Raw genomic sequence first — 47,218 nt, 5'->3', positions numbered from 1 at the left:
CCGAACTTAACCTGGGGGGGGGCCTGGGGGGCGCACCGTAGACTGACCCCCACACCCCCCCCCCGCCGTACACCTTGCGGGGGGGCGGGCCCTGATCACCTAGGTGATCAGGGCCCGACCCGTTCCGCATACCGCGAGAGCCCACAGAACGCTCGTGAACGTGCCGATGATGAACTGTTCCGAAGCGTTGGGTTCACGAAGTTCGGGATACCGTGCAAGTCCTTTCACTGCGAGGACGACGGCTATCCCCTCCGGCCACGCCGCAAGGATGGCGACGGCGACGGCGGTACGCTCTAGCAACCCGATGATGCGGCCGCCGCGCAGTGGGCCGGGGTCGGGGGAGGCCTGTTCCGGTGCGGGTTCGCCGGAATCGTGCTCGCGGCGAGCTACACGAAACGCCGCGAGCACGAGAGGTGCTCCTCCGGTCGCCGATGCAGCGACACAGACAACCAGAGTGGCGCCGAGGGCAAAACCGCTGACCGGGGCGGCGCCGGTGGCGGCGAGTGCTGCCACCGCCAGCGACACGACGCCGACCGCGGGGGACACCCATGCGGGGACGCGCGCGGTGAGTACGAGTGGGGACACGGCGGCGATGCCGAGTGCGAGGAGCGCGAGAACCGTCATGCGTCGCTTTCTGTCACGATTCGGCGGGCTGTTCCGAATCGGCTTGGACCAGGAGTCGTTCGGCAAGTCTGCGGCCGGAGACCTCCACTTGCCAGGCTGCGGTGGAAAGTCGTTGTGATACTGCCTGTTTGCTGATGCCCAGATCGCGAGAGGCTTCGGTCTGGGTCATGCCGGTGCGCATGCGGGTGACGGCTTCACGACCTTCCGCGGATCTTCGAGCGATCAGCACCGCGACGAGTGTCAGCGCAGTTTCCGCGTCGGCTGCGGCGTCTTCTTCCGGCCCTTCCACGGCGACGCGACCGGCCATGCTCTTGGCTCTGTCCACGGCGACTCTGGCCGTTTCGAATGCGCGCCCGCGACCGGCTCTCGTCTCTTCGGGGAGTGGTTCTTCGACCGGGCCTACGCCGATGCCGATGCTCCAATGTCCGCGCTCGACGAGGTCGAGGGCGATGTCCACGACCACGCGGGCGTCGTCGACCACAGCCTGCATTTCGTCGCCGGCCGTGCGTTGAAACGGTCTGACGAGTTCGTCGGCGCATTGTGATTCGACGAGATCCTGCACGCGGTCGACATCACTTCGACTGCCGCGTTGGTCTACCGTGAGAACGAACACAGGTAAAGGCTAGAAGCTGGATATCAACAAGTCAAGGTTCAGAGTTTGACTATTGGGAATCAACCTTCAGTGCTTGACGGATGTTTTCTCAGGTTCCGTGGACCCACGCACGTCCCCGCCTGGAACCGGCCGCCGCGAATCGATGATCAAACCGATGATCCCCACCGCGATGCATCCAGCCGACACCGCGAGCATTCTCGGATCGGTCTCGCCGGTCAATGCGTCCCCGAGCACCACGATTCCGACAGTGCCCGGCAACGTACCGATCACGGTCGCCGCGACGTACGGGACGATCCGAATGGACGACACTCCGCAGCAGTAGTTGACCACGGAGAACGGCACGAAGGCTATGAGACGGAGCGAGCCGACGGCGAGCCATCCTCGACGTGCTATGCGCTCGTCCACCCGGCGCACGGTTGGGCTCGATATGTACTGCCACACCACTTCCCGGCCAACTGCCCGGACGAGGTAGAGCGCGATGACCGCACTGACCACGGACGCCGACACCGCGATCGCGATTCCCCACCAAGCCCCGAAGAGCAGACCGGCGCTGAGCGTGAAAACGGTACGAGGAAACGGCAGCACAGTGACCAGCGCATGCACCACGAAGAACACCAGCGGAAACATCGGGCCCACCGAATCCGCCCAGTCGCGAAACTGCATAACGGACGGAAGCGGTACGAACAAGACGACCAGGACGAAGATCGCGGCGAGGATCAGGCCACCGATCACCCTACGGTCACGGAGGCGTCTGGTCACAGCACCCGAGATTACCCGCTCGCGGCTGCTGCGACGTCTCGGCGAGAAACCGCAACCACCTGAAGAATCGCAACGTGAGGGCATCCTCATGATGCCCCCGACTGTGATGCAGCTAGCATCACAGAGAAAGATCCCGATCATCAGCTCTACGGCCGTGATTCGCCACCGCCGATCCATGACGGAGAGGAAGCCGACACTGTGTCACCCACGCAGAACGTGTCACCAGCTTCGACAGACGACGAGTCCGTGGCCTACGCACGGTGGCAACAGGGCGTCGCCGGTGTCCTGGCGAAGTCACGCCGCATCGAGCCGTCCGAGCTCGGCACCGAGCCGCAGAAGCTACTGGACACGATCACCTATGACGGGGTGACGGTCGCGCCGCTATACAGTCCCCGGGACGAGCTTCCGGAATCGCCGCTACCGGGCACCTACCCCTTCGTTCGTGGGGGCAGCAAGACTCGAGACGTCAACGCGGGTTGGCACGTCGCCACCGTCTTCGGGGACGGGACTGCGGTTCCTTCCGACGTAAACACTGCACTGCTCGACTCGCTCCAGAACGGTGTCGGTGCGATCTGGTTGCGCCATTCGACGAGCGCTCGACTCGACGACACTTCGTCACTCGACACCATTCTCGACGGCGTGTACCTGGACCTGGCGCCGATCACTCTCGACGCCGGTTCGCGAGCCGCCGAGGCCGCCGAGGCACTGTATGCGGTGCTGGATTCGCGCGCTGCAGCGGGTGACGGGGTGACCGACAGGTCGGCCGTTCGGGTCCAGCTCGGCGCGGCACCTCTGACGAGCGCCTATTCGTCCACCGACGATGTCGACCTCGACAGTGCGTCGTCGCTTGCGGCCGCCGCGTCGGAGCGCGCAGAGACGGTCCGGGCGATCACCGTGGACGGAACGGTGTTCCACAATCGAGGTGCCTCGGATTCGGAGGAGCTGGGCGCCGCAGCCGCTGCGGGGCTCGAGTACCTACGAGCCCTCACGTCACACGGCATGACCATCTCGGATGCTCTCGATCAAATCGCGTTCCGCTTGTCGGCCACCGACGATCAGTTCCAGACGATCGCCAAGTTCCGTGCAGCTCGAGTCGTCTGGGCGCGAATCGCCCAGGCGTGCGGCGCACCCGAGGCCGGCAATGCCCCACAGCATGCGATCACGTCAGCGGCGATGATGGCGCAGCGAGACCCCTGGGTGAACATGTTGCGCACCACCCTCGCCGCGTTCGGTGCCGGTGTCGGTGGCGCGGACGTCGTCACGGTACTGCCGTTCGACTCGGCGCTACCGGACGGAACCTTGGCGATATCGAAGTCGTTCGCTGCCCGCATCGCCCGTAACACCCAACTACTCCTTCTCGAGGAGTCGCACCTCGGGCGGGTGATGGACCCGGCCGCCGGTTCCTGGTACGTCGAGGACCTCACCGCCGAGATCGCGGCGAAGGCCTGGGAGTTCTTCCAGGAGATCGAGGCCGCGGGCGGATTCGCCGACGCAACGGCCACGATCACGGATCGCTTCGCGGCCACCCGGGCTGCCCGGGACCGCGACATCGCGCACCGCAAGACGACCGTCACGGGTGTGAACGAGTTCCCCAACCTGGGTGAGGCGCCGCTTCCGGTAGGGGCGGCGGACCACGATTCGTCGGTGCACCGCTATGCCGCCGCGTACGAACGACTCCGCGACCGATCCGACGAGTATCTGGCAGCCCACGGGGCTCGCCCGAAGGTTCTGCTGATTCCCCTGGGCCCGGTTGCGGAGCACAACGTGCGCACCACCTTCGGCACCAACCTGCTGGCGGCAGGCGGCATCGAGGCGGTCGATCCAGGTCCGCTGCAGGTCGGGACAGGCGAGATCGCTGCGGCAGTGACGGCGGCCGACTCTCCGATCGCCCTGCTGTGCGGTACCGACAAGCGGTATGGCGAAGAGGCGGCGGCCGCGGTGGAGGAGTTACGCTCCACGACGATCGGCACCGTCCTCCTCGCAGGGCCCGAGGGGGCCTTCGCCGACGTGGAGCCGGACAAGCGCCCCGACGGCTTCGTGACGGCAAAGATCGACGCGGTGGCGGTGCTCTCGGAACTTCTGGACATCATCACAGGGAGTGCGAAGTGACTACACGAGACGTCCGCCATGTGATCGGCAGCTTTGCCGACGTGCCTCTGGTGGATCCGGACTTTCCGGCCCCCGAAGGGCCCACCCCCGAGGCGACGGAATCCTTCGTGACCGAATCGGCTGCGGCGAACAACTATTCACCGGAGCAGGTCGTCTGGTCCACACCCGAAGGCATCGACGTCAAACCGGTGTACACCAAGGCCGACCGCGATGCGGTGGCTTCGGAGGGGTACCCCCTCGGCAGCTTCCCGGGTGCCGCGCCGTACCTGCGCGGGCCGTACCCGACGATGTACGTCAATCAGCCGTGGACGATTCGTCAGTACGCAGGTTTCTCCACCGCGGCCGAATCCAATGCCTTCTACCGTCGCAACCTGGCGGCGGGTCAGAAGGGGTTGTCCGTGGCTTTCGACCTCGCGACCCACCGAGGATACGACTCCGACCATCCCCGAGTGCAGGGTGACGTGGGCATGGCGGGTGTCGCGATCGACTCGATCCTCGACATGCGGCAATTGTTCGACCACATTCCGCTCGACAAGGTCAGTGTGTCGATGACGATGAACGGTGCGGTGCTGCCGATTCTGGCTCTCTACGTGGTTGCCGCGGAGGAGCAGGGTGTCGCTCCGGAACAGCTGGCCGGAACCATTCAGAACGACATTCTGAAAGAGTTCATGGTCCGCAACACCTACATCTACCCGCCGAAACCGTCGATGCGCATCATCTCGGACATCTTCGCCTACACCAGCGCGAAGATGCCGAAGTTCAACTCGATCTCCATCTCGGGATACCACATCCAAGAAGCCGGTGCCACAGCCGATCTCGAGCTCGCGTACACCCTCGCGGACGGTGTCGAGTACATCCGTGCTGGCCTCGATGCAGGCATGGAGATCGACAAGTTCGCGCCCCGCCTGTCGTTCTTCTGGGCGATCGGCATGAACTTCTTCATGGAGGTTGCCAAGCTCCGGGCCGGTCGACTGCTCTGGAGTGAGTTGGTCGCCAAGTTCGATCCGCAGTCACCGAAATCGCTGTCCCTGCGCACCCATTCGCAGACATCCGGCTGGTCGTTGACCGCACAGGACGTTTACAACAACGTCTCACGCACGTGCGTCGAGGCCATGGCGGCCACGCAGGGGCACACCCAGTCGCTGCACACGAACGCACTGGACGAGGCGTTGGCGCTGCCGACGGACTTCTCCGCTCGTATCGCCCGGAACACACAGCTTCTGTTGCAACAGGAGTCGGGGACCGTTCGTCCGATCGATCCTTGGGGAGGCTCGCACTACGTCGAATGGCTCACCCACCAGCTGGCGAACAAGGCCCGGGCGCACATCGCGGAGGTCGAAGAGGCCGGCGGTATGGCTCAGGCGATCAGCGAGGGGATTCCCAAGCTTCGCATCGAAGAAGCCGCGGCACGCACGCAGGCCCGCATCGATTCGGGACGCCAGCCGCTGGTGGGTGTCAACAAGTACGTCCCCGACGAACCCGACGAGATCGAGGTTCTCAAGGTCGAGAACTCGCGCGTGCGAAAAGAACAGATCGAGAAGCTCGAACGCCTGCGGGCGGAGCGTGACGAGGCGGCCACGCAGGCGGCACTCGCCGAATTGACCCGTGCCGCGGCGTCGACCGACGGCGGTATGGAGAACAACCTCCTCGCGCTGGCGATCGACGCGGCCCGCGCGAAGGCTACCGGTGGTGAGATCTCAGACGCACTGGAGAAGGTGTACGGCCGCCATCAAGCCGAGATTCGCACCATCAGCGGCGTATACCGCGACGAGGCGGGAAAGGTCGACAACATCACCAAGGCAACGGAACTCGTGGAGAAGTTCGCGGAGGAGGAAGGCCGTCGCCCGCGTGTGCTCATCGCGAAGATGGGGCAGGACGGCCACGACCGTGGACAGAAGGTGATCGCAACGGCATTCGCGGACATCGGATTCGATGTGGACGTCGGACCCCTGTTCCAGACCCCGGAAGAGGTGGCGGCACAGGCCGCGGACAACGACGTGCACGTGGTCGGTGTGTCGTCGCTGGCTGCGGGTCACCTGACCCTGGTGCCGGCGCTGCGGGAGGCATTGGCGGCGGTCGGACGACCGGACATCATGATCGTGGTCGGCGGTGTGATCCCGCCCGGAGATTTCGACGAGCTGTACCGCGCCGGTGCCGCGGCGATCTTCCCACCGGGAACGGTCATCGCGGAGGCGGCGACCGGATTGCTCGAGAAGTTGTCCGCGCAGTTGGGTCACGACTCGAACGGATCCTCGGACTAGCATGGGCCGTCCTCCCGTCGACATCGACGCGTTGGCAGACGCTGTCCGTGGCAACCAGCGCGCCGGCCTGGCGCGGGCCATCACCCTGCTCGAGTCCACGAGAAGCGACCATCGGGATGCGGCGCAACAACTTCTGCTCGAGTTGTTGCCCGAGGCCGGCAATGCCCACCGAATCGGCATCACCGGGGTTCCCGGGGTCGGCAAGTCGACCTTCATCGATGCGCTGGGGATGCACCTGATCGGGAAGGGGCATCGGGTCGCCGTGCTCGCGGTCGATCCGTCCTCCACCCGTACGGGTGGTTCGATCCTCGGCGACAAGACGCGCATGGCAAGGCTCACTGTCGAGAAGGATGCCTACATCCGACCGTCTCCCACGTCGGGCACGCTGGGCGGGGTGGCGAAGGCGACGCGCGAGACCATCGTGCTGCTCGAGGCTGCCGGTTTCGACGTCATTCTCGTCGAGACGGTGGGAGTGGGTCAGTCCGAGGTCACCGTCGCCAACATGGTCGACTGCTTCTGCTTCCTCACCCTGGCGCGGACCGGAGACCAGCTCCAGGGAATCAAGAAGGGTGTTCTCGAGCTTGCCGACCTCGTCGCGGTCAACAAGGCGGATGGTAAGCACGAGCGCGAGGCAAAGGGTGCCGCACGCGAACTGGCGGGGGCACTTCGACTGATTCACCCGCACGACGCCGTCTGGACGCCACCGGTCCTGACGATGAGCGGTCTCGAAGAGATCGGCCTCGAAGAGTTCTGGGACACCGTGCAACGCCATCGGGAAGTGCTCACGGCTGCAGGACAGTTCGAAGAGAACCGTCGACGTCAGCAAGTCGACTGGACGTGGACGATGGTGAACGACCAGCTCCTCCGTCGGCTTTCGTCCAATCCCCGCGTCCGGGAGATCAAAGCCGATGTGGAACAACAGGTGCGGGGCGGGTCGCTCACGGCCGCCCTTGCGGCCTCCGCGATCCTCGATGCGTTCGACTCCGGTGTCTCAACCGACTGATTTGGCGTAACGACCGACGCGGCCGATCAGTTCCTCGAAGAATGCGGCCGGATCGGTCTCGACAGCGACGTCCACGTTGGGCGGGCGCCCCCAGTGTCCGGACCAGTCGGCGACGGTGGTGCCGCGGGTGATCGTGCCCTGCAGTTCGACATCCACGGTTGCCGGTCTCGTCTTCACGATCGACGGGTTCAGGGCCACGGCGGCGGCGAAGGGGTCGTGCATGTGGGCGAGGAATCCTTGATCGTGCGTCCGATGAAACTCCATGTAGAAGCGGATCGCATCCGACAGGTGACGAACTACCGTGTTGTCCGCGAGCGAGCGAACGTCGGAGTCGTCGTCCGGTGAGATGATCTCGTCGGGTGAGCTTCCCGCAGCGTCGGCGAGTCGACGTAAATGGGTCGGCGTCATCTCGATCGTCTCGGTGACGTCGAGTCCGCACACGATGGGTCGCCGATCCGCGGGCAGGCCGACGAAGGCGTCGAACACCTCCTTCGCCGCCTCTGGATCCACCGACACGTTCCACTCGGATGTCGGGGTCGTGTTTCCCGGATGATGGAAAGCGCCGCCCATCACGACCAGGCGGTGCAACAGGTGGGGGAGTCGGGGCTCGTCGCGAAGCGCCAGCGCAAGATTCGTCAATGGACCCGTGACGAGACCGACGAGCTCACCGGGGTGTCGGCGGACCAGGTCGACCCACATGTCGGTCGCTGTTCGGTCGGACAGGCGTCGGCCCGAATCGGGAAGGAGTGCGTGGCCGATACCTTGCGGCCCGTGAGTGTCTTCTGTCGTCCGCAAGGGACACACCAGGGGAATCCGCGCGCCGACTGCCACCTCGATGTCCGGTGCATCGCAAACGCCGAGCCAGTTCAGGTTGTTGGCCGCCACCTGCTCGACCGGAACGTTGCCTGCGGTACACGCGATTCCCAGGATCTCGGCGTCAGGGCTGGCCAGCAGGTACAGCAATGCAAGTGAATCGTCGATCCCGGTATCCACGTCGAGGACGAGTCGTGTGGGTGTCGGTCGGGTGGGGGTCACTGGACGTAGACCGAACCGCGATGGTGTACCGGGAAGTTCACCGATCTGGCGATGAAGCATTTGGCGTTGGCCTTCGGGTGCAAGTGTTCGGCGCGGGCAACCATCGACGGGTCGGCCACCGTGACCTCGGGTTGCAGGACGGCTTCGCTGAATTCGCCCGAGCCGTCCGGGTTCTCGATCATCGTCGCGGCGGGGTGGTCCGTGTACGCCACCACAACGACGCCGGACGCGGCTGCGATGCCCAGGTACCACAGCATGTGGCATTGCGAGAGTGCGGCGAGCAGCAGTTCCTCGGGATTCCATCGCTCGGAATCGCCGAGGAACGACGGGTCGGCGCTGCCGAGGAGATCAGGCTTCCCGCCAGCCGACACGACGTGATCGCGACCGTAGTTGCGATATCCGTCTGTTCCGCTGCCGCGGTCTCCCGTCCAGGCGACGTCGACCGAATAGGTGTGTGACTTCACGCGTTCCATACTGCCCGAAGAATCGAGTACCGCACGGGCTACGGGTCGAGCAGCACGCGGCAGCGCTCGAGAAGAGAGGCACGCAGGACCGCGGAGGTGTCGGCCAGCTCGGTCTGGCGACGAACGTATTCGGCACGGCCGGCGGGCGTTTCGATCGCGATGGGCTCATATCCGTAGTCCATCAGGTCGTAGGGGCTCGCACGCATGTCCAACTCACGCGCCCGAAGGGTGTGTTCGAAGCAGTCCATGATCACGTCCGAATCGACGAGCGGCGCGAGCTTGTACGCCCATTTGTAGAGGTCCATACCAGCGTGAAGGCAACCGGGTTGTTCGCGCTCGATCTGGTCGGAGCGTTCGAGCGGTAGGACGTTGCGGTGAGCCGCTCCGTCGGTGAAGAAGCGAAACGCGTCGTAATGGGTGCACCGCAGATTCATCGATTCGACGACCTCGTCCGTGCCGTCGTGACCGAGCCGAAGCGGGACCTGTTCGTGCCGGATCGTGTCGTCGTCGGTTCGATACACCATCGCCCACTCGTGTAGGCCGAAGCAACCGAGATTCGCGGGCCGATCTGCGGTGGCACGCAGCAGGTCTCGAACGAATCGGACGGTCGGGAGCCGACGGTCACGCATGTCAGGCCCCACCGTGACCGTGTCACCGTCAGCGACGTAACCGCCGTACCGCAGATAATCGTTCGCGCCGCTCCCGGTCAAGGCGTAGCCGTAACCGGGATGCCAACGACGCAGTTGATTGGGACGGTAGCTGTAGTAGGTGAAGAGGAAATCCTGGACCGGATGGGACACACCCGCAGCGCGTCGGTCGAGAATCGGACCGATCACCGAGGCCACTCTGGCGCGGTGACGGTCGCGGCGATCGTTCCAATCGTCGACGTCGAGCACCGTAGTGGCCTCGGTGGATCCGCTGGTCGTCACTTCGGTGCGTTCCTCCCCGGATTCACACCCTTGACGCGGTGCGTGCCGTCTCGGACGGTCCCGACGTACTCTTCCACCAGATCCTCGAGGGCGATGATGCCGACGACCGACCTGGTGGTGCCGTCGATCACCGCCCCCAGGTGTGCGCCGGCCCGCCGCAGTCCCGCCAACGCATCGGACATGGGCATCCCGAAGGACAGCCGGGGGAGGGGGCGGATGTCCTCCGTGGGAATGACCGTGTCCGGGCCCGCCGACTCGTCGAGGATGTCGTCGAGTACATCCTTGAGGTGCAGGTAGCCCATCGGGGGGCGATTCGAGTCCCGCACGGGGTACCGCGAGTAGCCGGTTTCGATCACTGCCTGCTCGATGTCGCCGAGCCGAGTGCCGCCGTCGACGAGTGGTACGGTCCGCACCTGCGCGAGCGGAATCATCACCTCTCCCACGGTGCGGTCGGCCGTTTCCAGGGCCTGAGTCAGTCGACGGTGTTCCTCGGCGTCGATCAGGCCTTCGGAACGTGATTCACCGATCATCTCGGACAGTTCCACCGTCGAGACGGTCACGTCGAGTTCGTCCTTGGGCTCCACCCGGAACATCCGAAGCGTCAGGTTCGCTGCCAGGTTGTAGAACGCGATGATCGGCCGCGCGATCTTGATGAACATCAGGTGCACCGGAACCAGCAACATCGCGGTCTTCTCAGGTCCGGCCAGTGCGATGTTCTTGGGCACCATCTCACCGAGCAGGATGTGCAACACCACGACCAGTGAGATCGCGACGGTGAACGACACCGGATGAAGGAAGCCGTCGGGAAGTCCGATCGCGTGCAGCGGTACCTCGAGCAGGTGTGCGATCGCCGGCTCGGCGACCTTACCGAGCAGAATCGAACAGATCGTGATGCCGAGTTGAGCGGCTGCAAGCATGAGCGACAGATGCTCACCGGCCGCGATGACGGCGACCGCCCGCTTCTTGCCCTGAGCGACAAGCGCTTCGAGTCGGTCACGGCGGGCAGAGATGAGCGCGAACTCTGCGCCCACGAAGAAGGCGTTTCCGGCGAGCAGCACGAAGGTCAGGAGAACTCCGAACACGTTATTCATCGGACTCTCCTGTTTCCGCCGAGGTAGGCGGGACCGGTACCAGAATCACCCGGTCGATACGACGGCCGTCCATGTGGGTGACCGTCGCGACCCAGCCGCCGGCTCGCGGACTCTGGTCCGTGGTGGGTAGTTCGACGCTGTCACCCTCGACCGGAATGCGTCCGAGGTGAGTCAGAACGAGGCCGCCCAGTGTGTCGTATTCGCCTTCCGGAGCCGCATAGCCGGTGGTGTCGGACACCTCGTCGATGCGCATCAGTCCCGAGCAGGACCAGCCGTCTCCGGCGCGTTGCACGTCGACCTCGGGTTCGTCGTGCTCGTCACGGACGTCTCCGAGGATTTCCTCGATCAGGTCCTCCATGGTGACCATGCCGGCCGTCCCGCCGTACTCGTCCACGACGAGGGCAACCTGCATACCGTCCGCACGAACGCGTTCCATGACCGAATCGCCGTCGAGACTCGACGGCACGATCGGCACCTTCTGCGCGAGAGTGTTCAGCCTCGCGGTGCGACGCCGTTCGGCCGACACCGTGAATGCGTGCTTGATGTGGACCACACCTACGGTGTCGTCGAGATCGCCGTCCACGATGGGGAATCGAGAGAATCCGGTCTGTGAGGCGAGGTCGATGAGGTCGGCGACGGTGTCCGTGGTGGCGAGGGTCTCGATCTTCACCCGCGGTGTCATCAACTCTTCAGCGGATCGGTCTCCGAAGCGGAGGGACCGATTGACCAGCAGCGCAGTCTCCTCGTCGATCGCGCCCCGTTCTGCGGAAGTGTCGACGAGCGAACCGAGTTCCTGCGGTGAACGAGCGGAACGGAGTTCGTCGGCGGGCTCGATTCCCAATTTGCGGACCATCCAGTTGGCGGTGCCGTTCAACCCGTTGATCGCCCATTTGAACACTGCCGAAAACGCCGAGTGGATTCCTGCCGTGGAACGCGCGACCGGCAACGGGTGCGCGATGGCCAGGTTCTTCGGGACGAGTTCGCCGTAGATCATCGAGATGGACGTCGCAATCACGAGCGCAAGGACGAGTGAAGTCGCAGAAGCGGCGGATTCACCGACACCGACTGCGGTGAGGAGAGGGGTGATGAATCGGGCCAGGACCGGTTCCGCCAGATAACCCGTGATCAGGGTCGTGATCGTGATGCCCAACTGTGCGCCGGACAATTGGAACGACAGCGTGCGGTGGGCGCGCTGAACCTGACGCGAACGGCGGTCGCCATCGCGTGCTGCCGTATCGACGGTGCTGCGCTCGAGGGCGGTGAGCGAGAACTCGGCGGCCACGAACAGGGCCGTCCCCGCAGTGAGGGCGACGAACCCCACCAGACTCAGAATGGTGAAGAGCACGTTCATCGGGGATCACCGGCCACATCGACAGGGTGGACGGGGAACGCAGAATGGAGTGCGCCGGGATGGATTCCCGGCCTGGTAGAGGACCCCTCCGGTCCGGACGAATCGGTATCGGCCTCGGCCGGTACGGACCCGGGGGACACAACTACCTCGGGCGCACTGCCGACCTCCGGGGAGGTGGCGACGGCTGCAAAAGTGGGTGCCGCGGGCACCTGATTCCTTCCTGTCATGCTCGACCGGGAACGATCCTCGACGGGATCGCATCCGATGACGAGACCGAACGTGGAATCGCTGCCGGGTTCGACAGCGATTTCAGCAGACCATGCTACCGAGGGCCGCCCGATTCTGTGGTTTCGGGCGGACCTGTTTCGGCGATCGCGGAGGTCACCAACCCGACGGGAGTGGGCGCCCTTCCGCGAATCCGGCGGCGGACTGAATGCCGAGCACCGCCTTTTGGTGCAGCTCCTCGAGATTGCGTGCGCCCGCATATGTGCAGGTGCTGCGGACACCGGAGCAGATGTGGTCGATCAGGTCCTCGACACCGGGGCGTTCGGGATCGAGGCGCATGCGCGAACTCGATATCCCCTCTTCGAACAGTGCCTTGCGGGCGCGGTCGAAGGCGCTGTCGGTAGCCGTACGTGCGGCAACCGCCCGCTTCGACGCCATACCGAAACTCTCCTTGTAGGCGTATCCGGTCCGATCGACGTGGAGGTCGCCCGGAGACTCGTACGTGCCGGCGAACCATGAACCGATCATGACGTTGGATGCACCGGCGGCGAGTGCCAGCGCAACGTCACGCGGGTGGCGTACCCCGCCGTCGGCCCACACGTGCACGCCCAACTCGCGGGCAGCGGCCGCGCACTCGCGTACCGCCGACAGCTGGGGGCGGCCCACCCCGGTCATCATGCGAGTCGTGCACATCGCACCCGGACCGACACCGACCTTCACGATGTCCGCACCGGCCTCGACCAGATCGCGGGTACCTGCCGCCGACACCACGTTGCCCGCCACGATCGGAACGCCGATATCGGCCGCCTTCAGGGTGCGAAGCGCGTCGATCATCTTCTGTTGATGCCCGTGTGCGGTATCGAGAACCAGAAGGTCGGCACCGACCTCGACCAGTGCCTTCGCCTTGGCGGCGACGTCACCGTTCACTCCGACTGCCGCAGCAACACGGAGAGCGCCGTTGGTATCGACGGCCGGGTCGTAAATCCCCGCGCGGACCGCGCCGGTTCGGGTCAGCACACCGGCGAGCGTTCCGTCGTCGTGGACGAGTACGGCAATCGGGTCGTGCCGGGACTCGAGAAGCGCGAACACCTCACGCGAGGACGCCGTCACCGGTGCGGTGGCGAAGTCACGGATGGCGACGGCATCGAGCCGGGTGAACCGGTCCACGTCCGTGCACGCGGCTTCGGTGACGACGCCGACGGGGCGGTCGTCCTGGACTACGACCACGGCACGGTGAGCCCGCTTCGAGATCAGCGCGAGGGCATCCGACACCGCCGCGTCGGGGCCCAGCGTCACGGGGGTGTCGGCCACGAGGTTGCGGCTCTTGACGAACGACACGGTCTCGGCGACGGCATGTGCAGGAAGGTCCTGGGGCAGGACCACCAATCCGCCACGACGCGCCACGGTCTCCGCCATTCGCTTACCTGCGACGGCCGTCATGTTGGCGACGACGATCGGAATCGTCGTGCCCGATCCGTCGGCGGTCGCAAGATCCACGTCGAAACGTGAGGTGACCTCGGTGTGGTTGGGGACGAGGAAGACATCGTCGTACGTGAGGTCGTACTGAGGGGCATGCCCTTCGAGGAAGTTCACGAGTCACGAGGCTACAGAGGAGCGCGCCCCCGCGCTCGGCCCTGTGGGCGATTCCGCGCGAGACAGTCCGATCGTCGTAACCAACATGACAGCGACCGCCACCAGAACGAGCACGAGACCGAATCCGTCGGTCCGAAGCCGCTCGTCCAGAACGGTGATTCCCAGGAACACGGCGGCAATCGGCTCACCGATCGTCAGAGCGGGGAGCGACGCCGAGAGCGGGCCCACCTGAAATGCGCGTTGCTGCAGGTAAACGCCCACGACTCCGGATACAAGGAGGGTCCATACCTGCCAGCTCGTCACGACGCCCCACAACCCGTGGGACAGGAGTTCGACGACGTACTTCGTGAGCGCAACGGCGACTCCGTAGCAGATTCCGGCAGCGGCCCCCAGCGCCAAGGCACGCCAGCCGGCGGAGATCGGTGCGAGTCCTGCGGAGACCGACGCGACGATCACGACCAGGACAATCGAGAGCGGGACCAACCATTCGTGAGCGGGAGCGTCGATGTTGCCCTCGGTCGGATCACCGACCACGAGAAACACGGCGAGCGACACGCTGAGACCGACCGCGAGAATCCACGTGGCGCGCGTCATCCGATGCGATCCGAATCGAGCGGACAACGGCAACGCGAACAGCAGCGACGACACCAAGAGGGGTTGAACCAACATCACGGAACCGAGCGACAGGGCCACGACCTGCATCAGGTAGCCGCCTCCGTCGCCGATCACACCTGCCCACCACCGGGGGCTGCGGACGAGCGCGGAGACGAGGGCGTCTCCTTCCGGAACCTGCGCGGCAGCGGACTGTTGAGCGACCGACGCGCAGGCGAAGAGCAACGCCGCGACCAGCGCGCATCCGACCGCGACCAGGGAGAAACTCACCGGTCAAGTGTGGCACCTTCGTCAGTTGCGACAGGGGCATTCCGGGTAGACCGAGTTCAGCGCGGGCCGCGGCGTCTTCGGCCTCGGCTCGATCCGTATCGGGTCGAGCCGAGGCCGCCACGGGACGTCGCGGCCCGGCGTCGAGCGTCCTTGCCCGCGCCGCGAGCGTCGCGCCCTGACCTCGGCGTCGACGGCGGAGAGGACGAGGGAACCGGGACAACGGGAGTCCCGCTCGGGCTTCGTGCACCGGTGATCGTGCGCAGGCGCTCACCGCCCGGTGCGACGTCGAAACCGATGATGTCGACACCGGCCCGGTCGAGCATTCGGGTGACGAGGGGGAGTTCGTCCTCGGTGACCAAGGTGACCACGGTGCCGGCCTCACCGGCGCGAGCCGTGCGACCTGCGCGGTGCACGTAATCCTTGGACTCGAGGGGCGGGTCGACATGGACGACCAGCGATACGTCGTCGACATGGATTCCGCGAGCCGCTACATCCGTGCAGACGAGTACGCCCGACGGGTCCTGAGCGAACGAGGACAACGTCTGGTTTCGGTGAGTTTGCGTCTTCTCGCCGTGCAGTGCGCCCGCGGGCACACCGACACCGCGTAACCGAGCCGCCAGATCGTCGACCCCTTCGCGGGTACGCACGAAGAGAAGCGTGCGCCCGGCCCTCGAGGCGATCTCGGCGACGACGGCTTGTTTCTCCGAGCGGACCACGTGGAAGAGAAAGTGCGTCATCTCGGGCACGTTGGCTTGCACGGCCGAAGTCGTGTGCAAGATGGGGTCCCGAAGGTAGCTGCCTATCAAAGCGTCGACCGCGTCGTCCAATGTTGCCGAGAACAGCAGACGCTGGCTGCCGACCGCAGTGGCATCGAGGACCGTGCGGATCTGCGGGACGAATCCCAACTCGGCCAGGTGGTCGGCCTCGTCGACAGTGGTGATCGTTATCGCGTCGAGGGAGATCGATCCCTTGTCGAGATGATCGACGAGCCTTCCGGGGGTGGCCACCACGACATCGACACCTCGGGTGAGGCGGTCGATCTGACGTTTCAACGGGACGCCGCCGACCAGTGCAGCGACTCGTACCCCCACGGACCGCGCCGGCTCTTCCAGGTCGCGTTCGATCTGCAGCGCAAGTTCGCGCGTCGGCGCGAGAATCAACCCACGCGGACAGCTCGGGCGGCTGGCAGAGCCACGAAGCCGCACCAACATCGGCAGACCGAAGGCGAGCGTCTTGCCCGACCCTGTGGGACCTCTGCCGAGGACGTCACGGCCCGCGAGAACATCGGGAATGGTGGCCGTTTGAATGGGAAAGGGGGAGTGGACGCCCACTCCGCGCAGGGCGTGCACCATCACGGCGGGGAGGCCGAGCGAGGCGAACGACACGTCCGGATCGCTCACGGTCGAAGACTTCGCGTCGAGGCACACCGGCCGGACACCCACGCAGGTGTCCGGCCGGTGTGCGTGAGTGGCTCGATCAAGCCTTGACCTCGGAGCGGTCGCCACTCCACAACGTGTGGAACTTGCCTTCTGCATCCGTCCGCTCGTAGGTGTGAGCGCCGAAGAAGTCTCGCTGCCCCTGCGTCAGAGCAGCAGGCAGACGCTCGGCGCGCAGCGCGTCGTAGTAGGACAGCGAGGAGGCGAAGGCCGGCACCGGAATGCCCAGCAGGGTCGCGGTCGACACCACGCGACGCCAGCTGTCTATCGCCGTCTCGATGGCGTGTCGGAAGTACGGCGCCAGAATCAGGCTGGGCAGTTGCGGGTTCTCGTCGTACGCATCCTTGATCCGGTTGAGGAAGCGGGCACGAATGATGCAGCCGCCGCGCCAGATGGTGGCCAGATCGGCCGGGTTGACGTCCCAGCCGTATTCGGCGCTACCGGCCGCAATCTGGTCGAATCCTTGCGCGTACGCAACGACCTTCGACGCATACAGGGCCTGGCGAATGTCCTCGGTGAACCCTGCGGCGTCGGCGGGCCGGTCGGCGAGGGTGCCCGAAGCCAGGCCCACTGCAGCCTTTCGCTGCGCACGGGAGCCGGAAAGTGCACGCGCGAACACCGCCTCGCCGATACCCGTCACGGGAACACCGAGATCGAGGGCGGATTTCACGGTCCATCGTCCCGTGCCCTTCTGCTCGGCCGCGTCGACGATCACGTCGACCAGGGCCTTTCCCGTCTTGGCATCCTTCTGCCGCAACACCTCTGCGGTGATCTCGACGAGGTAGCTCTCGAGATCACCGGAGTTCCACTCGGTGAACACGTCCGCGATCGCATCCGCGTCGTAACCGAGCGCGTCACGGAACAGGTTGTAGGCCTCGCCGATGAGCTGCATGTCGGCGTACTCGATGCCGTTGTGGACCATCTTCACGAAGTGTCCGCTGCCGTCGGGGCCGATGTGGGTGCAGCACGGGGTCCCGTCGACCTGCGCCGCCACCGACTCGAGCAGCGGGCCGAGTGCCTCGTACGACTCCTTGGGGCCGCCCGGCATGATGGCGGGCCCGTTCAGAGCGCCCTCCTCACCACCGGAGATGCCCGCGCCCACGAAGTGCAAACCACGCTCACGCAACGCTGCTTCACGCCGAATCGTGTCCGTGTACAGCGCATTTCCGCCGTCGATGATGATGTCACCGGTCTCCATGGCACCCGCGAGTTCCTCGATCACCGCGTCGGTGGCATCACCGGCCTTCACCATGATCAGCACACGACGGGGCTTCTCCAATGCGGCGACGAACTCCTCGATCGACTCGGTTCGCACGAAGTCGCCTTCGGCGCCGTGTTCCGCGATGAGCGCATCGGTCTTGGCGACACTTCGGTTGTGCAATGCAACGGTGTGACCGTTACGTGCGAAGTTGCGCGCGATGTTGGATCCCATGACGGCCAGGCCCGTGACGCCGATCTGGGCGCGGGCCGCCTCCGTGTTGTTGTTCGTCATACCTACAGCTTTCCCCTTCGTTCCTGGGAGTCGAAACCGGGCTGGGAAACTCTTCGCTCGATCATCGGATGATCAATTGTCGTGATCCAGCCAAACACACCCGGACGCGAAGGGGAACGGAGCTGCAGACCCTCACATGGCCGCGGACCGTCAGCTGCGGCGCGAACGGGCCGGTCCGTCGAAACCGTCATAGCTACGACGCTCCGTACGGCTACGGAAACCGCCACTCGCGTTGCCCGAGGGCCGGCTCTCGCGTCGAGCGTCCGTGCGCCGGTCCCTGGTGTCGCGTTCACCGAACTCGCGACGCGGCGGACGGCCGTCGAATCCGCGTGGGCCGCCCGAACGCTGCTCGTCGCGGAACCCGCCACGGTCCGACGCCCCGAACTCGCGGCGCGGAGCGCGGTCGTCCCGGCGCGGTCGGTCGTCGCGGAAGCCGCGATCACTCTGTGCGGGCCGGTCGTCACGACGCGGGCGATCATCGCGGCGCGGACGATCGAAGTCCCGACCGGAGCGGTCACCGAAATCACGGCGGGGCCCGCGGTCGTCGAACCGGCGTGGCCCGCCCTCGCTGCGGCCCTGGAATCCGCCGCGACTGCCGCCGAAACTCTTACCGGAACGATCGCCGAAATCACGGCGAGGTCCGCGATTGCCGAACGATCGGTCGCCGCGGCCCGCGCGTTCCCGGATCGGTTCGCCGCTCGGAGCCTTTGCTCCGGTGATGGTGGACAGCTTCTCGTCGCCGGGCCTCACAGGTACGGCGGTGGCGTCGACGCCGGCCATCCCGGTGAGGCGACGGAAGGTGCGCTTCTGATTGGGAAGCACGATGGCGACCACGGTGCCCTTCTCGCCTGCGCGGGCCGTACGTCCGGCTCGATGCAGGTAGTCCTTGTGGTCGGCCGGCGGATCGACGTGCACGACCAGGTCGATTCCGTCGACGTGGATACCGCGGGCCGCAACGTCCGTGGCCACCAGAACCGGCGTTCGGCCCGTCTTGAAACGCTCGAGTACGCGAGTGCGCTGGTTCTGCGCCTTACCGCCGTGGAGCGCTTCTGCTGCCACCCCGACCGCCCGCAACCGCTCGGTGATGCCCTCGCAACCGAGTTTGGTACGCGCGAACATGATCGTGCGGCCGTCACGGGCACCGATCTCCGCGAGCACGTCGTCCTTCTGACCGCGGTCGACGAGGAGCACGTAGTGATCCATCGTGTTCACGCTCGCGCGGCCGTCCGCAGTGGAGTGCTGTACGTGGTCCGGAAGGAACTGCCGAACGAGCGACTGAACCTCGCGGTCGAGAGTCGCGGAGAAGAGCATCCGCTGACCGTCGGCGGGTGTTTCACCCAGGATCGAGCGAACCTCCGGGAGGAAGCCCATGTCGGCCATCTGATCGGCCTCGTCGAGCGCGGTGATCTCGATCGCGTCGAGCACACAGGTGCCCTGGCGCAGATGATCACCGAGGCGACCCGGGGTGGCGACGAGAATGTCGACGCCACGGCGGAGCTGCTCGACCTGCTTGCCGAAAGGAGTGCCGCCGACCGCGGGGCGGACGGTCACCCCGAGCACACCCGCGTACGCGCCGAGGGAATCGACCACCTGGAAAGCCAGTTCACGGGTGGGAACCAGTACCAGCGCACGGGGGCGCTTGGCAGCGGGCCGGACCTCGTGGCGGGCAAGGCGCGCCAACATCGGAAGTCCGAACGCGAGGGTCTTTCCGGAACCGGTCTGAGCCCTGCCGAGAACGTTCTTCCCGTTCAGGGCATCGGGCACCGACAGCGCTTGGATCGGTGAGGGAGTGGTGATGGAGTTCTTGGCGAGCGCCCGCACGAGCGGCGCGGGCAGTCCGATGTCGGCGAAGGTCACTTCGGCATCGGAGCTGGTGGAAGTTTCGACTGCCACATCGAGGGTGTCGTGGGCAGCATTGGTCTGGACAGCGTTGGTCACGCGGAAGGTACCTCTCCGGGCATAGGGCGCGTCGCGGAGCGGGGCTGTACGGATGCAGCCGGCACAAAGGGACGAGCCAGGGCACATGTCACCTGGTCAATCCGTTCACGCACACGCACGCACTTGGGCGTGGATGCGAGGAATTGGGCTGTGTGCCGTTTCGATTTCGATGGATCGCTCTGGCGACCGCAATTCAGTGTACGGGACGCGCGAGACTGCCACGAACGATCGGATTGTGACCTGAGCTACTTCTCAGTGACTGCCGCCGAAGAGTCGGCTCAGTTCCACTAGCCACGGCACTGCGACGGCCACGGTCGGAATCACCAGGATCGCCGCGGACGCCGCGTAGGCACCGACTGCGATACGTCGATCAGGCCCATCGGCCGCCAGACGCTGGACGCGGATCAGGGTGCTGGGGCCGCCGACGGCCATTGCGCCTCGAGGCGCCGTGGATCCCGAGCAGGCGACGAGGGCGCGTGCGAGCGCCGTCGGGCTGGATGCGCGCACCGCCGAGTCGTCGGCGAGCATCTCTACGAGCAATTGCACCGACCCCAGTGCCGACTTGCTCCTCACGATGGTCGGAAACGCGGCGTTCACTGCTGTGAACGCCTCCAGCACGAGGTCGTGCCTGGCACGGAGATGAGATCGTTCGTGACGGAGAATCGCTTTGATTTCGGCGTCCCCGAGATTCGTGAACGTGCCCTGACTCAAGACAACCCGTTGACGGATGCCGGGAAGGCAGTAGGCGATCGGTTCGGTCACGTCGATGACCCGAAGATCGGGCGTGCGCGCGTGCGGCGACTGCGTATCGCAGTGATCGAGAAGGTCGACCAACATGCGGTGGTGGGCTCGCCGCCTTCGGGTGCGCACACCGACCTGCACTATAGAGAAGATCAGCTTGGCGCCGATCAGCAAGGTCAGAGCGAACACCACCACGTACAGGGTCCAGAGGGGCAGACCCAGCGCTTCGATCTCCGCGGTGGGTGCGGTGGTGGGTCGTCCGTCCGGGCCGGGAACCAGCAGTTGGCTGGCGATCGCGAGGCCGGAACTGAAGGCGGACAAGACGGCGGCAAGTGCCACCGCCTGCCAGAGGACGAGTGCGGCGCGGGGAGCTCGATAGGGCCACTCGGCGCGGCTGAGCAGTGCCGGCACAGGGCCGGCGAGCAGCAACGCGAGTACTCCGAATACCAGTGCGGTGGTGGCGTTCATGTCCTACACATCATGCATGAACGAGGTCAGCTCGCGCGAACACTTCCGGTGGCGTCCCCGCCGTTGGCACGCTCCTTGGCCTCGAGTGCGGCGAGCGCGCCGCGAAGTGCGTCGGCTTCGTCCGCTCCGACCTGCTCGACGAAATGAACGAGGGCGGCTGCGCGACTTCCCGACTGGTCTGCCTGCTGCAGCGCGTCGACCATCAGGCTGGCGACGAGTTCTTCACGCTGATGCACAGGCAGGTAGCGGTGTGCGCGGTCGTCACGCTGTTGAATGACGAGATGCTTCTTCGCGAGACGCTGTAGAACGGTCATCACGGTCGTGTAGGCGAGCTCTCGACGGGCAGCGAGAGCCTCGTGCACCTGTCGCACCGTTTGGGCTTCGGGAGCAGACCACAGATGCTCCATCACCGCGCGTTCGAGTTCACCGAGTCCAGCCATGATTCGATTCTACGGAACCAACGACACAAATTCGTACTACCCGTGGTAGTAACCGCCTGGCACGGGGTGTGGTAATGGTCATAGCCGTCGTTGTACCGAGAGTGCCGTGACGGGCCGACGTGACGTATTCGGAAGGCGGGCGGGATGACGAATCGAGTTGCGATCGGGCGATGGACCACCTCGGGCTGGTCGGCCGTCCGTCGCGCGCCCGTCAGCGTCGTGGCCCTGGTCGTGATCTGGGTACTGGGACTCGCGACCTCGAGCATCGTCGAAGGGCCCTCACACGCGCTGGGTCGCGACATCGGCCTCGGGGTCGTCGGCATCGAGCACCTCGAGGTGTGGGGTCTGATCACCTCCGCGTTCTGGGCGTCGGGCTGGGCCTCCTATGTGGGCATCACAATCCTGATCGTCGCGGTCTCGGTGCCGGTCGAACGACGAATGGGATCGGTGCGATTCCTGATTGCCGCACTGACCACCCAGATCGCCGGAGCTCTCTGCGCGGTCACCCTCGCCGCGGTCGCGAAGACCGTGGATTCCGACTGGGGCTTCGAACTGCACATCGGATACGCCGTCGGCGCCGGCGGGTGGATCGTGGGCACACTGATGGTCGCCACGGCGAACATGGACACCCTGTGGCGCCGCCGCATCCGTGTCGGTGTACTCGCCCTCACTATCGTCTCGGCGTTGTTCGGCGGTCATCTGATCGACCTGATCCGCCTCGCCGCCGCAGTGGTCGGACTGCTCGCCGGTCCGTGGATCGTCGGACGTTCCGCACGTGGCCCACGGATCGCAGGAACCAGGCGAGAGGGTCGGATGCTCGTCGCCATCGTCGTCGCGGCAAGCGCGATCGGTCCGGTTCTCGCAGCCCTGTCGAGCGATGCGATCGGCCCCTTGGCGGTGCTGCGGGACCTCGTCCGGGGCGTGCCGTGGAGTGCTCCCGAAGTCAGGGAACTGTGTGAGCAGTCGGCCACGGATCCGGATTGCCGCCGCGGTCTTCTCGAACTTCGCCTGTCCGGGGTGGGGCCCACTCTGCTGAGCCTCGTGCCCTCACTGTTCCTGCTCGTACTCAGCGACGGTTTGCGGCGTGGCCGGCGGTTCGCCTGGTGGGGAGCCGTCCTGGCACAGTGCGTGTTGCTGGCCCTGTCCGCGGCGAACTTCGTTTTCCGATACCTGGATTCGGTCGACGAGGACACCCTGTTCTACGGACTCGCCGATCCGACCGTCTACCGCACGCTGATGCCGTTCCTCACACCGCTTGCCGTGCTCGTCGTTCTGCTGGCCACCCGCCGCTGGTTCGGAGTTGCGGCGCCACGCCACACGTACCGCAACCTCACCGGCGTCGTCGTAGCGGTGGCAGTCGCGCTGTGGGCGATGTACGCCGCTGGCGGGTTCCTCGCACGCTCCGGGTTCGACCCGCGGCCGTCGTTCACGACGTTGGTGGCGGACTTCCCCGAACGTCTCGTGCCACCGGTGTACCTGCAATGGCTCGACCCCCGACTGCTTCCGGTGAACGTTCCGGCCACCGTGCTGTACGAGTGGACCGGTGTCGCCTTCTGGCTGGTGGTCATCGCGCTGATCGGGACCACGTTTCTGCGACCCGCCATGGAGGGCACCGACGCCGAGGACCGCGATCGTGCCCGGGACATGCTTCGCAACGGCACCGGCAGCCCGCTGTCCTGGATGACCACCTGGTCCGGAAACAGTTACTGGTTCGCACCGGAAGGTCGCGGTTTCGTCGCCTATCGGGTGCTCGCCGGAGTGGCGCTGACGACAGGTGACCCGGTGGGTCCACCGGGTCGCACGTCCGAGCTGGTCGAGGGATTCGCCGAGTTCGCTGCCGAGAACGGCTGGACCCCGTGCTTCTACTCGGTGACGGAGTCGGTACGCAGGGCGAGTGATGCACTCGGGTGGAGTTCGATCCAGGTTGCCGAGGAAACCGTTCTGGATCTCGGCTCCGTTGCGTTCACCGGCAAGAAGTTCCAGGACGTTCGAACTGCCCTGAACAAGGCCCAGAAGTCCGGAATCACGGCCGAATGGGTCCGGTTCCCGGACGCTGCCATGGGCATCACCGATCAGATCACCGCCATCTCCGAGGAATGGGTCGCGGACAAGGGCATGCCGGAAATGGGGTTCACCCTCGGTGGCCTGGACGAGGTCGACGACGCCCAGGTGCGCTGTCTCATCGCGGTGGACGAGGACCGAACGGTGCACGGAGTGACATCGTGGCTCCCCGTCCACCGGGACGGTCGAGCCGTGGGCTGGACGCTGGACTTCATGCGCCGACGGTCGAACGGGTTCCGTCCCACCATGGAGTTCCTCATCGCATCCGCCGCACTGAGTCTCGAAGAGGAGGGCTTCGAATTCCTCAGTTTGTCGGGTGCCCCGCTCGCCAAGATGGACCCGGAGTCCACCGGCGTCGACGGCGCATTCGCAGCCATGATGGACAACCTTCTCGACGTGCTCGGGCGCACCCTCGAGCCGGTCTACGGTTTCCGGTCGCTACTGGCATTCAAGTCCAAGTTCCAGCCGCGGTACGTACCGATGTACATGACCTTCGCCGACCCGGCCGCGCTGCCCAGCATCGGTAGCGCAGTGGGACGCGCGTACCTACCGGAGGTGTCGATGAGTCAGAGCGTGACCCTGTTACGCACTCTCGTCGCTCGCGGGAAGTGATTCGTTCGCTGCACGTTCGGGCCCACCGACCCGTCCGTACACGTGACGGGTGCCGATGGGAACGATGAGGGGACGGTCGGAGACCGGATCGGGAATGACAGAGGCCTCCAGTCCGAAGACCTCGAGCAGAAGTTCGCTGGTGATGATGTCCTGCGGGGGGCCGGAGGCCACGATCGCTCCCTCGGACATCACGACGAGCTGATCGCTGTAGCGAATTGCGAGATTCAGATCGTGCAGGACCATGATCACCGTGCGCCCGAGTTCGGCGTGCATGCGATCGACCAGGTCGAGGACCTCGATCGAATGCGCAAGGTCGAGGTAGGTCGTCGGTTCGTCGAGCAGCAGGATGTCGGTGCCCTGCGCCAATGCCATCGAGATCCACGCACGCTGTCGTTGTCCGCCGGACAGTTGGTCGACGGGCCGGTCCGCAAGTTCGGCGACCCCGGTGAGTGCCAACGCCTCGGCGACTTCGGCTTCGTCGTCGGACGACCACTGCCGGATCCACGACTGATGCGGGTGGCGGCCACGCGCAACGAGGTCACCCACGGTCAGCCCCTCGGGGGCCACCGGTGACTGGGGCAGCATGCCCAGGGTGCGGGCCACATCCTTGGTGCGCATACGCCCGATGGTCTTGCCGTCGAGTGCCACGGTCCCGGCCTTGGGCTTGAGGAGTCGACCCAGGGCGCGCAGCACGGTCGACTTCCCGCACCCGTTCGGCCCGATCACCGTGGTGATGACCCCGGTGTGCACTGCGAGATCGAGACCGTCGACGACGGTACGGTCGCCGTATCCCAGGGTCAGACCATCGGCGACGAGCCGGGGCGGGATGTGCGCGGTCATGCGGACACCTTCCGATTGTTGCGAACGAGCAGATAGAGCAGGAACGGTCCACCGATGGCGGAGGTCACGATGCCGACCGGTAGTTCCACCGGTAGCAGAGTGCGTGCGACGACGTCGCTTCCCACCACCAGAACGGCGCCGGTGAGCGCGGACGCGATCATCGGGGGACCGGGGGAGCGGACCAGCCGCAACGCCAGTTGTGGCGCGGCGAGAGCGACGAACCCGACCGGGCCGGCTGCCGCGGTTGCCACGGCGGCGAGAGCGACGGACGCCAACAGCAACCGTGTCTGTGCACGATTCGTGTTGACGCCGAGCGACGCGGCATTGTCGTCGCCCAAGCGCAGGGCTCCGACGGTGAAGGTGGAGATCACCACGAGCACACCGAGCACGACGACGGCGATCGCCACAGGCCACATCTGATCCCAGCTGGCGCCGTTGAGCGAACCGTTCAACCACACCTGGGCCCGGGACACGTCGTCGATGTCGGCGGAGATGAGGAGCCATCCGACCGTGGCGACGAGCATCGCGTTGATACCGATTCCGATGAGGATCAGTCGGAACCCTTCGATTCCGCCTTTCCATGCCAGGAGGTAGATCACGATCGCGGTGAGGAACCCTCCGCACAGGGCTGCCATCGGAATCCCGAGGAGAGCGAGGAGCCCGACGAAGCTGCCGCCACCGCCGAGCACGATGAGCGCAACGGCGCCTGCGCTGGCACCGGCGGTGATTCCGAGAATGTCCGGGCTGGCGAGCGAGTTTCGGGCGATCGACTGTGTCAGGGCACCGGACAAGCCGAGAGCGACACCGATCAACAGACCCGTGAGGGACCGGGGGAGACGCAGGTCCATGACGATGAAGTTCTGAGCCTTCGTCCCGCCGCCCACCAAGACGGATGCGACCTCGGGAATCGACAGGTCGTAATCACCGCGTCCGATGTTGATGCACAGGAGCAGCAGGAGTGCGACCAGCAAGGCGACGTTGACGCCGATCATGAACGGCCGGAAGACCAGCGACACGGGTCCGATACGGAACGGTGGCCTCGACGGCACGCCTTCGGGCGGTGTGGAGTCGAGGCTGGTCTTGGATACGACGGTCACAGGCCGACCAACTTTCGGCGGCGAACGAGGGCTATGAAGAAGGGAGCGCCGAAGATGGCGAGGACGATGCCAACCTGGAGTTCACCAGGGCGAACCACCACGCGCCCGATCACGTCGGCCGTTACGAGCATGATGCCGCCCAGCAGACCCGCGTACGGCACCAACCAGCGATAGTCCGGCCCCGTGATGGCGCGTGCCACGTGCGGTACCACCAGGCCTATGAAGGCGATCGGACCGCATGCAGCGGTGGCGGCGCCGGTGAGGAGCGTGATGGCGATGATGCCGAGCGTGCGGCTTACGGCGATGTTGGTACCCAACCCACGCGCGACGTCCTCTCCGAGACTGAGCACGTTGAGGCTCGGTGTGCTGGCGACGGCGATGACCAGGCCTAGGACGAGGAATGGCAGCACCTGCCACAGAATGTCGTAGCCACGTCCACTGACCGAGCCGACGACCCAGAAGCGGTACCCGTCGAGACTCTGCTGATCCATGATCAGGATCGCGTTCGTCATGGCCTGCAGGAAGAAGGCAACGGCTGCACCGGCCAGGGCGAGACTCAGAGGACTGGCACCGCCGTTACCTATCGACGACATACCGAAGACGACCACGCTGGCGAGGAACGACCCCAGAAATGCGAACCACAGGTATTCGCCGGGTGCACTGAATCCCAGTACGTACATCGACATCACGACCATGAAAGCCGCTCCGGCGTTGAGACCGAGAAGTCCGGCGTCGGCGAGCGGGTTCCGGGTGTGTCCCTGAATCAGGGCACCGGCCACTCCCAGTGCGATTCCGACGACGAGTCCGAGAACTGTGCGGGGGCCGCGCAGCGTGCGGATGATGATGTCCGCCTGACTCTCATCGGAATGGATCAACGAATTGAAGATCTCCGCGAATGTCAGGGGGCGGGCGCCGATGGCAATGCTCGCCAGGAGAACGAAGACAAAGACTACGACCAACACTGCGAGCCCGACCAGTCGGCGCCGTCTGGTCGACGACAGGGACACATCCTTCTCGATCGGTGAGAAACCCTCCACGAGGGCGGTTTTCTCGCGGACGACCTCGATCCTTCGGTCTGGGCGCAGAAGGGATTTCAGCGCTCTCCCGACTCCGAGTGGTTCGGCTGTCGCGGCATCCCGGGAAACGAGCCCAATCCATCCCTTGGCGGCACTCTGGCCGGTTCGCCCTTCACGGAATCCGCGATTCCACACGAGCAGTCCGAATGCAACCAGCACGGCGGCCCCGCCGAACACGGCACGGTCTGCCGATCCACCGCCGTTCTCGTCGGACAGCGAGTCCACGATCAACCACCCGAGGACGAGCGGCACAGCGACGACTGCGAGGTCCAGAGCCGCAGCCGCAATCCGTAGACGGGTCGGCGCAGGTCCACGAGGAATGTCCTGCTGTGCAAAGTCTTCGCTCGTGTGGATCGTGGGTGCGACCGCGAGCTTGCGCATGGTTGTCACGGGCGGTGTGGTTCCTCCTACTCGACCGGCTTCCGGTGCCGTGCTTGTTAGGTTACGGAACCCTTGCCGCAAGCATCGACGAGGTGTCGAAAATGGTCAACGTGCCGAGCGTCACCCCGTCCCGACTATCAATAGTGGTTAGGCTAACCTATCTTACGAGTACAGGTTCCCGCGACATTGGAGTGCACCGTGACCTCGACCCTCACAGCCGGCACAACAGCCCTGGATCTCTCGTGCGCACGATTGCGCGCGTTGAATCCGGACTATCCGCGTATGTATGCCGTCGCGACGATGGCCGACGAGGGCAAGCGCCGCTGGTGGCAACTGTCGAAGGGGCTCGAAGGGGATCGTGTTCCGCAGATGTGGGCACGCGCGCTCGACGACCTCGACGACCCGCATGCTGCGGCCGTTCAGGTCGCGACCTCGCTCGTACACTCAGTCGTCGGTCGTGTCGCCGCGTCGGTCGTACTCGACGGGCGGGCATGGGATCCGGGATTCGAGAACCTCTCGATACACATGGACAACGATTGCGGTATCGACTGGGTGGGAGTCCAGGACGAAACCATGCGCACATTGCCGGACGACGACACTGTCGGCATGCGTGGAACTCTCGCAGTTCCGTGTGAACGCGCACTGCTTGTCTGGACTGCCCATCGGTGCATCACGTCGTTGAAGCCGATCCACCGCGCCGTTTCGCGTTGCGCGCAGGTCGATTGGGTTCGATTCTCCGGACTCGTCGGCGAATCCGTCCTCGGTGCCGCTGCGCTCGTTCCCGTTCTGACCGGCGGCGGTGAGGACGTGGCACAGCGCCGCGGGCAGGGGATGCTCGACGCGTTCGTTGCGGCGGGAATGCCGGTTCGGGTGCGTCCACGGCCGATTCGTTCGCGTCCCGCTTCGGCAACCTCGTTCCAGAAAGCCCTTGTGTAATTAGGGCAGCCTTGCCTATACTTGCCATGTTGGTAACGCACGTCACCGACCAGAATCCGATTTACCGGACCGAGCCGGAGTCCTGAGGGCTGCAGTGACTCCCGGTCCTTCCCGCGGCGGGCCCACACCGAAAAGGTGTGGGCCCGCCGATTCTTCTTCTCAGGCCCTGGTGTAGCCATTGAGGTGCGGCCGATCGAGCCGAAACTGCATCAACGAGCACAGCATCGAGGAGAAACGGCATGGTCGACGGTCAGAGCACACCATCAGCCGGAAACGGGCAGTCGGACAACGCGGAGCTCGGTCTCGCGGCCCTCGTCGGCCGACCGACGATCGGCTTCGACGGGGTCATCGGCCTCGTATACACGGAAATCACCACAGACCGCGTCCGCGCCGAATGGACGGTGGCGCCTTCACTGCATCAGCCCGCGGGCATCCAGCACGGCGGTGTGTACTGCAGCGTCGTCGAGTCTGTCGCGAGCATCGCAGGCACCGCATGGATCGGGCGGCGCGGGCACGTCGTCGGCGTGAACAACAACACCGACTTCATCCGCGCCACGCGAGAAGGCACCCTCACCGCAGAAGGCCTGCCCATTCACCGCGGACGAACCCAACAGCTGTGGGAGGTCCGTATCACCGACGAACGTCAGCGCCTGGTCGCGAAGGGACAGGTGCGACTCGCCAACATCGCGGACACTGCGGCCATCGGCAACTGACGCACCTCCGGAAACCGTCCACGTGAAAATGCGGGGTGCCCCACCCGGAACAGTGGGCACCCCGCATCAAATTCGGCTCAACCGGCAGCCTTCTTCTCCTCGGACCCTGGCGGAGCAGTGGCCGCCCGGGAATTCGATCGGTGTTGGTGGATCACGTTCCGCGCGAACACCTGCTGCTCTGTAGACGCCATCTGCGCACGTCCACGCCCCAGGAAGGTCACCGTCCAGGACAGCAACGTCGAGAGTCGACTGCGGAAGCCCACCAAGTACATGAGGTGGATGGCGAGCCATGCGACCCAGCCGATGAACCCGCTGATCTCGAGCTTCCCGACCTGTGCGACCGCACTGAACCGGGAAATCGTCGCCATGCTGCCCTTGTCGAAGTACTTGAAGGGCTGACGATCCTCGGGGCGGGCCCCTGTGAGACCGGCCTTGATCTGATTCGCCGCGTATTTTCCGCCCTGCATGGCAACCTGGGCGAGTCCGGGCAATTTGTCGAGCGACATCATGTCGCCGACGACGAACACGTTCGGGTGGCCGGGCAGGCTCAGGTCGGGGTTCACCTGGACTCGGCCCGCGCGATCGACCTCGGCATCGGACTGGTCGGCGAGCTGTTTGCCCAGCGGACTCGCCTGCACACCGGCCGACCACACCTTGCACTGGGACTCGATACGGCGATGAGTGCCGTCCTTGTCCTTGACGGACAAGCCGTCCACGTCGACGTCGTCGACCATCGCGCCCAGCTGGATCTCGATGCCCAGCTCTTCGAGCCGTTCGGCGGCCTTGCGGCTGAGCTTGCCGCCGTACACGGGCAGAACGTTGTCGGCACCGTCGAGGAGCACCACGCGGGCCTCCCGCGGATCGATGTTCCGGAACGCCCCCGACAGGGTCCGCCGAGACAGCTCCGCGATCTGCCCGGCGAGCTCCACACCGGTCGGTCCCGCACCCACGACCACGAAGGTCAGCAGACGGGCGCGCTCTTCCGGGTCGTCCGAGAGTTCCGCCTGCTCGAACGCGCCAAGAATTCTGCCGCGAAGCTCGAGCGCATCGTCGATCGTTTTCATTCCCGGCGCGAATTCGGCGAACTGGTCGTTGCCGAAGTACGACTGGCCGGCGCCGGCAGCGACGATGAGGCTGTCGAACGGTGTCACGGTGATCCGCTCGAGCAATCGGGAGGTGACGGTCTTGGCTTCGAGGTCGATCTTCTCGACATCGCCGAGCAGCACCTCGGTGTTCTTCTGCTTTCGCAAGACCAGACGTGTGGCCGGTGCGATGTCGCCGACCGAGAGAATGCCGGTCGCCACCTGATACAGCAGTGGCTGGAAGAGGTGGTGTGTGGTGCGCGCGATCATCGTGACGTCGACATCGGCCTTCTTCAGCGCTTGTGTGCCGAACAATCCGCCGAAGCCGGACCCGATGACCACCACACGGTGGCGGTTCGACTCGACCGACTGCACAGTCATACGGAACTCCTTGGAAATCGAGACGTCTCGAAACGTGATGTGGGGCGACTACGTCCGCAGGTCGATGTTCTTGCCGCCGGTCATCTTGGACCGGGTTTCTTCCTGGTAGTCACCCTTGATGGAGAAGACGAAGAGCGCTCCCACGAGCAGCACCACGACTGCCACGGTCGCGACCACGACGACATACCCGAATACGACACCGATTTCGGCCCAGTTCATGGAAACAGCCTCCTGTTGAGTACTTGCATCACCGTACTGCGCGGACCCATGCATGTCTCGGAGAGCATCCATTCGTGCAAGCGGCGCCGCGCGTCGACCGCAGAGTGTCGGCCCCGATGACGATATCGGTACGGCCGAGGCATCCGACGACGGTGGGTCCCTCGTTGACGGGCGAGAGCGAACGGATCGATACTGGGTGAAGGCGAACTTTCGGATGTGATCATCGTGCGTATCCGGCGTGCACTTGCGACATTTTCGGTGACTGGCGTGTGTGTCCTCGGCTCCATCGCCTACCTACCCCAATCTGCGTCGGCCCAGCCTGCAGGTATGCCGTGTGATGCGACCGCACGCGCCTGCCTGCAACTGTCGACCAATGAGGCCTGGCTGGCGGACGGCGGCGCGGCGACGTACGGACCGGTACCTGTGACACACGGCAGGCCCGGTTGGGAGACGCCACCGGGAACATTCGCCGTGACCTTCAAGGACGCCGACTTCTGGAGCACGGATTTCGATGCGCCGATGCCGTATTCGGTCTTCTTCAACGGTGGTATCGCCTTCCACGAGGGTTCACTGTCGGGCCTCTCGCACGGCTGCGTCCACCTGTCGCACGACGCGGCGGTCACCTTCTTCGACGCCTTGCAACCAGGTGATGTGGTTCAGGTGGTTCCGTAGGCCGCTTCGACCAGCGAAACCCCGCCCAACTGAAATGAAACGTGTTCTCATTGGCTGCATCGACGAATCGGCCAGGGAGGACGACGTGGCGGTAGACGACGTCGCACACATCGAGCAACTCAAGTATCGCTATATGCGAGCGCTCGATTGTCGCAGGTGGAACGAGTTCGCGGAGACGCTCACCGAAGACGTCGTCGCCGAATACGGGGAACACCTGCGTTTCACCTCACGCGAGGAAGTCCTCACCTTCATGCGCCGCGCGATGCCGCCAGGATTGATCACCGAACACCGTGTGACACAGCCGGAAATAGTGGTGAATGGCGACGTGGCGACCGCGATCTGGCAACTCTCGGACATGGTCATGCATCCGGCGCACGGGTCGATGCTGCGGGGAGCGGCGATCTACGAGGACGAGTACGTCCGCGCAAGCGACGGAAACTGGCGTATCGCCCGCACCGGTTACACCAGAACGTACGAGTACACGGTCGACGTCGGGAATCTCCCCGGTTTTCGGATGACCGTCGATCCATGGCAGTCCGGAAAGGAATTCTTGTGACCGAAGACCTCAGCGGCAAAGTCGCGCTCGTGACCGGCGGGGGACAGGGGATCGGCCGGGGAGTTGCCCTGGAGTTCGCCCGCTCCGGTGCTCGGTGCTTCCTGATAGGCCGAACCCGGTCGAAGCTCGAATCCGTGCTGACCGAGATCGCAGCCATCACGTCGGTGGACGACGTAGCAATTCACGAGGCCGATATCGCCGCCGACGGTGCGTGCGAAGCCGCGGTGTCCGCTGCGAAAGAATCCTTCGGCGGAATCGACATCCTGGTCAACAATGCGAACTCGGCCTTTCCCGTACCCCTGGACGAGTCGGGCGACGAGTTCTTCGACTACGCCCTCCGCACAGGACCACGAGCGGCGTTACGTCTGATGCGTGCCGTTCACCCGTCGATGGTCGAACGCGGCGGCGGAGTCATCGTCACGATGATCACATCGGCCGCGGTGCGTTGGGACACCTCCGGATTCGGGGTCTATGCGGCGACGAAGGAAGCGATGCGAACCCTGACGCGCACCGCGGCGAGCGAGTGGGGCCACGAAGGCATACGCGCGCACTGCATCGCCCCACATGCACTGACTCCCGCCCTCGAGTGGTGGATCGACAACAACCCCGAGGATGCGGCCGAGTTCGTCCGCACGATCCCGCTCGGGCGCATCGGGGACCCCGAACGCGACATCGGCCGAGCGGTGACCTTTCTCGCCTCCGACTCGTCGCGGTATCTGAGTGGTGCGGTCATTCCCCTCGACGGGGGCCAATCACGTTGGTGACGGTGCCTCGCGATCGCCGAGGAGTCGTTCACCGTTCGTCGCCGTCAGTCAGTGTCGAACCATCGACGAGTCGGCGAGAACGTCTGTTTCACCGGACAATTCGCTCACCTCCGACCCAGACATCGACGATGTCTCGTACCGCGCCGATGTCGGCCGTCGGATCCCCTTCGACGAGCACCAGGTCGGCGCGACGACCGGGGGTGAGCGCTCCGCGATCGTCCAGGTGGAAATGATGCGCGGGCAACCACGTTGCCGCGCCGAGCGCTTCGGACGGAGACCATCCTGCGTCGACGAGGAGTTCCAACTCACGGTGAAGCGAGGTGCCGAGGGGGATCGAGAAGGGCGCTCCCGGAGATTCCACGGAGTCGGTCCCGGCGAGCACCGGGACACCTGCAGCGCGCAGCGCGACAACGGAGTCCCGGGAGTTGACGTAGTCGGTTCCGGGGCGATCGACTGCGCTGGTCAACGTTTCGGAAACACACAGTGTGGGAATGGTGATGCGCCCGTCCTGCGCGAGACGTCGGGCAAGGTCGGCGTCGACCGGTGCGTCCATCGGGACATGGGTGACGATGTCTGCTCCGCACTCGACGGCGAGACGGAAGGATTCGATGCTGGCAGCGTGAGCGACGACCCGCACGCCGCCGCGATGGGCGGCCTCGACGACGGCGCGCGCGACCTGCGGGCTCGGGCCACCACGCCCCGGTCCCTCGAGCACGATCTTGATGAAGTCGGACCCGTCGGCGATCCGCCTGTTCACCTCGGATGGAACCTGTTTCGGATCGGTGACGACCGCGTGGTCGGAGGTGACGAAGTGAGAGTGTGGGCCGTCGGGACCGATGAACGGCACCCCCGCACTGAGGATTGCGGTCGTTTCCGACTGATTGCGAAGAGAATTCGTGAACTCGGGCGGCCAGGAGGCCATGTCGAAGGCGGTGGTGATGCCGTTGGCGGCCAGTAGGTCGAGATCGTGTCGATCCGAGAGGTGCAGGTGGGCGTCGACGAGCCCGGGCAGGAGGGTGGCTCCGTCGGCGTCCAGCGTTTCCACGCTCGTCGTACACATCTCTCCGGGAACATCGCCGCTGGAGATCGAAGTGATCAGGCCGTCGGATGCTGTGAGCGTCGACCGTTCGGACAGGCCGTCGCCGTCGAACAGTCGGACGTTGATGATGCGAAGGCTCATGATCGAGTCCTTTCCTCAGTCGTCTCCTCGTATCCGACAGTGCCCTCTCGCAGGGCGACGCGCAGGCCGATCAGTGGAAGTCGACGGCGCCCCACCATCGAATGCGCACACATATTTCGAATCATGCGACAACACAAATCGACGTGTGAACACATATGTCTGCCATACTGGCGAGGTGCAAAACGTGGAGTCGGAGGCTGGATCGACAGTCCTTCTGCAGGCATTGGAGTCCAGCTCGCCCCACACGTCCGAGTCCGTGCGAACGGTGACAGCACAATTGATTCGGGACGGCGACCTCGCGGCCGGCGTTCGTCTACCGACCGTGCGGGAACTCGCCCAACATTGCGGGCTGAGCACGCGAACCGTCGTCAATGCGTGGGGAGAACTGCGAAAACACGGTCTCATCGCAACCAATCGTCGCGGCGGGACGGTGGTGGTGTGGCGAAGCGAAGATCCGGGCCGCTCGCTGACTGCCCGAGATCTGCTCACCGGCAGTCCCGATTACGACCTCCTACCCGATCTGGCACCTGCGATGCTCGCCGGTCTGCGCACGGACCAGCTGAACCGTCCGGGCCGCGACTACATCACAGAGGGATTGCGCGACGCGGTGGTCGATGGGTGGCCCTTCGACGCCGAGGCGTTCGTCGTGGCAGGCGGCGGATCGGAGGGGTTGTTTCTGGCAGTGGACGCGGTCGCGCCGAGTGGATCGCTCATCGCGGTGGAGGAACCGGTGATGCCGGGGTTCCTCGATACTCTCCGCGATGTCGGCTACGACGTGGTCGGTATCGAATCGGACGAGAACGGGGCTGTTCCCGATTCGCTCGCCGCGGCTCTCGAACGAGGGCCGTCGGTGGTGGTACTCCAGCCGGAAGGGGCGTATGCCGCGCTCGGGACGATGTCGGAGCAGCGTGCGGCCGAGCTCGCGGCGGTGCTGTCGGCGGGCCGGTCACTGCCGTGGATCGTCGAGGACGACGCAGTGGGTCCGCTCGCTCGGTCACAGGCTCCGTCGCTCGGTAATCACTTTCCGGAACACTGTGTTCGGGTGCGCAGCTACTGCAAAGCCTTCGGCATGGATATCCGAACATGTGTAATCGGAGGGAGTGCGGAGTTGGTCGAGCAGGCCATCCATGCCCGAGTGCACGGTATTGCCGCCAACAGCAGGATCTTGCAGAATGCCTTGGCCCACCTGATCACCGACGGCGCGACGTCAGCGTTGATCGAAACCGTGCGCGAACGCTATTCGGCCCGCAGGGCGGGACTGCTCTCCGCACTCGCCGATCGGGGCGTCACGGCGAAGTCCGGAATCAACAGCCTGGTGATCTGGGTGGATGTGGCCGACGAGCAGGGAGCGTTGCTCAGCCTTGCCCGTAGCGGCGTGATCGTCGGCTCCGCTGCGAAGTCACATGTGGGGCAGAGTCGGCGTGGTGCGGTGCGGGTGGCGGTACCCCAGCTGCCCGACGACGCCGCCGGTGTCACGGAGTTGGCCGATCTTCTTGCCTCGGCAGCCGATTCCACCCAGCGCGAGTTCCTGGACTGAACCGTTCCTCATCGAATCGGGTGGGACCCGAGTTGCGGTGCAATGTCCTCGCTGATGCGGCGCAGGCAGTCGAGATAGCGGGGGTGGTTCACCGCCAGCGGAATGGAGAACAGCACATCGGTGGTTGCAGCACGGTCCGGGTCGCCTACGACATCATTCACGATCCGGTCGGCGGCACCGAAACGGATCAGGCTGTCCGCGAGAAATCGTTCACGGCCCGACCCACTGTCGAAATCCGGGTAGAACGCGGGGCTCGAGCGGATATCGATATCGAGCATCTCCAACGAATCACGTTCACTGTCGCCCGGTAGCACCGCCAGGCTCGAACCGATTCGTGGCTCGGTAGGGCACGCGGCCAGATATGCGTCGACCAGTTCTGTGACGCTGCCGCCCGCACGCGCCTGTGAGTTGCCGTGGGGGAGTAGCCCGTCTCCGGCGGCACCTGCCCGGCGGGCTGTTTCGATGTTTCCGGTCGACTGCCAGATTCGCGAGCGCAGGGTCCCTGGTGGCGGGTAGAGAGCCACGCCGTCGACGACGTGTCCGGTCTCGAGAATGCGGTGGAGAGTCGTCACGCGCTCCGCATAGAGAGATTCTCGATTCGAGTCGGCGACGCCGAATCCTGCGTAACTCGACGCGGAGTGCCCGAACCCCAGTCCCTTCCCGAGACCCAACTCGAGCCGACCTCCAGCGAGGGTGTCGGTGACGACAGCATCCTCCGCCAGACGCACGGGGTGTTCGAACGGAACCGTCACGACTCCCGTACCCAGCCGAATCCTGCTGGTGTGCTGGGCGACGGCGGCCACGAAAGGAAACACGGAGGGCAACGCCGCATGGTGCGCTTGGAAGTGGCGCGTCGCGAACCAGACGGAGCGAAAGCCGAGTTGTTCGGCGTGCACACCGATCTCGATAGTGCGCCGATAGATCTCGGCGACAGGTGGACCGCTCCGCAACTGTACGAACAGCGAAGGTGCCGTCATAGCCCGTAATGGCCTCTCAAGCTCGTGGTGTCGTACTCCGTGCGGAAAATCCCTCTACCCCGCAGGATCGGGAGCACCTGCTCGACGAAATCTTCCAGGCCGCCGGGGAGCTCGTCGATCATCAGATTGAATCCGTCGCACGCTCCACTCACGAACCAGTCCGTGATGAAGTCCGCCACCTGCTGGGCGTCACCCACGACCTTCGCGTGCACACTGCCCGAGGCGAGAAGACGCGCTGCGCCCCTGGTGTCGGATCCTGTTCTTCGCACGTTCTCGAGCAGGACCGCACGCTGGCCTCGTGATCCCGCATCGGTGTTCTCGTCTGGAATCGCACCCCAAGGGAATGGTGCGTCGAGGTCGAGGAGGGCGGGGTCGACGCCGAGACGCTCGGCAAGGTTCAGCAGTTGCACGTCATCGGGTATGAGATCGATGAGTTCGCGTTCTCGTTCTCTCGCAGCGGCTTCGGTGCCGGCAAGCACGACGATCAGCCCCGGAAGCAGTTTCACGCTGTCGGGATCGCGCCCGGCATCGGCTGCCCGACGACGGATCTCCGCACGTCGGTCCATCGCAGAGGTGGGGTCCACATGTGCCGAGTAGATCGCATCGGCGGTCCTTGCGCCCAACTCGACCCCGTGTGTCGATGCGCCCGCCTGGATGAGCACCGGCCTGCCGTGGGGAAGTGGCGGCGTTTTCAGTGGGCCGGCAACCCGAAAGAAGGTGCCGTCGTGGTCGATCGGGCGCACCAGGGCGGGATCGAGGTAGCGGCCGCTCGCCTTGTCACCGACGATCGATCCCGCGGGCGCCGAATCCCACAGTGCCGTGACCACGTCGATGAACTCCTCGGCGCGCGCGTACCGCTCTGATTTCGGGGGCGCGGCGTCGAGTGAATAGTTGCGTGCTGCAGCGTCTCCGCCGGTCACGACGTAGTTCCATCCCACCCGCCCACCGGACACCGCAGCGAGCGCGGCGAACGACCGCGCCAGATTGTATGGATCGTTGTACGAGGTGGTCGCGGTGACGACCAGGCCGATACGTTCGGTGTGGGCCGCGATCACTGTTTGTGCCACGAACGGGTCGAGCAAGCGGCTCGGCGAGTTCCAGTCCTTGGCCTGCACGTCGGGCGAGTCCGCAAGGAAGACGGCGTCCAACAGTCCACGCTCGGCGACGCGCGCCACGTCGAGATAGTGATCGATGCTCGTGAAGTGCTCCGGTGGTTTGGTGGCGCGCCGCCACGGGCTGCCGAGTGTGCCTCCGGGTATGAGGTTGGCATTGAGAATGACGTGTCGTGGCAGATCTGCCATGAGAGCTCCAGGCGTTCGAACGTGTCGGGCAAGGGTCAGGATGTGGTCACGGGCTTCGGTGCGGCGTCACCTCGAACGAGCGGCCGGGCGGGGTCAGCTGTCCATTGTGAGAGCGATCCCGGATACAGCGCGACTTCGATGGACAACGTTGCGAGCACGAACACCTGTAGTGCCGCTGCGACCGCGCTGCCGCAATACGTCGCTGCGGGGACCGAATCTGTCAGACCCAGGTGTCGATATCGCGCACGCAGTGTTGCCTCGTCACGCAACAACCCGTTCTCGTCGAAATCGTCCGCAACCGGGGCAGCGAGAGCGCCCGGTATGTGCCCCTGTTCGTCTTCACCTCGATAGAGCCCGTGTGAACGTGCATCCAGAAGGACACCGTGTGCAGGTAGGCCTGCGACATCTGCGGTGTGCGCAACCGGAAGGCCACCCGGACATGCAGTCACCGTTCCAGCAGTGACCGGTGCGATGGTGGACACGAGCCGTCCTCCGCTCGCATCCCATGCCTGCAGCCCACCGTCCAGGATTCGGACGTCGGCGAGACCGGCCCACTTCAGTACCCACCAGGCACGTGCTGCCGGCGCAGTTCCGGCATCGTCGTAGACCACGACTGTGCTGTCGGAATCGATACCCCACGAGCGCAATGCGGCCGTGAGGTCGTTCGACGCCGGAAGGGGACGTGTGCCGGACTCGGCACTGGCTTGCCCCGCGAGATCGGTGTCGACGTCGACATACCGTGCCGATGGCAGGTGGCGCAGTGCGAATCGCGCTCGGGCGGAGCCGATCCCGACATCGAGTATTACCAACTTCTCGGGGGGATCGTCACGTAGTCGCACCGCGGACACGAGAAGTGCGAGACGTTCGCTTGACATCCGGCCTCTTTCGTCGGTTCCGATGAAACATGACGACAGATTATGTGTCCCAGGTATGTGAACACATAATTCGCGTCGCGCTGACTTTTTGTGTTCACGGCAGTGCATCGAGGTCTTATGTTTTCCTCGCCGGGGTCATCGGATCACGGCGAAAGCGAACGAGAGGCCTGCCATGCGAGACGTCGAGACGAATCGCGTCGTCGACGCGAGATGGTTGCGAAACCATCTGTCGGACCCGACGGTCGTCGTTGTCGAGGTGAGCCGCACGCCGGCTGCCGCGTCCGAACCGAGCACCATCCCGGGTGCGCACGCCGTGTACTGGAAGGATCTACTGTGGCACCGCTCGCGTCGTGAGTTCATCTCGCCGAGAGCACTCGTCGAACACCTGCACGCCTGGGGGGTGCGCGCAGACACCACCGTGGTGTTTGCCGGCGACCCGACCCAGTTTGCCGCCTACGCGATCTGGGTCGCTTCTGCCGTAGGTGTAGGCGGCGATCTCCGTTACCTGGACGGCGGTGTTCCTGCCTGGCTCGACAACGAATCACCGACGGTCGCCACGACAACACCATCCGTTGCGCCCCATCCGGTTTCGGCACAACTGCCGCTCGGTGCTCCGCGCCTCGACGAACTCGTCGTGGGGCGGACGGAGGTGCTGGCAGCTATCGACACGTCGACGACGATCCTGGACTTGCGCTCACCGGAAGAGTTCGCCGGGCTGCGTGTGTCCCCGGCGACCGAGCCGATCGACCACGGAGCCGAGCGCGCCGGGCACATTCCCGGGGCGCTGAGTCTTCCGGTGCAGGACTTGCTGGACAGTCGCGGACTCCTGTTGCCGGTGGACGAGATTCGCGGTCGGGTGAAAGCGGCGGGGGTCGACCTCAGCCGGCGCACCATCGCCTATTGCCGGTTGTCTCACCGAGCAGCTCTCGGCTGGCTGATCCTCACCGATCTTCTCGGTGGGCGCGACGTACGCGTCTACGACGGTTCTTGGACGGAATGGGGCAGCTTGGTCGGAGCCCCCATTTCGGAACCGGCCCGATGAGGGTCGACCAGCGCGTCGTCATACGTCGGGTCGTGGGAGCTGTCGTGTCCGCCGTGTTGATGATGTGGGCAGCAATCACGCTGGCGTTTCTCGCCGTGCACGTGACACCGGGTGATCCCGTCACCGCAATCATGGGGGAGTCGAGCGACCCGACGCTCCGCGCTCGGATCGAAGCCGATTGGGGACTCGATCGCTCACTCCTCGTCCAGTACGGCATGCATCTCGGTCGAATGTTTCACGGCGATCTGGGCTATTCGTACGTGCGCGGCGAACCGGTGACGTCGGTGCTGTTCGGCGAGCAACTGGTCACCAGTGCGCAGCTCGCTGGGTGCGCGCTCGTTCTGGCAGTGGTAGTGGCTCCGTTGCTCGCCGTGCTGACGGCTGGGCGGCGTGACGTGCTCAGCAGGTCCGTCTCAACTGCGGAAGTCGTTGTCGCATCAGCGCCACCCTTCTGGACCGGCCTGATCCTGATCTGGGTTTTCGCGTTCACACTGAAGGTCCTCCCGGTTACCGCCGGAAACGAGTTTCAACGCTTGATCCTCCCGTCCATCACGCTGGCGTTGCCGATCGCCGCAGTGCTGGCGCAAGTGATGCGTGAAGGCATCGAGAGAGCATTGGAACAACCGTTCGCTCTCACGGCCCGGTCGCGGGGGATCGGTGCCACGAGCCTGCGTCTTCGGCACGGCCTGCGTCATTCGTTGATTCCGGCCGCGACTCTTGCAGGTTGGGCGGTGAGTGGACTTCTGACGGGGACCGTGGTCATCGAGCAAGTTTTCGGCCGCGCGGGCATCGGGCGCGTGATCGTCGAGGCCGTCACCTACTCGGACATCCCCGTCGTTCTCGGTGTCGCCCTTCTGACGGCAGCCGTCTATCTGATTGTCACGACGCTCGTGGACCTCACCTACCTGCTGATCGACCCGCGACTTCGGGAGGAAACGGCATGACCACCATCGACTCCCTCCGACGACGAGGGGTCTCGATCCCGAAGCACCCTGCCGCAGTGTGGTTGTCGGCGACCGTGCTTGCACTGGTTGTTCTCGCCGCCCTGGCGCCAAACCTGATCGCGTCCGGCGATCACACCGACCTGACAAACGCGTACCACGCGCCGTCCTTCGCGCATCCGTTCGGAACCGACCAGCTCGGTCGCGACGTGCTCACCAGAGTCGTTCACGGTGCCCGGTTGTCGCTGTTGATCGGCGTCTCGGCGACAGCGCTCGCCGTTGTCGCCGGAGTGATTCTGGGCGTGGTGGCCGGCATCGGGAACCGAGTCGTCGATGCGGCCGCTTCGCGCACCTTCGATCTGCTCGGAGCCTTTCCGGAGATTCTCCTCGCTCTCGTCCTGATCACCTTCACCGGAACAGGTACACCCAATCTGATTCTGGCCATCGGGATCGCGTCGGTGCCGCGATTCGCGAGGGTCATGCGCGCGGAGACCCGCGCCGTTCGGGGCAGTGAGTTCGTGGCTCAAGCGAGCCTGCTCACGCGGTCGACGACGTCGATCGTGTTCCGCCACGTTCTGCCGAATGCGCTGCGGTCGCTTCCGGTCGTCGTCACTCTCGGTCTCGGCACGAGCATCCTCGGCACAGCGGCGCTGAGCTTCCTGGGGTTCGGCCCGAAACCGCCCGATCCGGAGTGGGGGTCGATGCTCGCGGACGCGCAGGGCGATTTGCGGATTGCCTGGTGGTCGGTGGCTTTCCCCGGTCTCGCGATCACTGCCGTCGTGCTGGCCACCACGGTGCTCGGCAGATACGCCGGTCACCGGTTCGAACGAAGGAAGACGCCATGACGTTGTCCTACACAACGGATTCCGTTGCGCCACCGTCCATTGCGGACGAGACCGTCGAGGATCGCGACACGATGCTCCGCGTCCGCAACCTGCGTGTCGGTTTCTCGGAAAGCGACGATGTCGTGAAGGGGGTCGACCTCGATCTACGACGCGGGGAGATCGTCGCCATCGTGGGCGAGTCCGGTTCGGGGAAGTCGGTGACGACGCGCAGCCTCGTCGGTCTCGCGGGCGAGGGTGCTCGAGTTCGTGCCGACGAGTTCGAGTTGTTCGGAACCTCGGCCCTGCACCGGACCGAACGGGCGTGGAGGCAGGTCCGCGGGCATCGCGTCGGTCTCGTGCTGCAAGACGCGCTGGTCTCGCTCGACCCTCTTCGCACCATCGGAGACGAGGTCGGTGAGGCATTGCGCGCGTTGCCGCGGAAACAGCGCAACACCCGGATCGACGAGCTACTGGCCTCGGTCGGTGTACCCGACCCGGCGATTCGCCGCAGGCAGCGCGCTTTCCAGCTGTCCGGTGGCCAGCGGCAACGTGCCCTGATTGCGTCCGCGCTGGCCGGCGACCCCGACATTCTCATCGCGGACGAGCCGACCACTGCTCTGGACGTCACCGTCCAGGCCCAGGTACTCGAACTCCTCGTCCGCCAGGTCGGCGAGGGCAGATCGATGATCCTGGTCAGTCACGACCTCGCGGTGGTTGCTTCGGTGGCCGATCGCATCCTGGTGATGAAGTCGGGTCGGGTCGTCGAAGCGGGGCCCGCCGCGCAGGTCATCGGGCAACCGCAACACGAGTACACCCGAGAGTTGATCGCGTCGGTGCCGCACGGCCGAGCGGACGCTTCGCCTCCGCCGGACAGACCGGTTTTCGCGGCGACGGGGCTCGGCAAGTCGTATCGCGTACGGGGGCGCCGCGTACCGGCAGCCTCCGGAATCACGTTCGACGTCACCGCCGGTGAGATTGTCGGCATCGTGGGCGAGTCCGGTTCGGGGAAGTCCACCGTGGCGAAGATGGTCACGGGACTTCTCGATCCGGACACCGGCGAGATGCTCTTCGAGGGCGAAGAACTCACTCGCAGGACGCGGAGCCCCGGCCGAATCGGACTGGTGGCGCAGGATTCCGTCGGGTCCTTCGATCCTCGCTACCGCGTCGGCGAGATCATCGAGGAGAGCGTTGCCCTCAGGGTTCATCGACGTGGGCGACGCGCAGAAGTCGCGCGGTTACTCGACGCCGTCCACCTGACTGCGGACACCATCGATCGTCATCCGCGTGACCTTTCCGGTGGACAACGCCAACGGGTCAACATCGCCAGGGCACTTGGGTCACAGCCCCGACTGGTGGTGTGCGACGAGCCGGTCTCGGCGCTCGACATCTCGGTGCAGGCCCAGATTCTTTCTCTGATCTCCGAACTAGCGCGGACTCGGGGAGTGGGCATCGTCTTCATCTCGCACGATCTCGCGGTCGTTCGACAGGTCTGTCATCGGGTGCTGGTCCTCAACGCCGGAAAGATCGTCGAATCAGGTTCGGCCGAAGACGTTTTCAGCGCCCCGACCTCCGCATATACCCGTGCACTACTCGAATCCGTACCGCGGCCACCATTCGTACCCGAGTCGACGGTATCGGGCCTCACAGGAAGCTACTCGCGTGCATAAACGCATCATTCGACTGTTCACCACTCTGATCCTCGGCACCGCCCTGATCGCGGGCTGCGCTTCCGATCCCGAGCCGGGAAGTGCGGGTACCGGTCCCACATCGCCCCCACAGGAGGGCGGGACATTCACCATCGCCTTGCCGAGCTACCCGGAACGTGGCCTCAACCCGCATTACGGCGCACCGTTCGATGCCTCCCAGGTTCTCCGAAACAGCTACGACAGTCTGATCTCCGAGGACCGCAACGAGGAGTTCCATCCATGGCTGGCAAAGGACTGGACCATCTCACCCGATGGCACCGTCTATGAGTTCTCGCTGCGCGAGGACGTCACCTTCCACAACGGCGAGAAGTTCGATGCCAGCGCAGTGAAGGCGAACATCGATTCACTCCGGGACCCGCAGTCGCCCTCGTGGACGACGCTCGGTTTGCTCCAGTACTCGAGTGTCGCCGGCGTGGACGTCCTCGACGAGTTCAAGGTGCGCGTCACACTCGCCACGCCCCGCGCCGATTTCCTCTCCACACTGGCGGGACTCAGCGGTGCGATCATCGCACCGAGCAGCCTCGCAGCCGACGAACACACGCTCACCGCAGGGAACGAGTTGGTAGGTAGCGGTCCCTTCGTCCTGGAGAATGCCGTTCAGGGGCAGGAGATCCGGTTCCGCAAGAACCCGAACTACCGGTGGGGCCCTGCGACAGCACTGCACGAAGGTCCCGCGTACGTCGACGAGGTGGTCGTCAAGTACGTGCCCGACGCATCCACACGAGCGGGACTTCTGCGAAGCGGTGAAGTCGATGCGATCGGAACCGTGAAGGCCACCGACATCGCACTCTTCGACGGCGCAGGCGACTTCCAGTACGAACAAATCGGTTCGGCGGCTTCGCCGTCGGTGATCATGCTCAACCGCACGAACGGTCCGACCACCGACGTTCGCGTGCGGAGAGCGATCGTTCAGGGAGTCGACGTGGCGTCCGTCGTGGACAACCTGACGAAGGGAACTCAGCAGCGGGCGTGGAGCCTCATCTCTCCTGACAGCGCCTACTACGACGCCAAATACGAGAACACCGGCACAGCCGATGTGGATTCCGCCCGGAGTCTGCTCGACGAAGCGGGCTGGAAAGGTACGGACTCCGACGGATTCCGTACCGACGATGCCGGGCGTCGGCTGACCATCAGGTTGGTCGCGACGACGCCGATCTACCCCGAGGACGACTTCCTCGAGGCTTGGCAGGCCGAACTTCGTCAGAACCTGGGTGTCGAGGTCGAATTGAAGTACGTCGAGAACGCCCAGATCTACGACCTGCTTGCCCGAAACGACTACGAAGCGTTCCCGCGTCAGGTCGGGGGACTGGATCTCTCGCTGCAGTTCAATCGTGCGTACGGGTCCACCTCGCCGGACCTGAAGTACGGGCAGGTGGACGGGATCACCATCGGATCCATCGTGGCCGGTTCCAAGCTCGCCGACCCCGAAGTGGACCGGTGGCTCGTCGCAGCGACCAAGGCGACCGACCGCGAAGAGCGCACCCGCCTGTTCGACCGGATCACCGGCTACCTGCTCGACAACGCCATCGCGATCCCGCTGTACACCGATCGCAACAGCGTCGCGGCCGATTCGGGGATTCACAACCCGACCTCGCTGTTCGACCCGCCGCGCAACAGTGTCAACGCCTGGGCCTACGACATCGCCGTCCGCTGAACCACACCGCAAACCCACAGGAAGGATCGACCATGACCGTGACTGCGCAACCATTGACCTTCGACCGCAATATTCCCCGGGGCATCGTTCATCGGGAATCTATCGCCGAGGTGTTTCTCACCGATGCCCAGGAGACGGCGGACGGCGCAATTTTCGCCGCCCAGTTGCCGCGCAATCACTCGTATTTCAGTGACCACCGGGGGACTTCGACGACCTACGACCCGTTGCTTCTGATCGAGGTGTTCCGACAGGTGGCGATCTATTACGCACACGCCTTCGTCGGAGTCGCTCGAGCTGAGAAGTTCGTCTTCGGATCTGCCGACTTCACCATTGCCGATCCGGACACCCTGCGGATCGGCAATTGCCCGGGACACTGCGTCATCGAGGCGCGAGTGGTCGAGGAGAAGCGTCGGGGCGAGCAGGTCGTCGGTCTGTCGCTGGAGATGGTTGCGCAGATCGAGGGCCGCGAAGCCGCACGTGAGGTGATGGTCTATCAATGGATGCCGGCCCCGGTGTGGAACCGGATTCGGCTCCGGGGGCGCGAATCGTTGGGATTGCCTGCACAGCACACCATTCCGGATCCGTTGCCCGTGGCGCGGATGCGGCCGGTGTCTGTCGGTCGACACAACCCGCGCAATGCCATTCTTGCCAACCCGTTGCTGGTGGGCGATCAACTCACCGCGCTGACGATCATCGACACCAACCATCCGTCCCTGTTCGACCATGCCCTCGACCACGTTCCAGGCATGTTGCAATTCGAAGCGGCCAGGCAGGCTGCGATGGCGGCGGCCAACGCAATTCTCGGGTTGGACACCAGCCGAATGGTGATGCACCGCCTCGGGATCGAGTTCACCAACTTCGGCGAGTTCGAACGCGACACGGTGGCCACTGCGACAGCGGTTCCGATTCCCGACGCCGAGGGCGGCGCGCGAGCTCGGGTGAGCCTGACTCAAGGGGACGTAGTGATGGCGACCGGTCAGGTGGAGCTGCGCTTTCGCCCGGCAGACGTCTGGACCATGGTCCAGTGACCGCCGCACGCGCAGGCGAACCCTTCGTCTGGTTCGACTTCGGCGGAGTGCTTTCGCCTCCGTTGGAGGATCTGTTCCAACGATACGAGGTGGTCACCGGAATTCCCGTGGACCTGTTCAAGTACGCCATCGCGGAAGTGGGCTCGGAGTACGGGCTACCGCCGCTGGCTCCGATCGAACTGGGTCTGCTCGACGAACGGGAATGGGTGCGAAAACTGCATGCCGCCATCCGTGTCAAGGAACCTGCTCTGGATCTGTCACGCAGCGAGGCGGACTTCGGGCGGCAGTGGTTCGCCGGGCATCGGGTGAACGAAGCGGTGCGTGATTTCGCTGTCGAATTGGCCGAGAGCGGGACCCGCGTCGGGATCCTCAGCAACAATGTCGTCGAGTGGGAGCCGTACTGGCGCAGCATGATCGACCTGGACGACGTGCTCGTCGGAATGATCGACTCGTGCAAGGTGGGCTTCCGCAAGCCCGACGCGCAGATTTTCGACATTGCGGCCGCCAGTGTGGGAGTGGCGCCCGAACAGTGCATCCTGATCGACGATCTCGCCGAGAACTGTGCTGCCGCACGGACCTCCGGCTGGGAGGCCGTACAGTTCCACGACGCCCAGCAATCGATCTCCGAAGTGCGCCGAATACTCGAGCAATGGCGGCCCTGAACTTCACCTCACAGGGTCGCCGCCAGGTATCCGTCGGGCCGGATCAGGGCACATGTCCAGGTCTGGTCCGGCGATACCTTGCCGGTCACGAGCACCGCGTCGGCCGGCGCATCGGGCATCGGTGTGTGCTCGTCGGGCCGGATGGCCACGAACCGCCCTTCTTGCAGCAGTTCGGCGAGCGTACGCACCCGCCCCTCTGCGTCGGTGACCACGAAATCGTGTTGGAAACCGGTCTGGAACTGCCCACTGATCAGCTGCCCGACGGCGTCGTGGACCACCGGCACGGCAAGCATCGCCACTACGGCATCACGAAGCTCCGGGGTCCGCGGATTCATCATCCGAGACTGGAGCACCGTGTTGCCGACGACAGCAGATGCGACCGCCACCCGCTCCCGCGAGTAGTTGTCGAGAACCCTCGGGTCTTCACGTCCGGTGACTACCCGAGCAAGCCGCCATCCGAGCGCAAAGGCATCCTGCATTCCCGTGTTGAGACCCTGTCCACCCAAGGGATAATGGCTGTGGGCAGCGTCCCCTGCCAGGAGCAGCCGCCTGTCCCGCAGCCGGGTGCGAAACCGGCCGTGGTCGCTGAAACGAGTGAGATGATCGACGTCGCTCAGCGCGGGCGGTTCTCCGAGTACGTATCCGAG

General features: G+C 65.0%; 43 protein-coding genes (1 of these 43 only partly in view). 17 read left to right on the top strand and 26 right to left on the bottom strand.

Going from position 1 to position 47,218, the window contains the following annotated elements; translation table 11 throughout:
- Positions 1-99: 99 nt before the first annotated feature.
- The 3 genes from ACFWO3_RS09095 to ACFWO3_RS09085 all read right to left on the bottom strand — a co-directional run bounded on the left by ACFWO3_RS09095 (position 100) and on the right by ACFWO3_RS09085 (position 1,996).
- Complete coding sequence (locus ACFWO3_RS09095; RefSeq protein WP_378576334.1) at positions 100-624, bottom strand: hypothetical protein; 525 nt, start codon at positions 622-624, stop codon at positions 100-102.
- A 13-nt stretch (positions 625-637) separates the two neighbouring features.
- Positions 638-1,237, bottom strand: coding sequence for a hypothetical protein (locus ACFWO3_RS09090; RefSeq protein ID WP_378576332.1), 600 nt, complete (start codon positions 1,235-1,237; stop codon positions 638-640).
- 66 nt (positions 1,238-1,303) lie between these two features.
- A complete protein-coding gene (locus ACFWO3_RS09085) occupies positions 1,304-1,996 on the bottom strand; it encodes a TVP38/TMEM64 family protein (RefSeq protein ID WP_378576330.1) in 693 nt (230 codons plus the stop codon).
- 216 nt (positions 1,997-2,212) lie between these two features.
- Here ACFWO3_RS09085 and ACFWO3_RS09080 point away from each other — a divergent pair, with 216 nt between their 5' ends.
- From ACFWO3_RS09080 to meaB, 3 genes are read left to right on the top strand one after another with little or no spacing between them, the layout of a single operon-like run.
- Positions 2,213-4,105 (top strand): methylmalonyl-CoA mutase family protein, encoded by a 1,893-nt coding sequence (locus ACFWO3_RS09080; RefSeq protein WP_378576656.1) that lies wholly within the window; start codon positions 2,213-2,215, stop codon positions 4,103-4,105.
- The gene (gene scpA, locus ACFWO3_RS09075; protein WP_378576328.1) at positions 4,102-6,366 is read left to right on the top strand and encodes a methylmalonyl-CoA mutase; all 2,265 of its coding nucleotides are present in this window, start codon (positions 4,102-4,104) and stop codon (positions 6,364-6,366) included. The genes ACFWO3_RS09080 and scpA overlap by 4 nt, the downstream gene beginning before the upstream one ends.
- Position 6,367: 1 nt before the next feature.
- Positions 6,368-7,369 (top strand): methylmalonyl Co-A mutase-associated GTPase MeaB, encoded by a 1,002-nt coding sequence (gene meaB, locus ACFWO3_RS09070; RefSeq protein WP_378576326.1) that lies wholly within the window; start codon positions 6,368-6,370, stop codon positions 7,367-7,369.
- Here meaB and ACFWO3_RS09065 read toward each other — a convergent pair.
- The 13 genes from ACFWO3_RS09065 to ACFWO3_RS09005 all read right to left on the bottom strand — a co-directional run bounded on the left by ACFWO3_RS09065 (position 7,358) and on the right by ACFWO3_RS09005 (position 21,454).
- Positions 7,358-8,404: a nucleoside hydrolase gene (locus ACFWO3_RS09065; RefSeq protein ID WP_378576324.1), complete on the bottom strand. Its 1,047-nt coding sequence runs from the start codon at positions 8,402-8,404 to the stop codon at positions 7,358-7,360. The genes meaB and ACFWO3_RS09065 overlap by 12 nt on opposite strands.
- Complete coding sequence (locus ACFWO3_RS09060; protein WP_378576322.1) at positions 8,401-8,877, bottom strand: OsmC family protein; 477 nt, start codon at positions 8,875-8,877, stop codon at positions 8,401-8,403. Before ACFWO3_RS09060 ends, ACFWO3_RS09065 begins: the two co-directional genes overlap by 4 nt.
- Before the next feature lie 29 nt (positions 8,878-8,906).
- A complete protein-coding gene (locus ACFWO3_RS09055) occupies positions 8,907-9,797 on the bottom strand; it encodes a 3-methyladenine DNA glycosylase (protein WP_378576320.1) in 891 nt (296 codons plus the stop codon).
- A complete protein-coding gene (locus ACFWO3_RS09050; RefSeq protein WP_378576318.1) occupies positions 9,794-10,888 on the bottom strand; it encodes a hemolysin family protein in 1,095 nt (364 codons plus the stop codon). The genes ACFWO3_RS09055 and ACFWO3_RS09050 overlap by 4 nt, the downstream gene beginning before the upstream one ends.
- The gene (locus tag ACFWO3_RS09045) at positions 10,881-12,239 is read right to left on the bottom strand and encodes a hemolysin family protein (RefSeq protein ID WP_378576316.1); all 1,359 of its coding nucleotides are present in this window, start codon (positions 12,237-12,239) and stop codon (positions 10,881-10,883) included. Before ACFWO3_RS09045 ends, ACFWO3_RS09050 begins: the two co-directional genes overlap by 8 nt.
- Positions 12,236-12,466, bottom strand: coding sequence for a hypothetical protein (locus ACFWO3_RS09040; RefSeq protein ID WP_378576314.1), 231 nt, complete (start codon positions 12,464-12,466; stop codon positions 12,236-12,238). The genes ACFWO3_RS09045 and ACFWO3_RS09040 overlap by 4 nt, the downstream gene beginning before the upstream one ends.
- 154 nt (positions 12,467-12,620) lie before the next feature.
- Positions 12,621-14,057, bottom strand: coding sequence for a GuaB1 family IMP dehydrogenase-related protein (locus tag ACFWO3_RS09035; protein WP_378576312.1), 1,437 nt, complete (start codon positions 14,055-14,057; stop codon positions 12,621-12,623).
- Between the two features lie 3 nt (positions 14,058-14,060).
- Positions 14,061-14,939 (bottom strand): DMT family transporter, encoded by an 879-nt coding sequence (locus ACFWO3_RS09030; RefSeq protein ID WP_378576311.1) that lies wholly within the window; start codon positions 14,937-14,939, stop codon positions 14,061-14,063.
- Between the two features lie 56 nt (positions 14,940-14,995).
- A complete protein-coding gene (locus ACFWO3_RS09025) occupies positions 14,996-16,339 on the bottom strand; it encodes a DEAD/DEAH box helicase (RefSeq protein ID WP_378576309.1) in 1,344 nt (447 codons plus the stop codon).
- A gap of 76 nt (positions 16,340-16,415) precedes the next feature.
- Positions 16,416-17,867, bottom strand: a complete 1,452-nt coding sequence (gene gndA / locus ACFWO3_RS09020) for an NADP-dependent phosphogluconate dehydrogenase (protein ID WP_378576307.1) — start codon at positions 17,865-17,867, stop codon at positions 16,416-16,418.
- A 150-nt stretch (positions 17,868-18,017) separates the two neighbouring features.
- Positions 18,018-19,805, bottom strand: a complete 1,788-nt coding sequence (locus ACFWO3_RS09015; RefSeq protein WP_378576305.1) for a DEAD/DEAH box helicase — start codon at positions 19,803-19,805, stop codon at positions 18,018-18,020.
- Between the two features lie 252 nt (positions 19,806-20,057).
- The gene (locus ACFWO3_RS09010) at positions 20,058-21,014 is read right to left on the bottom strand and encodes a M56 family metallopeptidase (RefSeq protein ID WP_378576303.1); all 957 of its coding nucleotides are present in this window, start codon (positions 21,012-21,014) and stop codon (positions 20,058-20,060) included.
- Between the two features lie 26 nt (positions 21,015-21,040).
- Complete coding sequence (locus tag ACFWO3_RS09005) at positions 21,041-21,454, bottom strand: BlaI/MecI/CopY family transcriptional regulator (RefSeq protein WP_378576300.1); 414 nt, start codon at positions 21,452-21,454, stop codon at positions 21,041-21,043.
- Positions 21,455-21,598: 144 nt separating this feature from the next.
- Between ACFWO3_RS09005 and ACFWO3_RS09000 the strand changes: the two genes are divergently transcribed.
- Positions 21,599-24,127: a rhomboid family intramembrane serine protease gene (locus ACFWO3_RS09000; RefSeq protein WP_378576298.1), complete on the top strand. Its 2,529-nt coding sequence runs from the start codon at positions 21,599-21,601 to the stop codon at positions 24,125-24,127.
- Here ACFWO3_RS09000 and ACFWO3_RS08995 read toward each other — a convergent pair.
- The 3 genes from ACFWO3_RS08995 to ACFWO3_RS08985 are packed head-to-tail and all read right to left on the bottom strand — an operon-like array spanning position 24,098 to position 27,521.
- The gene (locus ACFWO3_RS08995) at positions 24,098-24,967 is read right to left on the bottom strand and encodes an ABC transporter ATP-binding protein (protein ID WP_378576296.1); all 870 of its coding nucleotides are present in this window, start codon (positions 24,965-24,967) and stop codon (positions 24,098-24,100) included. The two genes, ACFWO3_RS09000 and ACFWO3_RS08995, sit on opposite strands and share 30 nt — an antisense overlap.
- Positions 24,964-26,016, bottom strand: coding sequence for a FecCD family ABC transporter permease (locus ACFWO3_RS08990; RefSeq protein ID WP_378576654.1), 1,053 nt, complete (start codon positions 26,014-26,016; stop codon positions 24,964-24,966). Before ACFWO3_RS08990 ends, ACFWO3_RS08995 begins: the two co-directional genes overlap by 4 nt.
- Positions 26,017-26,060: 44 nt before the next feature.
- Complete coding sequence (locus ACFWO3_RS08985) at positions 26,061-27,521, bottom strand: FecCD family ABC transporter permease (protein WP_378576652.1); 1,461 nt, start codon at positions 27,519-27,521, stop codon at positions 26,061-26,063.
- A gap of 198 nt (positions 27,522-27,719) precedes the next feature.
- On the opposite strand from ACFWO3_RS08985, the gene ACFWO3_RS08980 reads away from it, so the two are divergent.
- Both ACFWO3_RS08980 and ACFWO3_RS08975 read left to right on the top strand, forming a co-directional pair.
- Positions 27,720-28,457 (top strand): hypothetical protein, encoded by a 738-nt coding sequence (locus ACFWO3_RS08980; RefSeq protein WP_378576294.1) that lies wholly within the window; start codon positions 27,720-27,722, stop codon positions 28,455-28,457.
- 239 nt (positions 28,458-28,696) lie between these two features.
- Positions 28,697-29,170, top strand: a complete 474-nt coding sequence (locus ACFWO3_RS08975) for a PaaI family thioesterase (protein ID WP_378576292.1) — start codon at positions 28,697-28,699, stop codon at positions 29,168-29,170.
- 77 nt (positions 29,171-29,247) lie between these two features.
- On the opposite strand, the gene ACFWO3_RS08970 is transcribed toward ACFWO3_RS08975, so the two are convergent.
- Entirely contained in the window at positions 29,248-30,633 is a 1,386-nt protein-coding gene (locus ACFWO3_RS08970; protein WP_378576290.1) for an NAD(P)/FAD-dependent oxidoreductase, read from the bottom strand.
- A gap of 48 nt (positions 30,634-30,681) precedes the next feature.
- Positions 30,682-30,852: an adenylate cyclase gene (locus tag ACFWO3_RS08965; protein ID WP_378576288.1), complete on the bottom strand. Its 171-nt coding sequence runs from the start codon at positions 30,850-30,852 to the stop codon at positions 30,682-30,684.
- A gap of 327 nt (positions 30,853-31,179) precedes the next feature.
- Here ACFWO3_RS08965 and ACFWO3_RS08960 point away from each other — a divergent pair, with 327 nt between their 5' ends.
- The 3 genes from ACFWO3_RS08960 to ACFWO3_RS08950 all read left to right on the top strand — a co-directional run bounded on the left by ACFWO3_RS08960 (position 31,180) and on the right by ACFWO3_RS08950 (position 32,844).
- On the top strand, positions 31,180-31,524 hold the full coding sequence (locus ACFWO3_RS08960; RefSeq protein ID WP_378576286.1) for a L,D-transpeptidase: 345 nt from the start codon (positions 31,180-31,182) through the stop codon (positions 31,522-31,524).
- An 85-nt stretch (positions 31,525-31,609) separates the two neighbouring features.
- Positions 31,610-32,080, top strand: a complete 471-nt coding sequence (locus ACFWO3_RS08955; protein WP_378576284.1) for a nuclear transport factor 2 family protein — start codon at positions 31,610-31,612, stop codon at positions 32,078-32,080.
- The gene (locus ACFWO3_RS08950; RefSeq protein ID WP_378576281.1) at positions 32,053-32,844 is read left to right on the top strand and encodes an SDR family NAD(P)-dependent oxidoreductase; all 792 of its coding nucleotides are present in this window, start codon (positions 32,053-32,055) and stop codon (positions 32,842-32,844) included. The genes ACFWO3_RS08955 and ACFWO3_RS08950 overlap by 28 nt, the downstream gene beginning before the upstream one ends.
- A gap of 88 nt (positions 32,845-32,932) precedes the next feature.
- Here ACFWO3_RS08950 and ACFWO3_RS08945 read toward each other — a convergent pair whose 3' ends face one another.
- Positions 32,933-34,024, bottom strand: a complete 1,092-nt coding sequence (locus tag ACFWO3_RS08945) for an amidohydrolase family protein (RefSeq protein WP_378576279.1) — start codon at positions 34,022-34,024, stop codon at positions 32,933-32,935.
- 184 nt (positions 34,025-34,208) lie between these two features.
- Here ACFWO3_RS08945 and ACFWO3_RS08940 point away from each other — a divergent pair, with 184 nt between their 5' ends.
- On the top strand, positions 34,209-35,561 hold the full coding sequence (locus tag ACFWO3_RS08940) for an aminotransferase class I/II-fold pyridoxal phosphate-dependent enzyme (protein WP_378576276.1): 1,353 nt from the start codon (positions 34,209-34,211) through the stop codon (positions 35,559-35,561).
- An 8-nt stretch (positions 35,562-35,569) separates the two neighbouring features.
- Here the strand turns inward: ACFWO3_RS08940 and ACFWO3_RS08935 are convergent, their stop codons facing one another.
- The 3 genes from ACFWO3_RS08935 to ACFWO3_RS08925 are packed head-to-tail and all read right to left on the bottom strand — an operon-like array spanning position 35,570 to position 38,714.
- Positions 35,570-36,538, bottom strand: a complete 969-nt coding sequence (locus tag ACFWO3_RS08935) for an LLM class flavin-dependent oxidoreductase (RefSeq protein ID WP_378576273.1) — start codon at positions 36,536-36,538, stop codon at positions 35,570-35,572.
- Entirely contained in the window at positions 36,535-37,839 is a 1,305-nt protein-coding gene (locus ACFWO3_RS08930; protein ID WP_378576270.1) for an NtaA/DmoA family FMN-dependent monooxygenase, read from the bottom strand. Before ACFWO3_RS08930 ends, ACFWO3_RS08935 begins: the two co-directional genes overlap by 4 nt.
- A gap of 35 nt (positions 37,840-37,874) precedes the next feature.
- Entirely contained in the window at positions 37,875-38,714 is an 840-nt protein-coding gene (locus tag ACFWO3_RS08925; RefSeq protein ID WP_378576267.1) for a sulfurtransferase, read from the bottom strand.
- A gap of 172 nt (positions 38,715-38,886) precedes the next feature.
- Between ACFWO3_RS08925 and ACFWO3_RS08920 the strand changes: the two genes are divergently transcribed.
- The 7 genes from ACFWO3_RS08920 to ACFWO3_RS08890 are packed head-to-tail and all read left to right on the top strand — an operon-like array spanning position 38,887 to position 46,571.
- Positions 38,887-39,756, top strand: a complete 870-nt coding sequence (locus ACFWO3_RS08920) for a sulfurtransferase (RefSeq protein WP_378576265.1) — start codon at positions 38,887-38,889, stop codon at positions 39,754-39,756.
- On the top strand, positions 39,753-40,700 hold the full coding sequence (locus ACFWO3_RS08915) for an ABC transporter permease (RefSeq protein WP_378576263.1): 948 nt from the start codon (positions 39,753-39,755) through the stop codon (positions 40,698-40,700). Before ACFWO3_RS08920 ends, ACFWO3_RS08915 begins: the two co-directional genes overlap by 4 nt.
- A complete protein-coding gene (locus tag ACFWO3_RS08910; protein WP_378576261.1) occupies positions 40,697-41,542 on the top strand; it encodes an ABC transporter permease in 846 nt (281 codons plus the stop codon). The genes ACFWO3_RS08915 and ACFWO3_RS08910 overlap by 4 nt, the downstream gene beginning before the upstream one ends.
- Positions 41,539-43,188: an ATP-binding cassette domain-containing protein gene (locus tag ACFWO3_RS08905; RefSeq protein WP_378576258.1), complete on the top strand. Its 1,650-nt coding sequence runs from the start codon at positions 41,539-41,541 to the stop codon at positions 43,186-43,188. Before ACFWO3_RS08910 ends, ACFWO3_RS08905 begins: the two co-directional genes overlap by 4 nt.
- Entirely contained in the window at positions 43,181-44,881 is a 1,701-nt protein-coding gene (locus tag ACFWO3_RS08900) for an ABC transporter substrate-binding protein (protein ID WP_378576256.1), read from the top strand. The genes ACFWO3_RS08905 and ACFWO3_RS08900 overlap by 8 nt, the downstream gene beginning before the upstream one ends.
- Positions 44,882-44,913: 32 nt before the next feature.
- Positions 44,914-45,909, top strand: a complete 996-nt coding sequence (locus tag ACFWO3_RS08895; RefSeq protein WP_378576254.1) for a ScbA/BarX family gamma-butyrolactone biosynthesis protein — start codon at positions 44,914-44,916, stop codon at positions 45,907-45,909.
- The gene (locus ACFWO3_RS08890) at positions 45,906-46,571 is read left to right on the top strand and encodes an HAD family hydrolase (RefSeq protein WP_378576251.1); all 666 of its coding nucleotides are present in this window, start codon (positions 45,906-45,908) and stop codon (positions 46,569-46,571) included. Before ACFWO3_RS08895 ends, ACFWO3_RS08890 begins: the two co-directional genes overlap by 4 nt.
- An 8-nt stretch (positions 46,572-46,579) precedes the next feature.
- On the opposite strand, the gene ACFWO3_RS08885 is transcribed toward ACFWO3_RS08890, so the two are convergent.
- Positions 46,580-47,218 carry the final stretch of an FAD-dependent monooxygenase gene (locus ACFWO3_RS08885; protein ID WP_378576249.1) on the bottom strand. The gene runs 783 nt beyond the window's last position, so only the last 639 of its 1,422 coding nucleotides appear in the window; the start codon falls outside the window, past its right edge; its stop codon occupies positions 46,580-46,582.

The sequence above is a fragment of the Rhodococcus sp. NPDC058521 genome, from assembly GCF_042719695.1.
GTDB lineage: Bacteria > Actinomycetota > Actinomycetes > Mycobacteriales > Mycobacteriaceae > Rhodococcus_F.
This window is presented reverse-complemented; position numbering and strand designations above follow the sequence as displayed.

Excerpts from the sequence above, each read along its gene's own strand:
- ACFWO3_RS08970 (WP_378576290.1), bottom strand. The coding sequence starts at position 30,633 with ATGACTGTGCAGTCGGTCGAGTCGAACCGCCACCGTGTGGTGGTCATC.
- ACFWO3_RS08915 (WP_378576263.1), top strand. The coding sequence starts at position 39,753 with ATGAGGGTCGACCAGCGCGTCGTCATACGTCGGGTCGTGGGAGCTGTC.
- ACFWO3_RS08895 (WP_378576254.1), top strand. The coding sequence starts at position 44,914 with ATGACCGTGACTGCGCAACCATTGACCTTCGACCGCAATATTCCCCGG.
- ACFWO3_RS08975 (WP_378576292.1), top strand. The coding sequence starts at position 28,697 with ATGGTCGACGGTCAGAGCACACCATCAGCCGGAAACGGGCAGTCGGAC.
- ACFWO3_RS08935 (WP_378576273.1), bottom strand. The coding sequence starts at position 36,538 with ATGACGGCACCTTCGCTGTTCGTACAGTTGCGGAGCGGTCCACCTGTC.
- ACFWO3_RS09000 (WP_378576298.1), top strand. The coding sequence starts at position 21,599 with ATGACGAATCGAGTTGCGATCGGGCGATGGACCACCTCGGGCTGGTCG.
- ACFWO3_RS08925 (WP_378576267.1), bottom strand. The coding sequence starts at position 38,714 with ATGTCAAGCGAACGTCTCGCACTTCTCGTGTCCGCGGTGCGACTACGT.
- meaB (WP_378576326.1), top strand. The coding sequence starts at position 6,368 with ATGGGCCGTCCTCCCGTCGACATCGACGCGTTGGCAGACGCTGTCCGT.
- ACFWO3_RS09040 (WP_378576314.1), bottom strand. The coding sequence starts at position 12,466 with ATGACAGGAAGGAATCAGGTGCCCGCGGCACCCACTTTTGCAGCCGTC.
- ACFWO3_RS08910 (WP_378576261.1), top strand. The coding sequence starts at position 40,697 with ATGACCACCATCGACTCCCTCCGACGACGAGGGGTCTCGATCCCGAAG.
- ACFWO3_RS09095 (WP_378576334.1), bottom strand. The coding sequence starts at position 624 with ATGACGGTTCTCGCGCTCCTCGCACTCGGCATCGCCGCCGTGTCCCCA.
- ACFWO3_RS09060 (WP_378576322.1), bottom strand. The coding sequence starts at position 8,877 with ATGGAACGCGTGAAGTCACACACCTATTCGGTCGACGTCGCCTGGACG.
- ACFWO3_RS08930 (WP_378576270.1), bottom strand. The coding sequence starts at position 37,839 with ATGGCAGATCTGCCACGACACGTCATTCTCAATGCCAACCTCATACCC.
- ACFWO3_RS08960 (WP_378576286.1), top strand. The coding sequence starts at position 31,180 with ATGCCGTGTGATGCGACCGCACGCGCCTGCCTGCAACTGTCGACCAAT.
- ACFWO3_RS08920 (WP_378576265.1), top strand. The coding sequence starts at position 38,887 with ATGCGAGACGTCGAGACGAATCGCGTCGTCGACGCGAGATGGTTGCGA.
- ACFWO3_RS08965 (WP_378576288.1), bottom strand. The coding sequence starts at position 30,852 with ATGAACTGGGCCGAAATCGGTGTCGTATTCGGGTATGTCGTCGTGGTC.
- ACFWO3_RS09005 (WP_378576300.1), bottom strand. The coding sequence starts at position 21,454 with ATGGCTGGACTCGGTGAACTCGAACGCGCGGTGATGGAGCATCTGTGG.
- ACFWO3_RS08995 (WP_378576296.1), bottom strand. The coding sequence starts at position 24,967 with ATGACCGCGCACATCCCGCCCCGGCTCGTCGCCGATGGTCTGACCCTG.
- ACFWO3_RS09050 (WP_378576318.1), bottom strand. The coding sequence starts at position 10,888 with ATGAATAACGTGTTCGGAGTTCTCCTGACCTTCGTGCTGCTCGCCGGA.
- ACFWO3_RS09045 (WP_378576316.1), bottom strand. The coding sequence starts at position 12,239 with ATGAACGTGCTCTTCACCATTCTGAGTCTGGTGGGGTTCGTCGCCCTC.
- ACFWO3_RS08985 (WP_378576652.1), bottom strand. The coding sequence starts at position 27,521 with ATGCGCAAGCTCGCGGTCGCACCCACGATCCACACGAGCGAAGACTTT.
- ACFWO3_RS08945 (WP_378576279.1), bottom strand. The coding sequence starts at position 34,024 with ATGAGCCTTCGCATCATCAACGTCCGACTGTTCGACGGCGACGGCCTG.
- ACFWO3_RS08950 (WP_378576281.1), top strand. The coding sequence starts at position 32,053 with ATGGCAGTCCGGAAAGGAATTCTTGTGACCGAAGACCTCAGCGGCAAA.
- ACFWO3_RS08905 (WP_378576258.1), top strand. The coding sequence starts at position 41,539 with ATGACGTTGTCCTACACAACGGATTCCGTTGCGCCACCGTCCATTGCG.
- gndA (WP_378576307.1), bottom strand. The coding sequence starts at position 17,867 with ATGACGAACAACAACACGGAGGCGGCCCGCGCCCAGATCGGCGTCACG.
- ACFWO3_RS09010 (WP_378576303.1), bottom strand. The coding sequence starts at position 21,014 with ATGAACGCCACCACCGCACTGGTATTCGGAGTACTCGCGTTGCTGCTC.